The sequence below is a fragment of the Sphaerochaeta associata genome (assembly GCF_022869165.1).
Lineage (GTDB): Bacteria > Spirochaetota > Spirochaetia > Sphaerochaetales > Sphaerochaetaceae > Sphaerochaeta > Sphaerochaeta associata.
Genome location: NZ_CP094929.1, coordinates 2708560 through 2766230 on the forward strand (window position 1 = coordinate 2708560; position 57671 = coordinate 2766230).

At 51.7% G+C, this 57671-nt stretch carries 55 protein-coding genes and 1 tRNA gene (1 of these 56 running past the window's edge); 15 read left to right on the plus strand and 41 right to left on the minus strand.

Annotated features, from left to right (window positions below; genetic code table 11):
- The 3 genes in view from MUG09_RS12555 to def are tightly spaced (at most 4 nt apart) and all read right to left on the minus strand, a layout consistent with a single transcriptional unit that may run on beyond the window.
- Positions 1 to 1408, minus strand: the 5' portion of a protein-coding gene (locus tag MUG09_RS12555; protein ID WP_244771776.1) for a patatin-like phospholipase family protein. 806 nt of this gene lie to the left of the window's left edge; only the first 1408 of its 2214 coding nucleotides appear in the window; it begins with the start codon at positions 1406 to 1408; its stop codon lies off the left edge, out of view.
- A 4-nt stretch (positions 1409 to 1412) separates the two neighbouring features.
- Entirely contained in the window at positions 1413 to 2357 is a 945-nt protein-coding gene (gene fmt / locus MUG09_RS12560; RefSeq protein ID WP_244771777.1) for a methionyl-tRNA formyltransferase, read from the minus strand.
- Between the two features lie 2 nt (positions 2358 to 2359).
- The gene (gene def, locus MUG09_RS12565) at positions 2360 to 2863 is read right to left on the minus strand and encodes a peptide deformylase (protein WP_244771778.1); all 504 of its coding nucleotides are present in this window, start codon (positions 2861 to 2863) and stop codon (positions 2360 to 2362) included.
- 189 nt (positions 2864 to 3052) lie between these two features.
- Between def and MUG09_RS12570 the strand changes: the two genes are divergently transcribed.
- Positions 3053 to 3190, plus strand: coding sequence for a hypothetical protein (locus MUG09_RS12570; RefSeq protein ID WP_244771779.1), 138 nt, complete (start codon positions 3053 to 3055; stop codon positions 3188 to 3190).
- A gap of 6 nt (positions 3191 to 3196) precedes the next feature.
- On the plus strand, positions 3197 to 3505 hold the full coding sequence (locus MUG09_RS12575) for a hypothetical protein (protein ID WP_244771780.1): 309 nt from the start codon (positions 3197 to 3199) through the stop codon (positions 3503 to 3505).
- Between the two features lie 3 nt (positions 3506 to 3508).
- Here MUG09_RS12575 and priA read toward each other — a convergent pair whose 3' ends face one another.
- The 7 genes from priA to glpK are packed head-to-tail and all read right to left on the minus strand — an operon-like array spanning position 3509 to position 10160.
- The gene (priA, locus tag MUG09_RS12580) at positions 3509 to 5473 is read right to left on the minus strand and encodes a replication restart helicase PriA (RefSeq protein ID WP_244771781.1); all 1965 of its coding nucleotides are present in this window, start codon (positions 5471 to 5473) and stop codon (positions 3509 to 3511) included.
- Positions 5473 to 6222, minus strand: coding sequence for a uracil-DNA glycosylase (locus MUG09_RS12585; protein ID WP_244771782.1), 750 nt, complete (start codon positions 6220 to 6222; stop codon positions 5473 to 5475). Before MUG09_RS12585 ends, priA begins: the two co-directional genes overlap by 1 nt.
- Entirely contained in the window at positions 6215 to 7060 is an 846-nt protein-coding gene (gene truA / locus MUG09_RS12590) for a tRNA pseudouridine(38-40) synthase TruA (RefSeq protein ID WP_244771783.1), read from the minus strand. The genes MUG09_RS12585 and truA overlap by 8 nt, the downstream gene beginning before the upstream one ends.
- Complete coding sequence (gene acpS / locus MUG09_RS12595; protein ID WP_244771784.1) at positions 7047 to 7424, minus strand: holo-ACP synthase; 378 nt, start codon at positions 7422 to 7424, stop codon at positions 7047 to 7049. The genes truA and acpS overlap by 14 nt, the downstream gene beginning before the upstream one ends.
- A complete protein-coding gene (locus MUG09_RS12600; protein ID WP_244771785.1) occupies positions 7424 to 7831 on the minus strand; it encodes a CdaR family protein in 408 nt (135 codons plus the stop codon). Before MUG09_RS12600 ends, acpS begins: the two co-directional genes overlap by 1 nt.
- Entirely contained in the window at positions 7815 to 8636 is an 822-nt protein-coding gene (gene cdaA / locus MUG09_RS12605; RefSeq protein ID WP_244771786.1) for a diadenylate cyclase CdaA, read from the minus strand. The genes MUG09_RS12600 and cdaA overlap by 17 nt, the downstream gene beginning before the upstream one ends.
- Positions 8637 to 8645: 9 nt before the next feature.
- Complete coding sequence (gene glpK / locus MUG09_RS12610) at positions 8646 to 10160, minus strand: glycerol kinase GlpK (protein ID WP_244771787.1); 1515 nt, start codon at positions 10158 to 10160, stop codon at positions 8646 to 8648.
- Between the two features lie 120 nt (positions 10161 to 10280).
- Between glpK and MUG09_RS12615 the strand changes: the two genes are divergently transcribed.
- The 3 genes from MUG09_RS12615 to MUG09_RS12625 are packed head-to-tail and all read left to right on the plus strand — an operon-like array spanning position 10281 to position 12383.
- Positions 10281 to 10625 carry a DRTGG domain-containing protein gene (locus MUG09_RS12615; RefSeq protein WP_244771788.1) on the plus strand — a complete coding sequence of 115 codons (345 nt, stop codon included), beginning with the start codon at positions 10281 to 10283 and terminating at the stop codon, positions 10623 to 10625.
- 1 nt (position 10626) lies between these two features.
- Positions 10627 to 11049: an ATP-binding protein gene (locus MUG09_RS12620; protein WP_244771789.1), complete on the plus strand. Its 423-nt coding sequence runs from the start codon at positions 10627 to 10629 to the stop codon at positions 11047 to 11049.
- On the plus strand, positions 11046 to 12383 hold the full coding sequence (locus tag MUG09_RS12625) for a [Fe-Fe] hydrogenase large subunit C-terminal domain-containing protein (protein WP_244771790.1): 1338 nt from the start codon (positions 11046 to 11048) through the stop codon (positions 12381 to 12383). Before MUG09_RS12620 ends, MUG09_RS12625 begins: the two co-directional genes overlap by 4 nt.
- Here MUG09_RS12625 and MUG09_RS12630 read toward each other — a convergent pair.
- Positions 12346 to 15297 (minus strand): insulinase family protein, encoded by a 2952-nt coding sequence (locus MUG09_RS12630; protein ID WP_244771791.1) that lies wholly within the window; start codon positions 15295 to 15297, stop codon positions 12346 to 12348. The two genes, MUG09_RS12625 and MUG09_RS12630, sit on opposite strands and share 38 nt — an antisense overlap.
- A gap of 82 nt (positions 15298 to 15379) precedes the next feature.
- On the opposite strand from MUG09_RS12630, the gene nfo reads away from it, so the two are divergent.
- Both nfo and MUG09_RS12640 read left to right on the plus strand, forming a co-directional pair.
- Entirely contained in the window at positions 15380 to 16222 is an 843-nt protein-coding gene (gene nfo / locus MUG09_RS12635) for a deoxyribonuclease IV (RefSeq protein ID WP_244771792.1), read from the plus strand.
- Positions 16219 to 16941: a glycerophosphodiester phosphodiesterase gene (locus MUG09_RS12640; protein WP_244771793.1), complete on the plus strand. Its 723-nt coding sequence runs from the start codon at positions 16219 to 16221 to the stop codon at positions 16939 to 16941. The genes nfo and MUG09_RS12640 overlap by 4 nt, the downstream gene beginning before the upstream one ends.
- Here MUG09_RS12640 and MUG09_RS12645 read toward each other — a convergent pair.
- The 5 genes from MUG09_RS12645 to MUG09_RS12665 form a co-directional block, all read right to left on the minus strand.
- Complete coding sequence (locus MUG09_RS12645; RefSeq protein WP_244771794.1) at positions 16931 to 18337, minus strand: hypothetical protein; 1407 nt, start codon at positions 18335 to 18337, stop codon at positions 16931 to 16933. The genes MUG09_RS12640 and MUG09_RS12645 overlap by 11 nt on opposite strands.
- Positions 18334 to 19284: a hypothetical protein gene (locus MUG09_RS12650; protein ID WP_244771795.1), complete on the minus strand. Its 951-nt coding sequence runs from the start codon at positions 19282 to 19284 to the stop codon at positions 18334 to 18336. Before MUG09_RS12650 ends, MUG09_RS12645 begins: the two co-directional genes overlap by 4 nt.
- A complete protein-coding gene (gene pepT, locus MUG09_RS12655) occupies positions 19281 to 20525 on the minus strand; it encodes a peptidase T (RefSeq protein ID WP_244771796.1) in 1245 nt (414 codons plus the stop codon). Before pepT ends, MUG09_RS12650 begins: the two co-directional genes overlap by 4 nt.
- A gap of 86 nt (positions 20526 to 20611) precedes the next feature.
- Complete coding sequence (locus tag MUG09_RS12660; protein ID WP_244771797.1) at positions 20612 to 21451, minus strand: hypothetical protein; 840 nt, start codon at positions 21449 to 21451, stop codon at positions 20612 to 20614.
- Positions 21452 to 21482: 31 nt separating this feature from the next.
- Complete coding sequence (locus MUG09_RS12665) at positions 21483 to 22031, minus strand: hypothetical protein (protein ID WP_244771798.1); 549 nt, start codon at positions 22029 to 22031, stop codon at positions 21483 to 21485.
- Positions 22032 to 22227: 196 nt separating this feature from the next.
- Between MUG09_RS12665 and MUG09_RS12670 the strand changes: the two genes are divergently transcribed.
- Positions 22228 to 23301: a hypothetical protein gene (locus MUG09_RS12670; RefSeq protein ID WP_244771799.1), complete on the plus strand. Its 1074-nt coding sequence runs from the start codon at positions 22228 to 22230 to the stop codon at positions 23299 to 23301.
- Here MUG09_RS12670 and MUG09_RS12675 read toward each other — a convergent pair.
- Complete coding sequence (locus MUG09_RS12675) at positions 23298 to 23786, minus strand: hypothetical protein (RefSeq protein WP_244771800.1); 489 nt, start codon at positions 23784 to 23786, stop codon at positions 23298 to 23300. The genes MUG09_RS12670 and MUG09_RS12675 overlap by 4 nt on opposite strands.
- Positions 23787 to 23870: 84 nt before the next feature.
- Between MUG09_RS12675 and MUG09_RS12680 the strand changes: the two genes are divergently transcribed.
- The gene (locus MUG09_RS12680) at positions 23871 to 25907 is read left to right on the plus strand and encodes a hypothetical protein (RefSeq protein ID WP_244771801.1); all 2037 of its coding nucleotides are present in this window, start codon (positions 23871 to 23873) and stop codon (positions 25905 to 25907) included.
- 40 nt (positions 25908 to 25947) lie between these two features.
- Here MUG09_RS12680 and MUG09_RS12685 read toward each other — a convergent pair whose 3' ends face one another.
- The 6 genes from MUG09_RS12685 to MUG09_RS12710 form a co-directional block, all read right to left on the minus strand.
- A complete protein-coding gene (locus MUG09_RS12685) occupies positions 25948 to 26661 on the minus strand; it encodes a hypothetical protein (protein ID WP_244771802.1) in 714 nt (237 codons plus the stop codon).
- A gap of 199 nt (positions 26662 to 26860) precedes the next feature.
- Complete coding sequence (locus tag MUG09_RS12690) at positions 26861 to 28609, minus strand: NADH-dependent [FeFe] hydrogenase, group A6 (RefSeq protein ID WP_244771803.1); 1749 nt, start codon at positions 28607 to 28609, stop codon at positions 26861 to 26863.
- Between the two features lie 21 nt (positions 28610 to 28630).
- On the minus strand, positions 28631 to 30418 hold the full coding sequence (locus tag MUG09_RS12695; protein ID WP_244771804.1) for an NADH-quinone oxidoreductase subunit NuoF: 1788 nt from the start codon (positions 30416 to 30418) through the stop codon (positions 28631 to 28633).
- Positions 30418 to 30822, minus strand: a complete 405-nt coding sequence (locus tag MUG09_RS12700) for a (2Fe-2S) ferredoxin domain-containing protein (protein ID WP_244771805.1) — start codon at positions 30820 to 30822, stop codon at positions 30418 to 30420. Before MUG09_RS12700 ends, MUG09_RS12695 begins: the two co-directional genes overlap by 1 nt.
- A 2-nt stretch (positions 30823 to 30824) precedes the next feature.
- Positions 30825 to 31439, minus strand: a complete 615-nt coding sequence (locus MUG09_RS12705) for an ATP-binding protein (protein ID WP_244771806.1) — start codon at positions 31437 to 31439, stop codon at positions 30825 to 30827.
- A 20-nt stretch (positions 31440 to 31459) separates the two neighbouring features.
- Positions 31460 to 31933, minus strand: a complete 474-nt coding sequence (locus MUG09_RS12710) for an NADH-quinone oxidoreductase subunit NuoE family protein (protein ID WP_244771807.1) — start codon at positions 31931 to 31933, stop codon at positions 31460 to 31462.
- A 178-nt stretch (positions 31934 to 32111) separates the two neighbouring features.
- Between MUG09_RS12710 and MUG09_RS12715 the strand changes: the two genes are divergently transcribed.
- A complete protein-coding gene (locus MUG09_RS12715; protein ID WP_244771808.1) occupies positions 32112 to 32747 on the plus strand; it encodes a redox-sensing transcriptional repressor Rex in 636 nt (211 codons plus the stop codon).
- A gap of 20 nt (positions 32748 to 32767) precedes the next feature.
- On the opposite strand, the gene MUG09_RS12720 is transcribed toward MUG09_RS12715, so the two are convergent.
- The 5 genes from MUG09_RS12720 to MUG09_RS12740 form a co-directional block, all read right to left on the minus strand.
- Positions 32768 to 33763, minus strand: coding sequence for an endonuclease/exonuclease/phosphatase family protein (locus tag MUG09_RS12720; protein ID WP_244771809.1), 996 nt, complete (start codon positions 33761 to 33763; stop codon positions 32768 to 32770).
- 32 nt (positions 33764 to 33795) lie between these two features.
- Positions 33796 to 36024 (minus strand): MFS transporter, encoded by a 2229-nt coding sequence (locus tag MUG09_RS12725; protein ID WP_244771810.1) that lies wholly within the window; start codon positions 36022 to 36024, stop codon positions 33796 to 33798.
- Between the two features lie 6 nt (positions 36025 to 36030).
- Positions 36031 to 36606, minus strand: a complete 576-nt coding sequence (locus tag MUG09_RS12730; protein ID WP_244771811.1) for an ATP-dependent Clp protease proteolytic subunit — start codon at positions 36604 to 36606, stop codon at positions 36031 to 36033.
- Positions 36607 to 36755: 149 nt separating this feature from the next.
- Entirely contained in the window at positions 36756 to 37007 is a 252-nt protein-coding gene (locus tag MUG09_RS12735; protein ID WP_244771812.1) for a hypothetical protein, read from the minus strand.
- On the minus strand, positions 36997 to 38424 hold the full coding sequence (locus MUG09_RS12740) for an AAA family ATPase (RefSeq protein ID WP_244771813.1): 1428 nt from the start codon (positions 38422 to 38424) through the stop codon (positions 36997 to 36999). The genes MUG09_RS12735 and MUG09_RS12740 overlap by 11 nt, the downstream gene beginning before the upstream one ends.
- A gap of 327 nt (positions 38425 to 38751) precedes the next feature.
- On the opposite strand from MUG09_RS12740, the gene era reads away from it, so the two are divergent.
- Positions 38752 to 39633 (plus strand): GTPase Era, encoded by an 882-nt coding sequence (gene era, locus MUG09_RS12745; RefSeq protein ID WP_244771814.1) that lies wholly within the window; start codon positions 38752 to 38754, stop codon positions 39631 to 39633.
- Here era and MUG09_RS12750 read toward each other — a convergent pair.
- Positions 39630 to 40253, minus strand: a complete 624-nt coding sequence (locus MUG09_RS12750; RefSeq protein ID WP_244771815.1) for a flavodoxin family protein — start codon at positions 40251 to 40253, stop codon at positions 39630 to 39632. The genes era and MUG09_RS12750 overlap by 4 nt on opposite strands.
- A gap of 62 nt (positions 40254 to 40315) precedes the next feature.
- Positions 40316 to 41890, minus strand: coding sequence for a lysine--tRNA ligase (lysS, locus tag MUG09_RS12755; RefSeq protein WP_244771816.1), 1575 nt, complete (start codon positions 41888 to 41890; stop codon positions 40316 to 40318).
- Between the two features lie 81 nt (positions 41891 to 41971).
- On the opposite strand from lysS, the gene MUG09_RS12760 reads away from it, so the two are divergent.
- Positions 41972 to 42634: a septal ring lytic transglycosylase RlpA family protein gene (locus MUG09_RS12760; protein ID WP_244771817.1), complete on the plus strand. Its 663-nt coding sequence runs from the start codon at positions 41972 to 41974 to the stop codon at positions 42632 to 42634.
- On the opposite strand, the gene MUG09_RS12765 is transcribed toward MUG09_RS12760, so the two are convergent.
- A complete protein-coding gene (locus MUG09_RS12765; RefSeq protein ID WP_244771818.1) occupies positions 42618 to 44081 on the minus strand; it encodes a phytoene desaturase family protein in 1464 nt (487 codons plus the stop codon). The two genes, MUG09_RS12760 and MUG09_RS12765, sit on opposite strands and share 17 nt — an antisense overlap.
- 77 nt (positions 44082 to 44158) lie before the next feature.
- A complete protein-coding gene (locus MUG09_RS12770; RefSeq protein ID WP_244771819.1) occupies positions 44159 to 45265 on the minus strand; it encodes a BamA/TamA family outer membrane protein in 1107 nt (368 codons plus the stop codon).
- A gap of 125 nt (positions 45266 to 45390) precedes the next feature.
- On the opposite strand from MUG09_RS12770, the gene MUG09_RS12775 reads away from it, so the two are divergent.
- Positions 45391 to 45464, plus strand: a tRNA-Ile gene (locus MUG09_RS12775).
- 668 nt (positions 45465 to 46132) lie between these two features.
- On the opposite strand, the gene MUG09_RS12780 is transcribed toward MUG09_RS12775, so the two are convergent.
- The 8 genes from MUG09_RS12780 to MUG09_RS12815 form a co-directional block, all read right to left on the minus strand.
- Positions 46133 to 48259, minus strand: a complete 2127-nt coding sequence (locus MUG09_RS12780) for a GIY-YIG nuclease family protein (RefSeq protein ID WP_244771820.1) — start codon at positions 48257 to 48259, stop codon at positions 46133 to 46135.
- A gap of 455 nt (positions 48260 to 48714) precedes the next feature.
- The gene (locus tag MUG09_RS12785; protein WP_244771821.1) at positions 48715 to 48885 is read right to left on the minus strand and encodes a hypothetical protein; all 171 of its coding nucleotides are present in this window, start codon (positions 48883 to 48885) and stop codon (positions 48715 to 48717) included.
- A gap of 34 nt (positions 48886 to 48919) precedes the next feature.
- Positions 48920 to 49987, minus strand: coding sequence for a Fic family protein (locus tag MUG09_RS12790; protein ID WP_244771822.1), 1068 nt, complete (start codon positions 49985 to 49987; stop codon positions 48920 to 48922).
- A 214-nt stretch (positions 49988 to 50201) separates the two neighbouring features.
- Positions 50202 to 51353, minus strand: coding sequence for an amidohydrolase family protein (locus MUG09_RS12795; protein ID WP_244771823.1), 1152 nt, complete (start codon positions 51351 to 51353; stop codon positions 50202 to 50204).
- A 917-nt stretch (positions 51354 to 52270) separates the two neighbouring features.
- On the minus strand, positions 52271 to 53944 hold the full coding sequence (locus MUG09_RS12800; RefSeq protein ID WP_244771824.1) for a hypothetical protein: 1674 nt from the start codon (positions 53942 to 53944) through the stop codon (positions 52271 to 52273).
- 161 nt (positions 53945 to 54105) lie between these two features.
- Positions 54106 to 54396, minus strand: coding sequence for a DNA-directed RNA polymerase subunit alpha C-terminal domain-containing protein (locus MUG09_RS12805; protein WP_244771825.1), 291 nt, complete (start codon positions 54394 to 54396; stop codon positions 54106 to 54108).
- Positions 54397 to 54558: 162 nt separating this feature from the next.
- Complete coding sequence (locus MUG09_RS12810) at positions 54559 to 54807, minus strand: VF530 family protein (protein ID WP_244771826.1); 249 nt, start codon at positions 54805 to 54807, stop codon at positions 54559 to 54561.
- A complete protein-coding gene (locus tag MUG09_RS12815) occupies positions 54804 to 55004 on the minus strand; it encodes a YwbE family protein (protein WP_244771827.1) in 201 nt (66 codons plus the stop codon). The genes MUG09_RS12810 and MUG09_RS12815 overlap by 4 nt, the downstream gene beginning before the upstream one ends.
- Before the next feature lie 468 nt (positions 55005 to 55472).
- On the opposite strand from MUG09_RS12815, the gene MUG09_RS12820 reads away from it, so the two are divergent.
- The gene (locus MUG09_RS12820) at positions 55473 to 55790 is read left to right on the plus strand and encodes an IS1/IS1595 family N-terminal zinc-binding domain-containing protein (RefSeq protein ID WP_244771828.1); all 318 of its coding nucleotides are present in this window, start codon (positions 55473 to 55475) and stop codon (positions 55788 to 55790) included.
- A 231-nt stretch (positions 55791 to 56021) separates the two neighbouring features.
- Positions 56022 to 56378, plus strand: a complete 357-nt coding sequence (locus MUG09_RS12825) for a hypothetical protein (protein ID WP_244771829.1) — start codon at positions 56022 to 56024, stop codon at positions 56376 to 56378.
- 279 nt (positions 56379 to 56657) lie between these two features.
- On the opposite strand, the gene MUG09_RS12830 is transcribed toward MUG09_RS12825, so the two are convergent.
- Positions 56658 to 57455 carry an MBL fold metallo-hydrolase gene (locus tag MUG09_RS12830; RefSeq protein ID WP_244771830.1) on the minus strand — a complete coding sequence of 266 codons (798 nt, stop codon included), beginning with the start codon at positions 57453 to 57455 and terminating at the stop codon, positions 56658 to 56660.
- Between the last annotated feature and the right edge of the window lie 216 nt (positions 57456 to 57671).

Here is a 57671-nt window from a genome sequence, read left to right on the forward strand (position 1 = left end):
CTATCTGCATGCTGGTCTTCTGGCCCAAGGTTGCATTGAGCAATAAGGAAAGCTCGCTATTCCAAAAGTCGTTGAGATATGCGTCAAGGAACACATCCGCTCTGTACCAAGCCAGCGAGGAGGGCAAGGCGTTGGAAAAGCCTGCGTCGCTTTGCAGGCCGAGACTTATGTTGCGATTGCGCTTCTCAAAACCACGACCTGATATCAACAGCGTACCATCAAGGGCCATTTCGTACGAGAGGCTTGCAAGCCCATTGGCCTTTCGGATTTCCCGAAGCTTCAGGTTGAGCTCTTCGGCGGTCTGCTTGTTGAGCTTCCGTCCCAAAAAGGAAGCAAACTGACTCGTATGCGGCATACGATGGTCTTTATTGAGTGAAATATCCTGGATGGCAATCTGCAGGATGGTAGGGACCGAGAGCAAATCATACGCACCATCGCGGTTGCTGTCCAAAACAGACAAGGTACGGGTTTCCCCTAATCGCCGGGCCAAAGCTGAAAGCTCATCCTGTTTCTCCTGCACAGCCAGCCTGCCTCGCTCGATGATCAGGTCGGTGTTGGTGAAGTCCAGTGCATTGATGTCTCTCAGGTCGGGGAAGATCAGTAGGTCCGCCAGTTGATGCTGCACCGCAGCCTTCTCCTGGGTGACCAAGATAACCGTCTGCATCGCCATCGCCGATAGGCTCTCCAGCTGCTCGTAGGTTTGCAGCTGCATGGCGTTCACGTCGCTGGCGATGACGATATCGGCACCCAACGAGCGGGCCAGGGCGATGGGGAGGTTGTCCACCACTCCTCCGTCAACCACCAATCGGTCGTCCTCATACGGATAGGGGGAGAACACCAAGGGAATGGAAATACTGCTTCGGATGGCACTGACAAGGGAACCCGACTCGTGTACGATGCGCTCTCCGGTCACCGCATCGGCGGATACACAACGGAATGGAATCGGCAAATCGTCGAAATCGATGGTGTTGGGGTACTTGGAAAAAAGATAGCCCAGCAGCTCAAGTATCTTCTGGTCGCCGATCAGGGAGGGGGCGTCACCGAAGGCTGAGTCACTGAATCCAAGGGAGAAGACATGGTCATGCATATAGGAGAACGCAGTGTCCTGAACACGAACTGAATCAAGTGCGGGTTCGGAGAACAGCCCAACCATATCGGTTTCATCGAGAAGCCTCAGGATATCCTTGGGAGAGTACCCGCTGCTGTACAGCCCCCCAACAAGCGAACCCATGCTGGTTCCCAGCACCATGTCGATGGGGATCCCCTCTTCTTCAAGCGCCTGCAGCACGGCTATGTGTGCAAGCCCGCGTGCACCACCGCCGCTGAGGACGAGGGCGACTTTCGGTCTGGAAGCGCTGAGAGGAATACATGCAAGCACCAAAAGTACCAACAACAGTGCTCTCTTCATGATCTCACCCAAGCCTTGCACCAAGAAAACCTTGGTTGCCGTTTAAAAAGGAAGTCCAGTCCATCTCCTTGCGTTTCTCCAGCTGCAACGAAGTGACCCAAAGCAGCCCGTCGCCGGTTGCAATGGCGATACCCTTTCCTTTTTGCTTGCGTACCACCGTTCCTACCGGAACACCGGCTTCCACCTTCTCCTCTCCCGCCTCATGCACCGTGCCGTACACGCCGGTAAGCAACAGATTCTGGTTGTTGTACAGCGTACGTGCCTTCGGCCACGGGTAGAGGGCGCGAATCCGGGCATGGATCTCTTTCGCACTTAGGCTGAAATCTACAAGCGCCATTTCTGCACTGATCAAGGTAGTATAAGTAGCCTCCCCTGATTGACGGACAAACACTGCGTTCCCCGTCTGTAAGGAAGATATGGCCCGGACAGCCAGATCGGCAGCCTTCAGGCTGACATAGGAGGAAAGGCTTTCCGAAGTCTCATCGCCCTGTAACGGGAAAGATTCACACGCAAGCAAATCCCCCGAGTCCATCTCGGAAGCAATACGCTGGATGCTGATTCCGCTCTCTGTCAGTTGATTGAGAATAGCCCCCTGGATGGGACTCGGCCCTCGCAGAACGGGAAGCATCGAAGGATGAATATTCAACTTCTCCCCGGCAAAAAGGGAGAGGAATTTTGGTCCGAACATTCGTCCGTAGGCAAAGCAGACGAGCGTATCGCAGCCGGTCTCTGAAACAGCCATCCGGGCTTCCGCACCCAGACGGTCGAACTGCAGGACATCGAGGCCGAGCTCGATCGCCTCTCGCTTCACTGCAGACGGAACAAGGGCCTTGCCCCTCGCACCCGGTTTGTCGGTATTGGTTAACACTGCACCGATCTCAAAGTGCTCTGACAAGGCCCTCAGGGTGGGGACTGCAATCTCTGGAGTTCCTGCGAAGAGGATTCTCACCGTCAGCGTCTCCTTTTTGCCGTCTTGGCCCGCTTTTCGTAAGCCTTCACCATTTTCTGCCGTTCCTCGTCATCGAGACGGTCGATGAAGAGCACACCATTGAGGTGATCATACTCGTGTTGAATGGCACGGGCGAGCAAACCTTCAGCTTTTACCGTGAAAACCTTGCCCTCGGTGTCCTGAGCCTGAACGGTCACCCTGGCGGGACGCTGTACATCGTGCCAGACTCCGGGTATGGAGAGGCAGCCCTCTTCAGAAGTATCAGTCTCGATCGAGGTTTCGATTATTTGAGGATTGATATACGCACGCTTCTCCGAGCCCTGGATGTGAATTACAAACAACCGGCTGTTCACACCGACCTGCGGGGCTGCAAGGCCGACGCCGTCGGCTTCCGACATGGTGTCGAACATCGCATCCACCAGGATTCTCAGCGCGTTATCAAATTTGGTTACAGGTTGGCACTTCTGAGTAAGTACCTCATCTCCAAGTGTATAAATATCTAACATAGTAGCTCAACTATACCAACACAAAACACTATGGTCAACGCAAGCCCAGTGAGTACACCCAGAGGACAAAGCGGGTTGTTCTCTTGGCAATATATCTATACAGATTTATAATTGTGTACAGTAAAATGCATTTGAATCCCCCTCGATCTTTTTCAGTTCAGCCACCCGTAGGACCAGAAGGAGGCACCTATGCGCACCATGTTCATTGCTCTTCTTTGCCTTGTTCTTCTTAGCTTCGTTTCCTGCGACCAGGATGGAGGATTCGTCCCCAACCCAAATCAAGAGAGAATTCAGCTGCTGCTCGATGAACTGTACCTTGCCGACTAGGAGGTGATGCAGTACAAAGCTGCCAATGCTGGGGCACTCCCTGCAGGGTATACGGAAGCCGCCGGCACCTGGACGTATACCAGCTATACAAACGCCAATGGCACCCTCATCGACGGAACCGACAACCTGTCAGCCCCTCCTCCACCCCAATACGGACAGACGGACATGGACTTCAGCGGTGGTGAAGTAGGCACACTCACCCGGCTTCGCCTGAACATGACCATACCGGCGAGCGGATCGAGGACGGTTACTTTCTGGCATCTCGATGATACTGATGTCATGGCGGACGCACAGACGCTTTTTGAACACCAATAGAAGCTAGAGCAGCTGCAGCGGATCGATATCCACTTCCAAGTACACCGCCGAGGGGGGGGTATAGGAAGCAAGGGCTGTCGCCACCAAATGGTGTGCCGAAGAGCCGTCCTTCGCTGAGACCAGGATATGGAACCGGTAGTTGGAGGCGATCATCTCAAGCGGGCACTCTCCCGAGGTAAGCACCTCGGCCGGAATATAAGCCGATGCAGCATTGAGCAGCTCTTCCAACTTGTGAGTCTCTGCCTCCACCTTCTTCTGGTTTCGGCCTCTGAGCACCAGGTTGATGAGCCTGCTGTACGGTGGGAATGCAGTATCGCGTCGTACCACCAGTTCCTCATGATAAAACCCTTCAACATCGCCGGCGAGAGCGTATTGGATCGCAGGATTGTCAGGATGGAAGGTTTGGATGATAACCTTTCCTTGGTCGTTGTACCGTCCCGCCCTTCCGGAGACCTGGACCAGCAGGCTGAACGTCCGTTCCTGACTTCGGAAGTCGGGAATGTTCATACCGCTGTCGGCGAGTACGATGCCGACAAGTTCGACTTTGGGGAAGTTGAGACCCTTGGCTACCATTTGGGTTCCGAGCAGGATATCGATCGAGCCTTGGCGGAACTCGGAAAGTGTCTTCTGCACATGGCCTTTTTCCTTGGCGCTGTCGGTATCCAGGCGCTCTACCCGGGCCTTGGGGAAGAGCGTACGAATCTCCTGTTCAACCATCTCGGTACCGAAGCCGCTGTAGGTTACATCGACGCTGCGGCACTCGGGACAGACCCGCATCGGTGAAGTACGGTAGCCGCAATAGTGGCATACCATCTGCTCGCTCTTCTTGTGATAGGTCAGGGCCACCGAGCAGTGGGGGCAGTGAAGTTCATAGCCGCAGCTGTTGCAGTGGAAAAAGTAGGAAAACCCCCTGCGATTGAGGAACAGGATCACCTGCTTTTTCTTGTCCAGTGTCGCCTTGATGCCCTGCTTCAACGCAGCGCTGACCAAGGATTTCTCAAGGGCGAGGTTCACCACCTCGACGGCGGGCATGCTTCCACCGGCCACCCGCTTGGTCAGGTGCAGGGCACCTACCTGAGTGCCGTCCTGCATGAGGCTGTAGGCCTCGAGGGATGGGGTTGCGCTTCCCATGACCAACGTCGCCCCTTCCTGCTGACAACGCCGCTGGGCGACCTGCCTGGCATGGTAGCGGGGGGTGTTCCCGCTCTTGTAGCTGTTCTCATGCTCCTCGTCGAGGATGATCAGACCAAGATTTTCAAACGGGGCGAAGACAGCACTGCGGGCCCCGATGGCAAGGCTCACTTCACCGGCTATGATGCGCTTCCACTCCTTCAGCCGTTGACTGGGAGTAAGGGCGGAGTGAAGTATCGCCACCTTGTTGACAAACCGGGAGGAAACTTGTTGGGCCAACTGATGAGTCAACGTTATTTCGGGAACCAGATATATAACCGCTTTCCCTTGTGCTATCACAGCTTCGGCACAGCGCAGGAAGACTTCGCTCTTGCCGCTGCCGGTCACTCCGTAGAGATAGTACATCGGCTTTTCGCTTCGTAGAATCGTCTGGACGGCCGCATCCTGCTCATCACTGAGCTGCTCGATACGTGCAAAGCTGAGGTCCTCCTCCACTTCAAGGGCCGGGAGACCCAACTCCCTTCGTCCTCCGGGGATCATCATGCTCAACGCCTCGCCGAGCGAGCAGAGGTAGTACCGGCTCATCCATGCAGCCAGATCGATGGTCTGCCTGCCGTACAGAGGCGATGCATCGATGACGCGCTTGATCGGCTTGAGCTCGTACGTAGCACTGAAGGCATCCAGAAGCTCAATGACATAGCCGGTCATCTCTCGCTTTCCAAAAGGGACGACCACTCGATGGCCTACTTCGACCTTCTTTGCCATCTCTGGGTCAATGGTATACGTAAACGACTGTTTGAGAGGCAAATCCAGTGCCACTTGGGCAAACAAGGCCATTATGACCTCCTTGGCAGCTGAATATCCAAATAGGCCGCGACTTTCTTCAAATCATCCCATACCGGTCGTTTCAGCTCCATATTGCGCAGCACCGCAGCCGGGTGATAGGTAACCACCACGGGAGTGCCTTCATAGCGAAGGAACCGGCCGCGGAGCTTTCCAACCCCGTCAGGCACACCAAGCAGGGAGCGTGCGGCGACACTACCGACCAGAAGGATGATCTGCGGCTTTACCAGCTGGATCTGCCGCTTCAAGTACGGAAGACACGCCGCCACCTCATCGACTTCGGGGTCACGATTCTCAGGTGGACGGCACTTGACGATATTGGCAATATACACAGCATTGTTGCGGTCGAGATGAATTGCGCCCAGCCAGCTGTCCAGATACTTTCCAGCCTTGCCGACAAACGGTTTGCCGCTTGCATCCTCTTCGAACCCAGGCCCCTCGCCGATGACCATCAAGCGTGCAGGAACCGAGCCCTCGCCGAATACTACACGGCCCCTTCCTTCGCATAGACGACACTTGGTGCATCCTTCGGCCAACATCTGCAGCTGCCGCATATTGGTTCCTTGAATGGAATCCTTGTCGACAGGAAGAGGAAGCAAGGTATCCAGCAGCACAGAGAAATCCCGTTCTCCACTGCCCTGCACTTCTGCATTTCCAATCACCGCCTCTGCCTCATCACAGAGGTCTACAAAGCTCTGCAGTGCAGAGGCAAGGGCGTCTCGTTTCTTCAGGATGTCACTCATCGCCTTCCCCCTCGAACCACGCATACTCCGCCGGGTCATAGCTTATCCGGTACAAATACAGACCGCAGGCGCTGGCTGTGCGGCCGGCGCGGCTCCGATCCAAAGACGCAAGGATACCGGCAAACTCATCTGCACTCACCTGCTTGTGGGCGAACTCCATCATCGAGCCTACCAGTGAACGGACCATCTTATACAGAAAAGCATTGCCGCAGATGGTGTAGGTCAACAACTCGTTGCCGAAACGGTCGGTCTCCATCCTCCAATACGATTCATAGATATCCCGATACCGGGAAGGGCAGATATCCCCGCTTGCCGTAAAGGTGGTAAAGTCATGCGTCCCCTGCAACAGATGGGCATAGGAGTTCAACAATCCAAGGTCGGGGAACTGCTTTACCTTTGCAACCAGCTGCTCATCGAAGGCTGTCATATCGCATTCACGTTTGTAGTAGTAGCGATACATCCGCGCCATGGTGGTGAAGCGGGCATGAAAGGTCCCATCGACCTCGCTTGAGTCGAGGATTCTGATATCGGCGGGAAGCAGACGGTTGAGGGCGGGGGCGAACTTCTCTGCTTTCACCCTGGTATTGGCAATGTCCATATGGCAAACTTGCCCAAGCGCATGCACCCCGCTGTCGGTCCTGCCGCTGCCGACCACCAGCACATCCTCGTCGATCATCTCCTTGACCTTTTCCTCGATGATTTCGGCCACTGCCTTTGCATTGGATTGTTTTTGCCAGCCGCTGTAATGGCTGCCATGGTAGGAGACTGTCATACGGATTCTTCTCAGATTTGAGGCCAGCGGCTCCAAGTCCGGTCGTTTCCAATCAGAGCGAGCCATCGCCGCCTCCTTGGAGTACGACCATCGCCACGGCAACCGGTTGATCGTGGCTGATCGAGAGCATGGCGGTTCGAGTTCCCATCAATGCCTTCGCTCTCCCTGAAAAACAGAGTCTTGGGCTGCCGTCAGCTTGTTTCTCCACCCAAATTTCCTGCAGGCTTATGCCTTTCAGCCCCGTACCCAAGGCCTTGCCCACGGCTTCCTTGGCCGCAAAGCGACCGGCAAGGAACTCACTTTGAACACCACCGGCCAAGGAGGAGGCTTCCTTGAGCTCCTGCGGGTGAAACAAACGCTGTTTTACTGCATCTGAGAGTTTACCGATCCGCTCTATATTCACTACGTCGACGCCGATACCTTCAATCATCAGGTTCCGCTCCCCGCTGTGAAGAGAATCCGATATTGGGTGGGACTTGCCTCCAAGGCAATTTCTGCACTATCAAAGAGTTGTTCATCAAAGACCAATATCACTGGAGCGGTGGCAATCCCCTCCTTGTTCACAGCAGAGAAGTCCACGCTCGCTTGGATGGAATTGGGGTTGATCAGGTAGATGATGTCCTCATTGCCTCGAATGGAAACCTCTACAGAGGAGGGCACCAGACTCTGCGCTTCATAGTTGGAAGGAAGGGTAACGCTCAAAGGGAGGGTTACCACCCTCGCCCCCAAGGTCGAATACTGGATGAAGGCGTATACCAACAGGGCGAACACCAAGGAGAGAACCTTGGCCGGCCAGTTATAGAGGAATGCCTGCAGGTGTTTATTCAGCTTCGTCACTGCCAGCCTCCTGCAACAGTTCTTCGGGAGTAATATCGTTGTAACTGAACAAGGCGAGCAACATCCGCTTGATCGTAGGCGTTTCCAAATCGTAGTAGAGGTTGGCGTTGTACGTCATACTGATGGCCCCGGTCTCCTCGCTGACGATGAGAACCACGGCATCAGACTCCTCGGCCAGTCCCAGTGCAGCCCGGTGACGGGTGCCGAAACTCTTCTTGATATCGGTCTGTTCGCTGAGCGGCAGATAACAGCCGGCTGCAACGATGCGCCCGCCTTGGATAACCATCGCACCATCGTGCAACGGAGTATCGTGGTCGAATACGGTGAGGATCAGACTGGTGGAGAGGTCGGCATTGAGCCTTGTTCCACTGTCAATGATGTTCTTGATGCCCAACCGGCGGGGAAATACGATCAGGGCACCCCTGCGTTTATTCACCAACACGTTGCAGGCATTGAGTATGGAGTCTATCTGGTCGGAGCTGGTAGTCTGTGTTCCTATCCGGAACAGTCGCGAGCGGCCGCTCCACAGCTGGGTGAACGACCGTCTCAATTCCGGCTGATATACAATGCAGATGAAAATGGTTGCAGGGACCGAGATATACCGGAAAAACCAGAGCAATACATCCAGTTTGAGGATGTAACTCACGGCAAAGGCGGCGAACAAGACCACGACAACCTTTACCAATTGTTGCGCCTTGGTCTGTGCTATCGTTACATAGAAACGATAGAACACCCATGCAAGCACTCCCACCTGTAGGGCGGGGCGAATGAATGAGAGCACACCTTGCATTGCATCCAGAACCATCAGGAACTCCTACTGTTCATCCTCTTGCGTACCGACCCAGTCAAGGGTGCGATTCACTGCTTTCTTCCAGAACCGAATTTTCTCACATCGAATCTCATCGGCCATCCTGGGTTCCCATCGGCGCTCTTCCTTCCAATAGGAAGCCAGCTCATCAAGATTCTTCCATACCCCCACCGACAAGCCTGCCGCATAGGCGGCACCCAAGGCGGTGGTTTCCACAACCAACGGACGGATGACAGGAATACCCAACAGGTCGGCTTGGAACTCCATCAGCGGCTTGCTGTTGGTAAGCCCTCCATCAACCTTCAGCGTAGTCATCTCAATGCCGCTGTCCTTTTCCATCCCCTTGAAAATATCATGGGCTTGGAAAGCAGTTGCTTCCAGAATGGCCCTGGCAAGGTGGGCACGGGTAACATAGCCGGTAAGACCGGCGATTACTCCTCGTGCATCAGATCTCCAGTATGGGGCAAAAAGCCCGCTGAAAGCAGGAACGATGTACACTCCGCCGCAGTCTGGCACAGAGGAGGCCAGTTTGTCCAGTTCCTGTGGATTCTCTACAATCTTCAGGTTGTCCCGAGCCCACTGGACCAGAGAGCCTGCCACCGCAATGGAACCTTCCAAGGCGTACATCGGAGGCTCGCTTCCCAGTTGGTAGGCGACGGTGGTCAACAGACCTTGGGCACTGGTAACCAGTTTTCGTCCGGTATTCACCAAGAGGAAACAGCCGGTGCCATAGGTGCTCTTGCCCAATCCTTCGGTGAAACAGGCCTGGCCGAACAGTGCTGCCTGCTGGTCTCCAAGGATTCCACAGACAGGCACTTCACTACGCAGCGGTCCGCTTGGGGTGGTTGTTGCATACACCATGCCTGAAGAGGGAACGATGGCGGGCAGGGCTTTCCTGGGAATGTTGAAGAGCTCAAGCAACTCGTCATCCCACTGGCAGCTTTCGATGTTCATCAAAAGGTAACGTGAAGCGTTGGTAACATCGGTGACCAAGGCCTTCCCCCCGGTCAGGTTCCACGTAAGCCAGGTGTCGATGGTGCCGAAGACCACTTCACCCTTCTCGGCCTCATCACGAAGGCCTTCCACATGATCCAAGAGCCAGGCAATTTTCGAGGCTGCGAAATACGGGCTGAAAAGCAGTCCGCTTTTTTGTTGGAGAAACGAAGCATCGACATGCTCTTTCAACTGCTCGATGAGCTCAGAGCCCCTGAGGTCCTGCCAGACGATTGCATTGTGCCAGACCTTGCCGGTTTTTGGATTCCAGGCAATGATTGTCTCTCTCTGGTTGGTGATGCCGATGCCCGCAATGTCACTGCCTTTGAGGTTGGCCGCCTTCAGAGCCTTGCTGATGCACTCCGAGCTGTTGTCCCAAATCTCCCAAGGATCGTGCTCGACCCAACCGGGCTGGGGATAAATCTGCTGGTGTTCCAGCTGATACGACGAGACGAGACTTCCTTTCTGGTCAAACACAATAAAACGGGTACTGGTCGTGCCCTGGTCCAAAGCTCCAACGTATTTCACGCAAATCCTCCTCTTTAGGCCAGTATAGCTTCTCACCTTTCTTTTTGAAAGGCAAAAAGAGTAAAACGACCCTGAGTTTTGCCTACCGTTACGGCCCTTGTCCATGGTATACTCTCACCTATGAAACTCAAAGATATTCTTGCATGTGTTGATGGGAAACTCGTCTGCGGAGAGTCCCATCTGGAAGATGAAGTGATGAGAGGCTTCGCCAGCGACCTCATGAGCGATGTCCTGACCATTTTGGAGGATGACATCATCCTCATCACCGGCTTGTCCAACAACCAAGCCATCAGAACGGCGGAGATGAGCGACATCAGCAATATTCTCTTGGTTCGCAACAAGAAGCCGAGCCAGAGCATGATTGATATGGCGAACGAGCTGAATATCTCCCTCTCCTACACCTCCTTCTCCCTCTTCAAGGCAAGCGGACTGCTCTATCAACAAGGATTAAAGCCGGTATATTAGGATGCACCAAGAGTACCTCGTTCCAGCACAGGACTTCTCGGTGGCAGGGGTTGCTGCAAGCAATCTCAAACGGTTGCTCAAGCAGCTGAACATCCCACCCTTGACGATCAAGCGCATCATAGTCGCGGTCTTCGAGGCTGAAGTCAACGTCATAGCCCACTCCTACGGGGGGAGGATTCTCTGTGACTTCGAGGAGGACGAAATTCACGTGCAGGTCATCGACACAGGTCCCGGCATCCCCGACCTGGAACTGGCCATGACCGAAGGTTGGTCCACCGCCAGCGATGAAGTCCGCGAGCTGGGATATGGGGCCGGTATGGGACTGCCGAACATAGCAAAGAGCTGTGATGAACTCTCCATCTATACGAAAGCCGGCGATCATACACGCCTGAGCATGCTCTTCCGTCTCAAGGAGAAAGCATGAGCACACAGATTTTCCATCATGCCCTCTACATCGTCGAGCCTGCCTGCAAGGGGTGTACGCACTGCATGAAACGCTGTCCCACCCAGGCCATCCGTATAGCCAAAGGGAAAGCCCGTATAGACAACGATTTGTGCATCGAATGCGGCCAGTGCATGGCCGTCTGTCCGAACAATGCCATCGCCATCGAGCAGGATTCATTGTCCCAGCTTCAAGCCTATACCACCCGCGTGGCCATTATCCCGGCAGTTTTTTTCGCCCAGTTCGATGACTCGGTGACACTTGGACACATCACCGGTGCATTATATGCGCTTGGATTCACCCACCTCTATCTTGCCGAGACCGGTGTGGATATACTCACAGTCCTTGAGGCGGAGGACCAGGGTGCAGGACGCCCCTTGATCAGCAATTTCTGTCCATCGGTCCAACGCCTGATCCAAGTACGCTTTCCTCTCTTGGTGGACAACCTGAGCACTCTTCGCTCTCCCGCCCAAGTTACGGCCATGTTCGCCCGTAGTGAACTGCCGGGTTTGTCCGATGGCTTGGGAATCTTCTACTTCAGCCCCTGTGCTGCTAAAATCGCCCAATTCAAGACCGAAGGATCGGAGGAGCACCGACTCTTCGACGGCATCATCAACTTCGATACCGCCTACAATCTGGTCTGCACCCACCTTGCAAAGCATAAAGGAGAGATGCAAGAGGGAAAAAGCTCGTTCAGTTTCCCTGTCTGCACCCGCAAAGCCTTGCGGTGGAGTCTGGTCAAGGGACAGAGCTCGCATCACAGTGGACGTTGCCTGGCCGTCGATGAGATGCATAATGTCATAGAGTTTTTGGAGATTCTGGAAGACGAGCAGGATACAAACCTGCAGTTTCTGGAACTCGACGCCTGTGCAGAGGGGTGCGTCGGGGGAATCCTTACCGTCCGCAACCGTTTCCTTGCCACCGAACGGCTCAGACACTGGTCAAGCACGGTCCCCAAGCAGCTGGACCAGGACTTGTGTGAACGCATCCTCAAGCAGAAAAAGGCTTTCGAGAAAAACCTCAATCTGGAACCTGTGCTCCCCCTGCAGGTGCTGGGACTCGATACCGACCATGCAAAGGCCCTGCAGAAACTCCGCAAAGCCGAGCGCATTCTCGCCGCACTTCCGCTCATCGACTGCGGACTGTGCGGCAGCCCCTCCTGCAAGGCCTTGGCGGAGGACATTGCAAAAAGCAAGGCAAGCATCCGTCAATGCGCCGTACTCAAGCTCAAATCGGCCAAGGATCTCAACTCCCTGGCCCGTATTTGGGGTGAGCGGTCTACAGCGGCAGACGGACTGCAGGACGATCAAGCATAGGATGCTTCACCTTCTCTGCTTCGAGCAATTGCGAACCGGCCAGCACCACATAGGAATCCTCGGTCTTTGCCAAGTCCAACAACGCCTGGGCCCCTTTGTTCAGTTGCTCGCTATCCATACCCAGCAGCTGCTCCCTTCTCATATGCCTGAACTCGTCGCTGATGCCATAGAGCAACCGACGGAACGCAAGAATGGAGTCCTGACTGGGTGAGAGCGGTCTCAGTTCCGATCCGACGGTCGATATCAATGCATTCTCAATATGCTTTGCTTCGATACTCTGTGTAGCATACTTGGCAAGAACCCGCTTGAAATCACTGAGCGAGCCGATGATCCTGGGATCGCGATACGTGGAGAACACAAACATCTGTTCCATCACATCGGCATTCGCCGACACTCCGTACGCTCCGCCTTGGCCGCGGATAACCTCCCACAGGTCGTTGCCTGTGAGAATCTGACCGAGCAGGACCTGAGCGGCTTGTTCGTTGCTGCCTCGGGGACTGGTTCGCAGGGCATATGCTGCATAACTGACAGTGGAAGGCAGGCGATAGAGCTGCACCTCATGCACTTCGCCTCTGCTGACTTCTCCATAGCTCCGATTTTTTGCAATAATCGGGCCATTATCCTCAAAACCCGAGACAAAACGTTCCCAAACAGGAACCAAGGTCTCAACAATCTCCTCGTCACAGCCAAGGTGGTTGATCAATCGCTTTCGATTATTCAGCTTCTGCTGCAAGGCCCGCATCTCGACCGCCAAAGAGGGAAGATCGTCCTCGGTCAACGAATCAAGGAAGAACCATTGATGCAGACCCGAAAGCTGTTCTCCCTCGTATTGAATCGGACTGAAGACACTGGCTGCACATAAGGAAGCGTAACTGTGGGCGCTGTAGGTTATACTGTCGGCGAAATCGGTCTTATAGTTGTTCAATACCTGCTTGATCTGCTTGATGTCATCGACCTTGGCCTCAAACAGCAGCCGCTGAATGAACTGCATCGCTTCCTCGAAATCCTCACAAAGCATCTTTGTCCTGCAGAGGAGAATCAAGACATCCTTGTCATTGCACGCCGATCCCATCTCTACAAAGAGATTGAAGTCCCCGGTCAGATGCTTGAGCTTGGTGGCAACCTGGACGTAAGAGAGCTCTCCCATTCCGGTCATCTGCACCAAACGGGTATAGAACGGCAGCAACAGCAGCTCCCGCTCGGAAAAATCCTCGATGTTCAAGCCGATATCGGCATAGACTATCTGATTGCAGAATTGTGACCTGATGAAGAGGTCCTGACCGGCAAGCTGTACATGCTCGTGCGTATTCGGCTTGATGGTGCTGGGAAGGTCGCTCAGATGAAGATACGGGACGGTTGCCAGAGCCTGGGGGGTATCGCCTTCCTGCTCAAAGCGTGCAAACCGCTCGTTCTGCAAGGCCAGCTGCTTCAGCCCCTTCTTTCCCAATTCATCCTTGATTTGATTGGCATATCGAGCAATCCCCTCGCTTTGTCGCTTCTGATGGTCGGCATCCCCTTTGACGGTGACCAGGCACCTATGAGGGTTGTCGATGAGATTGACCTGGATCCAATCCTCGAAATACCGTGGATTCGCTTCCAATTTCCGTTCGAGCTGCTCAAGCAGGGGTGCTGAATGGATGGTGGCGCTCGGCCCGAGGTCGAAGAGCCAGCCGCGCAGGCTTCGATTCAACGCCCTCAGCCCATTGGGGATGCCCCCGGGAATCTCAAGCTGCTTGAAGCGCGCACGCTTGAGACTGGAGGCGACCAAATCGCTGTCCAACCCTTCCTTAACGATGGCACAGAGTGCGTCCAAAATGCAATTCCGTGCTTGCTCAGCCTTATCGGCCTCAATTCCCTTGAAGCCTACAAGAAACGGCATCTGACGAAAGTCGGCGCTCATGCCGCTTTCAGATGAGATGTCCATACCGAGCTCACTGTCAAGCAATGCCTTGTACAAGGGAGCGGCGGGATTGCCGAGCAGGATGTCCACCAGCGTCGAAAGGGTGATCACCTCCAAGGAATCGGTCACCTCGCTGGTAGCCCAGGAAAGAACAACCGAGGAGCTCTCCTTGGTCTGCCCCTCTTCCATCGGGCTGGTGAAGGTGACGCTGCGCTCCTGCTTCCAGCGCTGGGCGAGCTTGCAGGTGCTGTGTACATGCAGCGACCCGCGGGTCTTCAGGTATTCCTGGTCCAGATATGCAAGCTTCTCTCCGATCGGCAGATTGCCATATATAAAGAGTTTGCAATTGGATGGATGGTAGAACTGGCTGTAGAAGGAGAGAAACTGCTGGTAGTCGAGGCGAATGATCTGCTCGGGATTCCCTCCCGACTCGAACGCATAGGGAGTGTCGGGAAAGAGTGAACGGACACTGCTCTTACCGACTATCGAGTCGTGGTCCGACCCATCGCCGAGCATCTCGTTGTAGACCACCCCTTCAAAGCGGCAGGTCTCCCCGTCGGTGACCAGACGCACACCCTCCTGCCAGAAGGTCTCCTCACGCAAAAGCGGAGCGAATACGGCATCGGTATAGACAGAAAAGAGGTTGTCAAAGTCCTTCTTCAGCGGACTGGCCGCTGGATACAGGGTCTTATCCGGGTAGGTCATAGCGTTCATGAAGGTATTGGTGCTGCCCTTGAGCAACGCCATGAACGGGTCGCGCACCGGATAACGCTCAGAGCCTGCAAGCACGCAGTGCTCCAGGATATGAGCAATGCCGCAGTCGTTGCTCGGCAGCGTCTTGAATACATAGCTGAAGAAGAGCTCGCTGTCCTCATTGACCACCTGAAACACTTCCATATTGGTTTCAATATGTCGAAAAAGGTACCCGACACCCTTGTACTCCGGTAGGGTGGAAATCTCAACCAACTGAAAACCGGATAGCTCATCACCAAGGGCCCATTGCCGTTCGCTCATGCTGTATCGCTCCTCTGTAAAGAGGACACTAACACGAGTTCAGATGATTGACAACCCTGCCTCAAAGCTCTAGGTTTCTTCTATGCATACCATTGGACCCCACACCAGTATAGCAGGAGGGTTGGAAAACGCCCTTGTCAGGGCGCATGAGCTTGGCGCCAATGCACTGGGCATGTTCACCAAGAACCAACGGCAGTGGAAGGCCAAGCCGCTTGCCAGCGAAGAAATCGCTCTGTTTGTACAAACCTGCACGAAGCTGGGCTTCACGGCCGACCAGGTTCTGGTGCACGACAGCTACCTTATCAATTTGGCCAATCCTGATTCCCAAAAGCGCCAGCAGAGCCTGGAGGCCTTCATTGATGAGTTGAAGCGGGTGGAACTGCTTGGACTGAAGCTGTTGAACTTCCATCCAGGCTCCCACCTCAACCAGATTGATGCAAAGCAGGCCTTGCGCCTGGTCGCCGAGAGTCTGGACATCGCCCTCGCCCAAACCGACCGGGCCATTGCCGTCATCGAGAATACGGCGGGCCAAGGCTCAAACCTGGGCTCGAATTTCGAAGAGCTTGCCTATCTCTATGAACAATGCACCTACAAGGACCGCGTTGGGTTTTGCATAGATACCTGCCACGCACATGCCGCCGGGTACGACCTTGGCAGCATCGAGGGCTTTGAGCAGGCCATCCAGCGGTTTGACAACCTGATCGGCCTGGATAAGCTCAGGGGCATGCATCTCAACGATGCAAAGGCACCCAGTGCAAGTCGACTCGACCGTCATGAAAGCCTTGGGAAAGGCACCATAGGATGGCCGACCTTCGAACACATCTCCTCCGATCCACGATTCGAGGGTATTCCTTTGGTTCTGGAGACCATCGACACACAATTATGGAACTATGAAGTAGCACGCCTGCGTCGGGGAACCGTATGAAACAGAACGTCTTTGACAAACCCGTCCTCTTCGGCCACAGGGGCTCCTCGTTCGATCATCCGGAAAACACATTGGACAGCTTCGCTGCCTGTCTGGATCTGCAAATCGACGGCATCGAGCTCGATGTACAACGGTGCAGGAGCGGAGAGGTGGTGGTCATCCACGACTTCGACCTCAAGCGTGTAGCAGGTTTGGACAGGCGCGTCGATGACCTGGACTATGAAGAACTCAAGAAGATCGATGTCGGCAATGGACAGAGGGTCCCTCTCTTTGAGGAGGTGCTTCAGCTCTGTCAGAATAAGGTGTTGTACGACATCGAGCTGAAAGCCGAGGCAGTCAAGAACCTCGGCTTGGAGCGGGAAGTCTTTGACCTGCTTGCAAAGACCGGGCTGCAGAAACAGGCCTTGGTGAGCTCCTTCAACCCCGTAAGCCTGCTGCGGTTCAAGCGTATCTGCAGAAACCGCATCCCTACCGCCCTCATCTACAGCGACTCACCTTCCGTTCCGAGCATATTGCGCCATGGTCAGGGAAGACATTTGGTGCGACCAACCTATCTCAAGCCGCCGAAGGAGCAGTTTGAACGGGCACGGACGTGGAACTACCAACTTTGCACCTGGACTGTTGATGATCCCAAGGAAGCCGAAGTTCTGCTGGGCCAAGGCGCCATGGCCCTTATCAGCAACAATCCCAAAGCATTGCGTCAGTTGTTCAGCGCATGAACAGGTAGGCGCTGACCAAATAACTTGCTATCGAGCCGAAGCGAAGGAAGGCCTCCTCCCAAGCTTCCTCCATCGACGAACCCGAAGCCACAGCCTCAACCTCATTGGTGTCGTAGAGGACACTCTGGTTTGACAGGTCATGCACCCGTACCCGCCCCGAAACGACTACTACATGCTTCTCCCTCACCCGCTCGGATGTCACAACTCCCACCGTACCCAAGAGTGCCAATGCCCCTTGAGGGTACAACCGTTGCAACACGCCAAGCTGCTCTTCCAGTTCCACGGAACGCAGGAACACCTGCTCGACAGCAACAGAGTCGAGCGCAAGCTCTTCGGTGAAGGTTTGCAGAGCTGCCGATCGAGGAAGGAGCGACCCTTGCTGGTTGAACGCCTGGATGAGTGCAACAATCGGTTGGCCGGTCACCGGAGAGGCGACCGAATAGGGAAATTCGATGCGGCAGGCATCCATGGCAGCAAGAACAGGCTCGATGGCCTGCGCTTCCAACTCAGCCGAGATCCGGTTGCGCAGGTCGGAGAAGTCCACCGAGAAAATCACCTGTCCACTCTTTTGCAGACCTTGGTTGTAGGGGACAAAGGAAAAAAATCCGTCGCTTGCCGTATTGAACTGCAGAAAATCAGTATAGGGCCTGCCCAGGCTGTTGCGGGCCTGGAAGGTGGCATGCACCGATGCCTTGAGCACCTTCGGTGACAAGAGACGGCTCTTGCGTCGCACAAACACACTCACCGTCGCCTTCGAGGGATCTGCATCACGCAGCGATAGTCGAAGCGAAGCTATGAAGGTTTCCGCCTTCTCCAAGAGATTGGAAAGCTCGTGCTTCCTGACATTGACCGGTCCCTTGGAGGCGAGTATCGCAGCTTCCAGATAAAGGCGGATGGTAGTGGTGTCGTCATTGGCTCGATACGCTTTGTCAGCTTCCTTCAGCAGCTCCTCGATGCTTGCGTCACGTTTCAGCATTTCGTTGTAAACACTGGTTCGTTTGCCGGCAAGCAGGTTTGCATCCAGACGGGCCAGGAGGTAGATTTGGGTTTGTGAACGGCCTTCGCTGCGCTCATACTCATTGGAGATGGAGAGCTTGAAGTCGGCGATGGCATTGGTGGTGGTAAGCTCCCGATAATAAGCATCGTGCACATTCTCACCGACATACTCGGATATCTGGGCAAGGATGTCCTCGTAGGCAAGCAGTCTTGCATTGTAAGGAACCGGAGCACTCCCCTGTCCTACAAATGCGACCTGGTCGCTGCGTGTCTGGGGACTGTACACCCACGAGGGAAGACCCTCAACCTGCGAACGCACCAAGTCGGAAAGCGACGAACAGGAAGAGAGGATCAGGCTGAAAAGGAGCATGAGTAGAAGGGTGCGTACCGCTTGTTTCATAATGTATAAGTGTACGCTGTTCCGAGATTGAGGAAAAGCCCTTGGCGCTTCAACGTCCCAGCAGAAGCAGAGACATGGTTTCCCCCTCCAACTCTGAACGACCAGGCTCCACGCTGGTACACAAGCGAGAGGCTTCCTTCAGCAGCATAATACAGGCCTCCTTCCGAAAAGGAAGTCCCTACACCGAACAGGGCCTTTCCCTCAAGGCTGAGGGAACGCACCAGATGGTTGTTGGGAGAAAAGAGGTGTGAGAAAGGAAGCGCAGCGCCCAGGCCAGCAACCAGATAGCCCTGCTGTAGATCAGGAGAAGCAAATCCGAAGTGCAGCCGGAAGGGGTACGAGCCGAGCGGATAGGAAGTGCCCACACCCAAGCCCATCGAGCCATCGCCCTGCAGGTACATATTCACTGAGAGAGGAAACAAGCCCATGGGCTCAAGGCCCATACCCACCAAGAGTTCCTTGCCCGATGTCTGTTGCAGGAAAGCCAATACAGGCTCCTGTCTGCGTACATGCGAGGCAACCACTACACCACGCTTATTGCCCTGTCCGTCCAGAACCAGGTAGGGGCGGCCTTCAACGAGAGCGGAGCCAGCTGCAAAACCTCTTTCATGTGAGAATTCCAGGCGTAAAGCGGGAAGCTCCTGCAGCAGGACAAGTCCATCATAGCTGAGATTGGAGACCAGGTAATCCTCAACATCCTTGGTATGAGCAGGGATGTTCAGCGTAAGGTGACGATCATCGACGCGAAGCTCAAGGGCCAAGGATGCATCGAGTCGAGCGACAAGAATCTCATCCTCCTTGAGCAGGGGGAGCATGGAGCGCTCCAAGGCCCGCCTGACCGACAGGCCCATCGACTCGACAACCCCTTCCTCGCTGTCCAGCTCAAGCGATGCAGCCGACAGCGAAAAGAGGAGAAGGCAGAGAAGGAGAGCCCAAAGCTTCCTCATTTCGAAGCACCAACCTCGACAATCTTGATGATCAGGCGGCAGGCATCCTCCATGGCCGGAAGGGCAGCCCATTCAAAACGGGAGTGCAGGTTGTGTCCGCCGGTGAATATGTTCGGACAGGGGATGTTGCGTTCATTCGCCATGCGGGCCCCGTCCGTACCACCGCGAATCAGCGCACTCTGAAGTTCCATGCCAAGCTGACGGCCTGCTTCATACAGGTTCTCCATGGCAAATGGTTTGGCAGCAGCAACCAAGGCCATGTTGTAGTAGATGTGCTTGGCATCGACGCTCACCTTCCCGTTCGGATAGAGCGCCTCTGTGGCGACGGCAAGACTCTTCAGAGCCTCGATTCTGCGATTGAGGATGTCCAGATCGAAATCCCTGAGATAGATGGTAAGGTCCACTTCGGTGCTGGTTCCGCTGATGTTCTGGGCGCAATAGTAGCCGTAGCGACCGTCGGTTGCCTCCGGACTCTCGGCCTGGGGAAGTGCATTGATGAAGAATGAGGCCATGGTCAATGCGTTGACAAGCCTTCCGCGTGCCATGCCCAAGTGATAACTGACACCGCTGAAATGAACCTTCACCGTCGCAGCATTGAAGCATTCGCTCTCGATCTCATAGCGTTTTCCACCGTCGATCGTGTAGCAGTAATCGCAGCTGATCTTATCATAGGGGAAGGTATTCATGCCTGCTCCCGTCTCCTCGTCGCTGGTGAAAATAAACTCAACAACTCCGTGTTTGACCTCGGGATGGGCGACCAGGAAGGCAGCCGCACTCATGATTTCGGCGATGCCGGCTTTGTCATCACTGCCCAACAGGGTATTGCCGTCGGTGACGACAATCGTCTCCCCCACATACTTGGAAAGCTCGGGATTCTCCCCTGCGATGAGTGTAAATTGCTCATTGAGCACGATATCCTTGCCGTCGTACGCCTCGATGACTCTCGGTTTCACATTGTTTCCCATTACATCATCGGCGGTGTCGACATGAGCCATGAAGGCTACGGTGGGTACCGTGTGCTCGATATTGGAAGGAAGTCTTGCAATGACCACCCCGTTTGCATCGACCTGAATGTCGTTGATGCCGAGGGACTTCAGTTCGTCGACGAGCAGATTCAACAAATCCCACTGACCGTCGGTGGAGGGGTGTTTGACGGCCACAGCCTGGTCGTCGCTCATGGTATCAATGGCTGCATAGCGGAGAAACCGTGACAGGATTTCATTTCGAAGGGTATTGGACATGGCGAGGAGCTCCTTCCTGATGTATAAGATGCACATAGTATTTCACAAACCACAGGCAGGAGCAACCTCAGAATTGCAGAGCTTGTTCAGATACCGAAATTGTACTTGGCCAGCATCGGCTTCACCATGTCCACCACGTTGTACAGTGCGAACACACAAATGATGATTCCCGTCACTACGGCACCCCGCTTGAGCGTGTTGCCGACTGCAATCACACTCGCAGCCAGGGCATAGGAGAGTTCGGGCTCGGTGGTTACACTGGTCAGCCATTCACCGAAAGACTCATCTATGCTGCCGCCGAATTGATAGTACCTCCAGATGGACATGACAGTACTGGCCACCACCCCGGTGGCAACGGCGATGGCGGTTGCCGCTGAGACTTTCCCCCAGAACATCACCGATGGGATGCATGCATAGACGACTCCTGCGGTAAAGAGCACCAGCGTCCTGGTGACCAATTTCTGCATGTCCTTCCAGAAGGCTGCACGTTGACTGGGAGCAAGGCCCCGGCTGAGCACCTCTGCCTTGTTCAGCATGAGCGTACGGGCGGACTCCAGCTTTTCATCCAACTCCTGCTGTTTCTGTTCATCCAACAAACCATGGGCGAATGCAACAACTTCCTCGATATCTGCATCCGAGCCTACGGTGTAACAGAACTCCAGATATCGGCGGCCCTGCTCCTCGGCCAACGTATTGGCCACTATCTCAGCGGAGCTCACACCCTGCGACGACAGTCCGCGTTGGAGATCCTCCTCCAGATAGGGCCATACAACATCCTTTTGCTGCTCGATCATCTCTGTTACTGCAGGAAACAGCTGATCATCGCTGATCTTGGCCTTACTCTGTACCTCCCAGCCCATAGAACATCCGCTGAGAGGCAATACAAGCAGGATCACCACCACCCAATTGCCTACGATGCGTACCATGAAATTCCTCCTTCCTGTTCATGCTGAATCTTCACTGCCCTGAGTCCTTGGATGAGGGAACAGGAAACGTCCACCCGACAAGCAGAGCGAAGCGAACCATGGGAAACCGTGTAAAAAGGGACTGCAACTCTTCATACTCCTCGGTCAAAACCCGATTGGGATCCTTGATGACCACACTTGGCTTGACAATGAGGGACGGAGGAATCTGAAACTGCCACCCGATCGCCATCTCATTGAGAAACAGGACCTGAGGCTCCTCTTCGTAGGGATGGTTGGCAAGCAGGGCCACCTGCATGAGCGAGAGTGAGAGAAATGCATCCCAGGAAAGTGGATGGTACTGAAGGAACAGGCCTGTCTCCCAGCTTTGAACGCCGCCACGGTAACGTTCAGCCGTCAAGGTGAGGGGCATGCTGAGGCTGAACTCAGGGGTAACCTCAAGTGATGCCTCCAGGCGGATGATTGCGGTATCAAAGGCAAGGCTGTCCAGCGAACAGAGATCGATGGCGACCGCAATGCCTTCATGCCCGGCGCCAAGATTGAAAGGAAGCAGGAGAAATAGGAGCATGAAGCGAATCCGCATACTAAACCCTCCGTATGCAGACCCTACCATGCGCAGGCAATTGCTGATATTCTCCCCGCGGAGTACCCCCAGGAGGGAACAAATCCATAATTCTTCACTGAAAAAGAGGAATTGGAAAGATTGTCGGCGATAACTCGTGCTAGACTTGTACAACAGGAGCCTCTTCTGGTGTTATAGTAGTAGCAAGGAGTTTGTTGTGAATAAGACTTGGTCAGTAGTGTTGATTATCCTCGCCTGTCTCACAGTCCTATCCGGTACCTACTGGTATTTTGCGATGAGGCCTGAGACACAGACCGTCGAGCAAGGAGAACCGGTACAGACGCAGCACTTGGAATCTTCGGTGCAGTCTCAAGCGGCGCCCACGCTTGAGGATACGGCAGAGCCTGCACTCCCGGTTGAACCAATGCAAGAGGTGCAGGAAGTCCAACCTGTTGAAGCGGTACAACAGCAGACCATTGTCGAGGTTCCCATCCAGATGCCGGTCATGGACGACACGGCTCCTCTTCCCCCGCCCATCGACCCGTTGATTCAGTCGGGACTTTTAAAACTTCCCACCTCCAGCGCTCCTAGCGTACCCATTCCGTTCGCAGTTCCCCAGCCCCTTGTAAGGGCTTCTACAACGACGGAGACACCTAAGGAAGAGCCGGTTGCACCAGACACTGATGATGAGATTGTTCTTGATGAGGAGCCTATCGCTGTAAAACCCGAAGTGATGGCCCTTGAGGCTGAAGAACCCGTTGCACCGATTGCCGGCGAGAGCGAGAAAGTAGTTCTCACCCCCATAGCTCCCCAGACTCCGCAAATACCCACCAACCGTGTGCAGATCGACCCTGAGCCTCTGAGCTGGACGATTGGAGCAGCGATTTCCTTTGCGAATTTCGACCTGCCCTCCCTGAACAACAATGGGTTCTCATTCCAAGTGGATGTATTGAAACACACCGATACGCTCTTCAGTTTCGGCGGCGCTCTTGAGTACGGGCAGGTCGACGGAAATTCTTATCTCAGCACGTTGGCAAAGGGACAGTGGACATTCCGAGAGGATAAGGCGTTCAATATTCCTGTATCGGTATCCCTTGGACCGACTTTCCTCTTCGAGACCAATACTGAGTTCGGTTTGACGGCGAAAGCGTCGGCCGGATTCTCCTATGAGATAGTCAAGGACCTTCGCTTCTTCTACCAGGCAGGCATTCAGGCCCGGTGGATGATCACCAAGAATGACTTAACCGTCTCCCTTGAGCCGATGCATATAGGTTTCAGCTACAGTTTCTAGCCTTGTTTCCAACCCAGGGCGATGGTAATAGCTTCCTTATCGTTGGATACACGGCGGCCCACAAACCGGGCCTCTCTTTCATCTGCAATGAAGGTCACACCTTTTCGTACGGAGAGGACCTGCCCTACGGTAAACTGCTTGACTTGTGCAATATCCATGCTCCAGACCTCCTTGACGGTGCCGCCCTTGGCCTCTTTCTGAAACAGGACAAGTCGTGTGGCGGTGATTATCAGCCTCCCGCGGATGAGGTCCCCGTCGTCAACCGGAGGGATAAGGGCGCAAAAGCGTGAGTAGGAGAAAGGTTCGCTCGTCACCTTGCGTACCGCGTCCTCGGTGACATAGTACGCTATGCGATAAAACAGCCACACCAGGACGAACAACAGGGGGAAGAGTGAATAGTAGACCACCCGTCCGATATAGAGGGGGTTGATGAATACCAAAACCAGCGTCAGGGCCAATAGGGCGATCTTTACCAATACTTGCATGCCTTGAATGTACCGGTTGAAGAGAAAAATGAAAAGATGTGAAGCGATTTCCCGTCCCTCCTTCCTTTGTGGATGGAGGAAAGAATGAATAGAACATCCATTACTTCTCGTTGGTTTCTCATCCCCCTCATCGGCCTTATGTGCCTTATGGCGGGAGGATGCAAGGAAGAGAGTGCAACTCGGTCCACCTTGCAGTTGAGAATGGTAAGCAGTGAAGCGAACGACCGCTCCCTCCTGCCCAAAGACACTCCCCTGGAAGTGTCCCGCTACGCCGTAGAAGGAGAAGGTCCCCAGGGGACCACCTTCAGTGTCATGAGCACCACCCAAAACCTGGAAGTGGAAGGGCTCCTGATCGGAAATTGGACCATTACCGCCATCGGTCAAAACAGCGGTGGTGTCGACTTGGTAACAGGCCAGGCAACAGTCACCCTGTCCCCGGAGCCATCCCCGGTCACCATTGAACTGGACAGCCTGGCGGGTAAAGGGTTGCTGAACATCGTCCTGAGGTGGAATGCCGCCCATGTCAGCGACCCATCGCTGCAGGTGAGCCTAACCGATGAAGCGAACAACACGCAGATCCTCACCCCCACGACGAACAACATGGCAGAGGGCTCGGTGACCTACTCTGGACACTACAATGCCGGATCCTACCTTCTGAATGCCCAGCTCTTCAGCGGCAGCGCCCCTGTCGCAGGGTGCGCAGAGGTCGTGAGAATCGTAGGCAACAGAACCACAGAGGGGGTGATCGAGCTCAAGCTGGACAAGTATGCCAACGTACCCTCCGGTTTCACCCTGATCAACCACCTGGGCGTGCCGGTGCAGTGCACGATCACCGGAATCAGCGAGAATGTGGAGGCTCTTAAGCCGTTGACAGCCTCCATTTCAACCGTCGAAACAGGAGAGATCGCCGTCGATTGGTATCTCGACGGAGTCCTGGTGGGGTCCGCCCATGAATGCACCTTCACCCCTGCCAGCGGTACACACCGTTTGGATGTCATCGCAAAGGGGGCCTTGCAGGCTAGTTCCGGTTCGGCCAGCATCTCTTTCACCGCCACTGTAAACGGGGAGACCGGAGTCCCGATCCTCGTCAGCACGGTAATGGACAATACCGGCGGTATGCATATTGGAATCGATGCCCATGCAGCATTCCTATCCGATGGAAAGATTTTGCTGGCCAGCAACCAGGCACAGACCATTCAGGTCTGCAGGATTGTCCGTGATTCACTGGAAGTCGTACACACTTACACGGCTGCCGACGGTTTCATTACCAGCGGTATAACCGATGTGCTGGTCGACCATACTTCAAATAGGGTAATCATCGCCGACTCTACGACACCGGGGCTCACCTTCTATGAGTACAACATTGCAACCTCGTCGCTGAACAAGCTCTTTACCCGCAACAACTCCTATGGCTATGTCATTCCAGGAGATCTGAGATTCCCCTATCTCACCGACCTCACCTTGCTTCGCAGCTCGGGAATTCTCTATGGCTTGCATCCAGTCGAGGCGCATGTCGTCGAGACGAAATTCTATGTCAACTCCCAGGAAAACCTCTATACGGATTACTATTACATGAAATATCCCGCTTACAACCATCCGTATGCCGGTATGGCCATCAGTGACTCTGCAACCTCATCGGCGCTCACCCAGAAGGAAGGTTCACTGCTGAGAATCTTCCGCAAGGGTTCATTCTCCGTACCGTTCACCAATCCAGTTGAATTCACCTCGGCAAATACTCCCTACCTCAGCAACGTGGAAAAAGTAGCATTCTTGAACGACAACAATCTGATGTATGCAACGGACAATGATGTCGGAAGATTCACGTATGCCAATTCGACCTGGGAACAGATGGAGGTTTATACTTCGAATTTGGATGGGATAGGGAGCATGGAAGGCATTGTACAACTGCTGACCGATGCACTGTCCAACAGGCTCTATGTACTTACCCCGGATTCCTTGCTGACATTCAACTGTCCTTCTCCGAGTTACGCTCTTTCACATGTGAACACCACAGTCCTGCCTTCCTATCAAGCATCGAGAATGGATGTCTCGAAGAATCGGGACATGCTTCTGCTCACCTCGGAAAGCAATGCTTCATTGCTGCTCTTTAGAATTCCTTGATCCATCGAGCCGGCGGGGGCTGCAACGTCCCCGCGTGGCTCTATCTGTGCAATGTCCGATAAAGCACATAGACGGTACCTGGCAGAAGCACTGCAACAAGACGGTACATACCGGTTTGCGAGAGCGAAAGCGATCCGGTCCACACCCCGAAAACAATAATCACATCGAGGGCAACAAAGAGGAGGGCCAGAAGCTTCGCCCATTTTGTGCGATAGAACCCTCTACGTTGTTGGATGGGCTGCTTCGAAGGTTGGAAGGAGCGTTCGCTTGGAGGTTCCTGATCCAAGGCCCCACCCGATGGGATGCTTTGGACAAAGCTGTGCACAAACCGGTCGAAGGCTGCATCCTCCATGGATGTCCCGGCAATTTTCCATTGAAAGGAAGGCTCCTTCCCTTTGATGAGCAAATATGGATAGGCCTGCCAGCTCCGGTTGCGGTCGTGATCCACCGTATACGACTCGATACGGCTCCAATCGATATGAGTCAGACGCCTCAATTGCTTTGATTTCAAGACCCTCGGTTCTATGAAGCGGGTAAGTCCATCGGCATCAACACGGTAGTGAATTTCAGCCGAGCAGACATGCAACACCGCTGTGATGGTCCCCACAAGCAGCAGAACATTCACCCAAACAGGAAGACCAAGCAGCATAGAGGCAAGCATCACCACAAAGCCAAGTTGGGTGCTGATCAGCAATTCAAGCAATACTCCTCCCGAAATCAGACCCTTGCGCCGGTACTCTACAGCTTGCTGCATCCCTTCACCTCATCTCGCCTGTTGATTCATGCTATCATGGTTTTGTTTCATCACCTAGATTGGGGGCATGCGCACAGAGAGTTCTCAATCGTTTTTCTCTCTTCAATGATCAAGACCCGAACATCACTGTCCGGGTCTTGTCATTGAAGAGAAAGGCCCGGCCTGTCGGGGGCCGGGCACATTGGATACTGGCCAGCTATCAGGCCTTGTAAACAGGAATCTCCTGATAGGTGGTATGTAAGAGGTGATGGGCCTTGTGGCTCATCGGCTTCTCAAGGAAGGTTTCATACAGCTTCTGGATCGACTCATTGTGGTGAGAGCATCTCACTGCACTGTTCTTGTCGTCGGCATAGAGGCCTTTAGAGCGTTCCTTGCGAAGAATGTCAGTTGCACCGTAGGGCTGTCCGCCGCCGGCGATACAACCGCCGCGGCAGGCCATTACCTCGATGAACTCGTAGGGAGCCTGCTTGCCCTCAGCCTTGGCGGCGCGGATCTCATCCATCACTTCCTTGACATGGGACAGGCCATGAACGACAGCAACACGAACAGGTGTTCCATCAAAGTCGACGGTTCCCTTCTTGATCTCAGCGAGACCACGGACAACATCGACTTCAACATTCTGCAGTTCCTTTCCGGTAACAACATGGTAGGCGGTACGAACCGCAGCTTCCATGACACCGCCGGTGGCGCCGAAAATGGTACCTGCACCGCTGTACTCGCCGATCGGGCTGTCAGCCTCTTCCTCGGCCAGAGAGACAAAATCGATTCCCTGGCTCTTGATCAAGCGGGCGAATTCACGGGTGGTCAGCACCAGATCCACATCCTTGTAACCGCTGGCATACATGTTCTCATCACGTTCGGACTCATACTTCTTGGCGGTACAGGGCATGATGGCTACGGTGTACATCTTGGCCGGATCGATTTCCATCTTCTCGGCATAGAAGGTCTTCTCGATGGCTCCCACCATCTGCATCGGGCTCTTGGCACTGGATACATGGTCGAGCAGGTCGGGATAGTACTTCTGTACATAGTCAACCCAGGCAGGACAGCAGCTGGTCAGCTGAGGAAGGGCACCGCCCTTGGTCAGACGGGTCACCAGCTCGGTTCCCTCTTCCATGATGGTGAGGTCGGCACCGAAGTTGGTGTCATGCACAGCCTTGACTCCAAGCCTGCGAAGCGCGGCATAGATCTTCTTGGTGGTTACGGTTCCTGCAGGAAGGCCGAAGGATTCGGACAGGCCTACACGAATCGAGGGAGCGATCTGTACGACAACCTGCTTCTCGGGATCGGCGGCCGCAGAGAGGAAGGTTGCAATCTCATCCTTCTCATAGATGGCTCCAACTGGGCAGTGAGCGGCACACTGGCCGCAGCGTACACAGGGGCTGTCTTCGAGCTTGAGCATGGCGGCGGGAGCCATACAGGTCTCATCCCCCCGTCCGATGAACTCAAGGGCGAAGACACCCTGCAAGTCCTGACAGACCTGTACACAGCGTCCGCACTTGATGCACTTCTCAGGCTCCAGGACGATGGAAGCCGATGAGGTGTCCTTATCGCGATCGCTGAGACGGACTTCAAAGGGCTGCTCGCGGATACCGAACTCTGCAGCAAGGTCCTGCAGCTCACACTCACCATTGCGGATGCAGGTGAGGCAGCTGGAGGGGTGGGTTGAGAGAATCAGCTCCAGGATGGTCTTGCGGGCTTCGAACAACTCGTGGTCGTGGGTGATGACACTCAGACCTTCGTTGACAGGAGCTGCACAAGCACGAATGATTTTTGCGCTGCCTTCCTGCTTCACGATGCACAGACCGCAGGAGCCGAAGGGCTTGAGGTCCTCGTGGTAGCAGAGGGTCGGGATCTTGACCCCGGCCTGCTTGGCCGCATTCAAAACACTGGTCCCCTCTTCAACTTCAACGGGGATGCCATTTATCTTCACATGTACGATACTCAATTGTTTCCTCCTCTCCTGATCCTAGTGGATTTCGACGGCGCCGAACTTACAGGTCTCCATACAGACGCCGCACTTGATGCACAGGGCCTGATCGATGACATGAATCTGTTTTCGTTCGCCAGTGATTGCAGCGACGGGGCACTTGCGTGCGCAGGCCGTACAACCGATACACTTCTCAGCGTTGATCGTGTAGGAAATGAGTTTCTTACACGTACCGCTGGGACAGCTCTTGTCCACGATGTGGGCGAGATACTCTTCCTTGAAGTGTTTCATCGAAGAGAGGACCGGGTTGGGAGTGGTCTGTCCCAGAGCACACAGACTGCCCTTCTTCATAGCCTCACCGATTGCAGCAAGGGTATCCAGGTCCTTGAGCGTGCCGTTGCCTGCAGTAATCTTCTCCAGGATGTTGCACAGGGACTTTCCACCGATTCTGCACGGTGCACATTTACCGCAGGATTCATCAACTGAGAAGTTCAGGTAGAACTTCGCAACGTCGACGATGCAGTCGTCTTCGTCCATGACGATCATACCACCGCTTCCCATCATCGAGCCGATGCGGACGAGCGAGCCGAAGTCAATCGGGGTATCGAGGTTCTCCTCGGTGATGACGCCGCCCGACGGACCGCCGGTCTGCACAGCCTTGAACTTCTTGTCATGAGCGATGCCGCCGCCGATGTCGTAAATGATCTCACGAAGCGTGGTTCCCATCGGAACTTCAACCAGACCGGAGTTGCGGATCTTGCCGGTGAGGGCGAAGACCTTTGTTCCCTTGCTGTCGGATGTCCCGATCTTGTTGAACCAGTTGCCGCCCTTGGTGAGAATCACCGGGACGTTGGCCCAGGTCTCAACGTTGTTGATGACCGTCGGCTGGCCCCACAGACCCTTTACTGCAGGGAATGGAGGACGAGGCTGGGGCATGCCGCGCTTGCCTTCGATGGACTGCAGCAGGGCGGTTTCCTCGCCGCAGACGAATGCACCGGCTCCAAGACGGATTTCGATGTCGAAGTCAAAACCACTGCCCAGGATGTTCTTGCCCAAGAGGCCGTATTCACGGGCCTGCTTCATGGCAATCTCCAGGCGGTGGATGGCCAAGGGGTACTCGGCGCGGATATAGATAAATCCTTGGTGGGCTCCGATGGTCTTGCCGCAGATGGTCATGGCTTCGAGCACCGAGTGCGGGTCGCCTTCACAGGTCGAGCGGTCCATATAGGCACCCGGGTCCCCTTCGTCGGCGTTGCAGACGACATACTTGGTATCGTTCTGTACCTGGCGGGAGAAGTTCCACTTCATCCAGGTGGGGAAGCCGGCGCCGCCGCGACCACGCAGTCCTGCAGTCTTCAGCTCTTCGATGATTTCCTCGCCGGTCATCTCAAAGAGTGCTTTCTCCAGACCCTGATAGCCTTCACGGGCGATATATTCGTCGATGTTCTCGGGATCGATGAAACCGCAGTTGCGCAGTACGATGCGGAACTGCTTCTGGTAGAACTTGATGTCCTCAACCTTTGCATGCTTGCGGCTCGACTCCTTGTCGTAGAGCAGACGAGTGACTTCGCGGCCCTTGACCACATGCTCGCTGATGAGCTCCTTGGCATCCTCGGGAGCAACTTTTACATAGAAAGAGTCCTCGGGAAGGATCTTGACGATCGGGCCCTGCTCACAGAAACCGAAACAGCCGGTCTTGACGACCTGTACTTCATCGGCGACTCCCTGTGCCTTGCACTCCTCTATCAGGTTCTGGTAAATCTGGTCCGAGCGGCTTGACTCACAAGCAGTACCTCCGCAGACCAAGATGTAGTTTCTGAACGCCATTATTTACCCCCGTTCTTCTTGATGATGTCAGCTGCCGGCCGATCGAACATATGGTCGGTCACCAATTGCTTGCCGATGATGTGCTGCTCAACAATCTTGCGAGCGGTTGCAGCATCCACTTTTCCATAGATTACGTCGGGCATGCCGGGAACGATGACCTCGATGGTCGGCTCTACATAGCATAGGCCCATGCATCCGGTCTGGGTGACCGAAACATTTTCAATCTTCTTCTCGTCCAGAACCTGCAGGAAGGTATCGAGTACGGTTTTCGCACCGGCGGCGATACCGCAGGTACCCATTCCCACTACAATGCGGGAATCCTTTCCCTCGATGTCACGCTTCTGCAATTCGCTCTGCTTCTGGTCCCTGAGCCTTCTCAGCTCCTCAAGTGTCATTTTAGCCATGTTCACATCTCCTGTTGTTTGGAAAGCGGCGCTTTTTGCTTGTGTAGATCCAGACTCACGTAATACTGCCGTACATCCTCTTCCTGTGAAGTCACATACTCCTTCAGCAGGTTCAAGGTTCCACTGGTGGTCAGGTTTCCGAGGACATCCTCAAGCTCCGCCTTATCCAGCTGGTAGCTTCCTGAACCTTTGACCGTGCTGATCGTCCGTCTGATGACAAACCCCTTCGCCAGCGGGTGGGCCAACAGGATTACGAACGTTGCACACAGGTCCCCGAGTGGAGGGGCATCAAGGTGGGCCAGGTTGAAACTGAACTCAACGGTGGTACCGACCCCGACTTCGGAGTGGAGAGCGAAGGTTCCCTCGCAGGCTTCACAAGCCTGGCTGAGAAACGGCAACCCCAATCCTACCTTACGCTTTGCGTGCTTCTTCCCATCTGTATAGAACGGGTCGAGCACCCTTTTCCGAACCTCTGCATCCATCCCTTTCCCGTTGTCCCGAACCGTGCAGTTGAGCCTGTCCTCGGTTTGGTCCACTATCAGTTCAACCTGTGAACTGTCTGCTTCGAAAGAGTTCTGAACGATATCCAGCAGATAGTCGTCGATGCAGATATGCATTACGAAGAGCGCCTCTCTTCTTACCTGAACTTCGCGATGATTCCGGAAATCTGGTCTTTTGTGACCTTGCCGAAAACCTCTCCACCGACAGTCATCACGGGAGCAAGCCCGCAACAACCAACACAGCGCACAGCCTCAAGGGAGAAATTGCCATCAGCGGTGACTGATCCGACCGGCAGCGTCAGCTGCTTGTCAATCTCGTCAATGATCGGCTGAGCACCCTTCAGATAGCAAGCCGTTCCAAGGCATACCTGGATGTTGTGCTTGCCCGGCTTGGTCAGCTTGAAGAAGTGGTAGAATGATACGACACCCCAGATGGTTGCCAAGGGTACGTCCAGAAGGGCTGACACCTGATCCGCTGCCTCGCGGGAGATGTAACCCTGTTCCTGCTGTACCTTGTGGAGCACCATGATGAGATTGCCCGGCTTGGTTTTCCATTCCTTGATGAAAGACACCAGAGCGGGAGAGAACGTGAATTCGTTATTGTCCGACATGTAACCTCCAGTACCCAAATAAACGTTGGGAGTATCCTAGCACTTTTTCAACCAGCTTGTACATAACATTTTTGGTATAAAACGGGGTTTTATCTACAACACCACAATTTTTAGAACAATATATTGACCAATTACCCTAGTTAATGTACAATTTTTCACATAATTAGGAGTAACCGATATGAACAACGACCAACTTATACGAATCACCCGATACTTCCGCTCCCTTAATCGTCTGAAGACCATCGGACTTGAGAAAGTGTTTGCACATAACCTAGCCGATGCAGCCGGTGTTTCGGCTGCCATCGTGCGTAAAGATTTCTCCCAATTAGGAATCCATGGGCAGAAACGCGGCGGCTATGAAATCCATGACCTGCTCGTCTCCCTGGGCGAAATCCTGGGCAAGGGGGACAGCCAGAACTGCATCATCATCGGCTGTGGAAGAATCGGCAAGGCGTTGATGCACTACAACGGGTTCGAGCCGGACGGCATACGCATCGTCGCAGGCTTTGACAGCGACCCCCTGGTTTACAGCGATGCCTCCCACCCGGTGCCCATCTACCCCATCAGCCGTATCGACGAGGTGGTGGAAGCCCTGGAGGTAACAGCGGGCATCATCACCGTCCCCGAGCAGGCGGCTTCGGACAGCTATGACCGGCTGCTGAAGGCCGGTGTCATGGGAATCCTGAACTTCAGTCCCATCACCCTCAAACCACAGGCAACCGAGGATGGACGCGTACCGGTCGTGCACAACATCAACATAGCCTTGGAGCTGGAGCAGATTTTCTACGAGCTCAAGTTTCCCAAAGCAAAATAAAGAGCAGACCGTGCGGGGCTCTAGCGCCGCCTGAGAGTCATCAGAACCGGGAAATGGTCGCTGATGCCCTGCATGGTCCTCACATTCCACGCAAAGGGCCTGCCGTCGCTGCTGCACAGTGACGGCAGGTTTTCTATTGAGAAGCTCTCATACTCCCACCCCATCCCGTCAAACAGTTTTCCGTTGGCCAGAATCTGGTCGTAGCGGTGCCAAAGCCCGTCCCAACTGCAGGAACCAGGTGCACTGTCCTTCCAACCCTCATCCAGATATGCACAGTAGTAGAGCGAGGGTGCAAGGGCGGTGCGGCTGCCAACCAAGCCCAGAGAGCCGGCCATCTGATACCTGCCTGCCTCGGGATGACTCATATCCACCAAAGCCGGCTGGGTTGACGGGGAGTCCCAAATGCTGGTGGGATTTTCATTGAAGTCTCCGCACAGCAATACCGCCGAGCCAGGCCTCTCATATGAGGCCCGCGCAACAACCTTGGCAAGGGAGAGACGGAGGGCCTGTCCGTCACCAATTTGACTTTTGGCATGCAGGGCGAAGAGGCAGACATCCCCCGCTTCTGTAGCGATGGTCGCCTCCAGAACCGGCCTGATTCCTTCAGCCCCATGCACAGCTGTGGAAGCGATGGGATGGCGGCTGATGACGGCAACGGCTATGGCGGCATCCGAGCCCTTCGCAACCGCATACCAGCGGTAGCCCTTGCGGCCCAAATACCGTGAGAGCAGGTCCTCGACGACGGAAAGCCCTTCCACCTCCTGCAGGACAATCACATCAGGAAAGGAGAGCTTGTCGGAAAGCAACACTTTGGAGAGAGTGTCCAGACGCATGCGGTAGAAGCGGTCGGTCCAGACCTTGGGATCCTGATACTCCGGATATTCGCCTCCGTCCAAACGGGCGTCGAATAGATTCTGCACATTGTAGGAGAGGACTCTGAACGCTTTAGGGTCGCCCTCGATGTCACAGGAGCAGCCGGAAAACAACAACAGACAGAGAAACAGTACGATTAGCATGCTACCAAAGGCAAAGAGACAAGCTTTTTGCTTCAGCTCTTGGCGTTCTTGCCCAAAGAGTAGCTGAAATAGAGCATGGCCAGGGCATCCTGGACATCGAAGTGGGCAATATCCATCTCGCGCGAGCGCAATAGGCCCTTTTTCAGATTGTCAAAGCAGGGGTCGAAACTGACATCACTGACGTCCAGGATTCCCAGGCAGAAATCCCTTAGGGCCACCCAGTCCTGATTCTTGAAATAAGAAAGCACTTCATTGTAATACAAATCGATCTGATTCAGGTCCCGCGCCTCGGTGAGGAACGGGGAGAGGAAATCCTTCGGAATACCCAGGTTCATCTGTTCATAGAGCTGGGCAAGACGTGGTGAGCCGAACTTCAGGAAGCTTGCAATCACGGCATAACGTGTCTGACGGAAAGTGGCGCTGCGTCCCTGTTCTATGGAGATGAAGAACTCCTGATAGAACGAGCCGCTCTTGTCCATGAATCGCTTGGCGATGAGATAGTCGATCACCTCATCGATATGTTTTGCCGAGTGGCTGAGCTCGTTGACCAGACTCAGGTACTCGGTGCTTTCGGTGATCCTGGCCAGGCTCTTGCTGGCCATCGACCGCACCGACGACCACCGGCCGTGGAGCATCAATTGCACAAGCGCATCCTTGGCCTTCTCTTCCTTACGGTAGGATCCAAGGGCCGCAATGGCATCGAGCTGTACATAGGAGTCGTCGTCCCGGGCTACCTTGATCAAGTCATCGAGCAAGGACTTTCTGGGCCGGTCTGCAAGGGTGCGCACAGCCTCCAGCTTGTCGGGAGAGAACGGGCTTGCAAGAATCTGACGGAGCTCGCTGGTGGCCAGATTGTTGAAGTTCTCACCCAGGCTGAGCATCAGGAAGCGGCGTTTTGCAGGATCACTGGTGTGCTCGAGCTTCTCGATCATGGAGACGGCGCGGATGCCGTGCATGGAGAAAATGACTTGGGCGGCTTCTTGGGAGGAGTAGGCACCCACTTCCTGAAGTCTGCTTGCCACCAAGGTTTCAATCATGGTCAGGGCGATGGCAAAGAGGAACACCAAGGTGTACCCGTTGCCGGCCACCTTTCCGTCAAGGACGAACAGGTTTCGGGCTATATCACCTTTGTCCGCCAAAAAACCACTGAATATCCCCACAAGGAAGGCAATGATGGCGATGACGAAATTGACCATCGAGTTGAAGGGAACCGTTTCGTCATCGGGCATGACTTGGGCGACCAGACGGAAGGTCAGAAGGCTGATCAGAGCAACAAAGAAGTTGGTGAGAAAGCCCAGGACAAAGAACCAGATAGGGTTGACGGTTCTGGTGACCAGGACCCATGCCATGAAAAAGAAGAGACTGAACAGGGTCGAGAAGAAGACCAAGGGACGGGAGCCAAGACGGTCTGAGAACTGCTTGCTGACATAACTGGCGGCCATGACCGAAACACCGAGGACCACCGAATACACGACGACCACTGAGTTTGAGAGTCCCAGTTCGAGACGCAGAAATGGTGTGGTCAGACCGAAGATAACGGCCACTGCAGTGGAAAGCCAGCGCAGAATCAGGCGACGACGGAACATCTGATCGGTCATCGCCTCCTTGAAAAGGACCATGACCGTCCGTCCCTTCTTGTAGACGATGGTGCTGCGCGACGGGATGAGGGACATTTCGCGGCTTGCAAAGAAATTTACAAAGACACCGGCCATCTGAAGTCCGATCAGGCCTGCAAGGCCTCCAAAACGTTGTATACCTAATACAAGGGCGGTAAGGCAGCGGATGACAATCGAAGAACTCTGATAGGCCGCGTTTACGTTGGCAACGACCTTGCCGCGGTTGGAGACACTGCTGATGTTCTTCAACGTCGAGTCGTTCAGCGCGATGCCGATCATGCGGAAGATGTTGAACAACGTATAGACCAGCAGCAACAGAAGCACTGCCAGGTCACCGGATATCACATACAAGCCCAGATAGCCCAGGCATACGACTCCACGAAGCACCCAGACCAGTGACTGCACCTTGATCTGGTTTCGCCCGTGGAACATCTGGGGCACGAACGGAAGTACGATTCCGGCTATGTAACTGGCAGAAGAGATGTAGCCCAAGGCAATGTTGCCGGCGCCGAAGTAGATGGCAAGGAGATATACAATGGTATCACCAAGCAGGCTGTAGGCGACGCCGTTGTACAGCTCCTGGCGGTACATATGCTTCCTTCCTACTCGTTTTTCTGCCTCGCTGAGGTATTTTGTCTTGGGCATGGCTTATTACAGCTCACTCCTGGAGGAGACTATCCTGCTTACCAGACCATAGGCCTTTGCCTCTTCGGCTGAGAGCCAGTGGTCACGTTCGGTATCGAGGCGGACTTCCTCTGCACTCTTGCCGGTTTCGGAGGCGATCAGGGCGTCGAGCTTGAGGCGCAGTTTTTCCAGATGCTGGGCATGGATCTCGATATCGGTGGCCACCCCGCGCATCCCGCTCATCGGCTGATGAATCAGATAGGTTGAGTTGGGAAGTGCCAAGCGGCGCTCGGCGGGAACAGCGAGCAACACAAGGGAGGCTGCACTGGCCACCAGACCCATGCCGATCATGGTGACGGGGGCGGTGACGAAGCGGGCCATGTCATAGATGGCATATCCGGCATCGACATCGCCGCCGGGGCTGTTGATGAAAATCTTGATCGGTTCGTTGCTCTCGCCTTCAAGCACCAAAAGCTGCTTGATCACAGCCTCCGCACTCTCCTTGTTGATCTCTCCTGAAAGGAGGATGCTTCTGGTCTTCAAGAGCTTTTCTTGTATCTGCGGATCCTGCACGGCAGGCTTCTTTTCTTCTTCTTGTGGCATGGAACGCCCCTTCTTGATGGTTTTAAACAAAAGTCTATCCAAGTATACGGGATAAGAGCGGCCTTGAAAAGGGAGATGGGTTTGAGATAAGGAGGTAAAACATTGCCGTTCATTGCAAAGTATCCTTGCCTCGGCATGGGAAGAACAATTCAAGATTGCTTACTCGATGGATTTTGAGGCACACCTGGACGGTTAAAAGCTTTTGCAATACAGAGCCCAAAATTTGTGTGGCGCTCAAGAGAATGCTTCCCCTCCTTGATAAAAACCCAAGACTGAAGGTAAGGCAATTCGACAGAAAAGGATACAGCATTCTTATCATAAATACGATTCAGCAATACTCCAAGTGCTTCATCATCGGAAGGCCCCTCGACAATCACAAATACAATTTTTCTACGAGCCACAGTATTCTCCAGCTTCTCTGAATGAAAGAGCTATGTCTGCGTTGTTTGTCTGCTCATACAACTGCTCATCTTGTTCTCCAAGCATGATGTCCCTGAAATAGAAGTCGCGAAGGTTGTTATTATCCTTGACGTTAATCATTCGGACATAACGATTTTGAGGATTTGTTGTAGTAAATGCAATGAATCCTCGGTCAAGCGTCTCAAGCGGGCGGAGATTGTGTGAAGTGAAGATCAACTGGCCTTTCCCCCTCTCTGAGATAATGCTGAGCAGTTCACCAAGAAGATATTCAAAAACTCCCGAATCAAGTTCATCTATTGCCACCGTGATGGAAGCCTGATTATAAACAACAATGAGAAGCTGGAGGATGGAGATAATTTTCTTGATTCCCTCTGACTCATAGCTGAGCGGGATTTCCTTGCTGTCCTTACGGGACATAAGCTGAATACGACTTCCAATTTCCCCGTTCTCAAGTACTTGTGTTCCCAAGTCCTTGATGTGTATCGTAAGATCAGGAACTAGCTGTTTGAGAACCACATTCATGTTTTGTATCACCTTGGTGACAACCTCCTTCGCCTTCTCTGGTATCACAGCCGGTTCATTAAGAGGAAGCATCATCGATCCTATGGCGCCTACCTTTCCTCCAGAGAACTTGAAGCTCAAAGGCTGTGCATTAAGACTGATAATTCCGGTATTGCTTGTATTGATGATGAAAAGTTCATGGTTTCCAAAATTCACCAGGCTCTCGATGATGGTTGCATAGAAGAAACGTTCTTTTTCGGAGTTTATAGATTTCGAGACCACATTCCTGATAGCACCCAGCAATTCACTCGAAAATACAAACGAACGAGATTGGACACTTGTGAGCTTCTTCGCAACCTGAAGATCTGTATCGATCTTTCTGTCATTTCCAATAAGAAGCAGCCGCTTTGGATTCGGAAGGAATACCTGTGAAGTATCTGTATCGATAAGCTTGCCAATCCTAATTTTCTTCTCACCTAAAATCGGACACTTGAGCAATTCATTGTAAATGCGCACTCGTTTCCTGTGTTCTGTTGATTGGATGGAATTGATATTCTGCTCAGAAACATCTTGAGCAGACTGTATGCTGAATTGGTATGAAACGATGAAACTCTCCTCCGATGTTGTTACGATGAATTGATAGACAAGTGTGGCAGATTCTGAATCAACATTGATGTACTCTGCAAACTTTTCTGGAATCGTTCTCCCACACAGTACGTATTTCAGGAGTTCCAAAGCATCAATCAACGCTGTCTTGCCTGACCCGTTTTGTCCATACAGGCCTACGATACTGGCCTTGTAAGTCTTCCTCGTGTTTATGAACGACAGTGAGCCTTCAAGTACATTTTTGAAGTTGTATATTGTAATTCCGCCAAGTCTGACTGAAGCTGCTTTCATTGGACACCCTCCATACTTTCTCTTCATCTACCAATATGCCATACATATCCCCTATTGTCAATTCGAATACATTTTTCTATACTTTTTGTACCTTTTTTAGGTTTCAAACACACCTATGCCTGCATCAAATTATTTTAGAAGCTAATGCAGGTTATACAAACTCCCAGTACCCATACCGCTTGCCCTGCTTTCGAAAGAGCACATCGGCACCAACCAAGCCAGATTCTATAGCAAAGAAGCAGGCATGCCGCCTTCGCTTCAGCTCTTTGATGAGTCTCTATACAAGACAGCTCAAATTCCCGATACTTACCATAAGGAGCCACACCCATGAAATGTGCCACGGTTGCCATCATCGGCCGACCATCAGCAGGTAAAAGCACCCTGCTCAATACCATCTGTGAGATGAAAGTCTCCATCACCGCCTCTACGCCCCAGACGACTCGAAACGCCATCAGGGGAATCTATACCGACAGCCGCGGGCAGTTGATCTTCACCGACACGCCGGGCTTTCATCTCAGCGAGAAGACACTGAACAAGCGCCTGCAGGAGACAGCACTGAGAAGTCTTGAAGAGAGCGATGCAGTGCTCTACATCCTCGACTCCAAGCGCAGTGCAGGCGAGGAAGAACTCGCCCTGGTCTCCCATATTGCAAAGCTCAAGACTCCGGTGGTTTGTGTCATCAACAAGGCAGACATCATTCGCGACAGCGAAGAAGAGGCTGTAAAAGCCTTCCTTGCCGAGCACCTTCCCGACAGGCCGGTGCTGAAAGCTTCGGCCAAGTTGGACGAAGGTGTCGATGAAATTTTGATCGAACTGTTCAAGCTTGCCCCCGAGGGCGAGCTGCTCTACCCCCCCGATGCCTACACCGACCAGAACCTGGAGTTCCGCATCAGCGAGATCATCCGCGAGAAGGCGATCAACCTCGTCACCGAGGAGATTCCCCACGCCATCTATGTCACCATCGAGGACATAGAACACACCGAAGCAACCAATACCATCTGGGTGCGTGCAGCCATTATTGTTGAACGTGAAACCCAAAAGGGTATTGTAGTTGGCAAGGGCGGGGCGAACATCACCAAGATCCGCAAAGGAAGCGAGCCCGAGATCCGCCAGATATTCGCCGGCAAGAAGCTCAGGCTCGACCTCAGGGTGAAAGCCCAGGACAAGTGGAGAAACAACTCCGTAGTGTTGGACAAGATCCTGCGCTAGCGGATGTAATTCGTTACAAACCGTCTTTCAGCCTCAGGAGCTGCCAAACCTGCTTGCCTGCCTGCAGCAATGCTCTGCAGCAGCCAGGCAAGGTTGGCTCCGAGGTTGCGCATCACCTGCAGTCCCTCCAGGTCCTGCTCGACTTCTTCCACTGAGTTTCCATGGACTGAATTCCAATAGGTTGAAGAGACCACCGGCATGCCGCTGATCGTAAAGTACTTGTTCAGTTGGTCAAAGGAAGCACTTGCCCCTCCACGGCGGCAGGAAACTACCGAAGCCCCGGGCTTGAGATACATGCGCTTGGAAACAACGCGGAACAACCGGTCCAGGAAGGCACTGCCCGCCCCTGCAATGCTTGCATAGTGCACCGGGGCTCCAAGAATGAGGGCATCACAGGCGAGAGCCTTCTGAGCGGCCTCGTTCACTTTATCGTCGTTGAAGACGCAGACACCATGCTTGAAGCAATAGCCGCAATCGATACAGCCGTGCAGGCTCTCCTTGCCGATCCACAGGATTTCGCTCTCAATCCCATTCTGTGCAAGGACAGAAGCAATCTCCTCAAGCGCGCGATTGGTGCAGCCCTTCTGGTGGGGACTGCTGTTGATCATCAAAACATGCATAGAAACCTCCAAATAAACAACAGGGAGCCGAAGCTCCCTGTAAGTATGCCATACATCAGTGATTAATACTTGGTAAGAATGGCCAGGACCTTCTCTTTTCCACAGGTCTGCAGGAAGGGTCCGAGCTTCGGACCGCGATCCTTGCCGATCATAATGGTATAGACAAGCTTGAAGAAGTCGCCGGTATCCAGCCCGTTGAGCTTTGCAGCATCGTAGAGGCGGGTGGTGTACTCCTTATCCTCCAGCTCGTCCATCTGCTCAACCACCTTGATCAGGTCGTGGATGGCCTTGGTCTGCACCTCGTCCAGAACTACCAGGGGATCTCCTTCATGCCACAGGCGGTACTTGAAGTCCTCGGGGGCGAAGGTGGTGATCCAGTTCCAGGCGCACTTGCAGCGCACCCGCAGTCGATCCTTCTGGCTGTCGGTCATCTCACCAAGGGTGGAGATGGCACGCTCGATGTCCCCTTCATGCAGCTGAAGCAGGTTGCACAGGTGACGGAAGGGTATCTGGTAGCAGGCTTCGGTGGGAATCTCCCCTACCTGGCTCAACTCGTAGATTCTTCTCTCCTTCTCCCTGCGCTTCTCATTCACTTCCTGCAGGCCGAAGTAGATGCGCTCGCAGGTGTCGTAATCCTCGTAGATCTTGAGCACGTCGAGGTCGAAGGAGATGGCAAACTCCGTGTTCGGCCGGGTGCCGGCGAACATGAAGCGGGTGATCTCGGGGGTATAGACTTCCAAGACATCGTAGAGGGAGATTACCTCGCCGCTGGAAGAAGAGATCTTGCCTCCCCTGCCCTTGATGCTGATGAAGTCATACTGAAAGGAGACCGGAGGCTGGGCGCCGAAGACGGTCACGACCTTCTTGGAGGTATCGAAGCTGCCGCCTTCGCTGTGGTGGTCCTTGCCTGCCGGTTCGAAGTCGACGCCTTCATGAGCCCAACGCATGGGCCAGTCGATTCTCCAAGGTAGTTTTGCATAAGGGGTATTGCGAAGGTCGAGGGTCTCGGTCTGCCCGGTCTCATCGTCACGATAGGTCACGTTCCACTCGCCGTCCCAGTCGAGGATGGTGGTGGTGTCCTTGTCGGTGAAGGAGGAGAAGACTGAAATCGGCCACCAGTCGGCCTCAAGGGGTTCGGTTCTGAACTCGTCCAGGATCGCCCTGATCTCGTCCCGTTTCTCCAAGGCGGTTCTCATGCCCTGGGCATACATGCTTGAGCGATACCGCTTGGCCTGGTAGAGGTACTCGGGCTCTACACCGACGGTGGGAAGAATCTCTTCCACATCCAGTTCGTTTGCACGTGCGTAGTTCTCGGCCCTGCCGGTGGTATCGGGAACCAAGGTGATGGGTTTGCGCAGGAAGGTGGCCAGCAGCTCGGGCTGAGGCATGTTCTTGGGAACCTTGCGGAACACATCATAGTCGTCCCAGCTGTAGATGAAGCGGACTTTTTTGCCTTTGGCTCTGAGTGCCCTCACCACCAATTCAACCGAGATGATCTCCCGGAAGTTTCCGATATGGACTGTGCCAGAAGGGGTAATGCCGGAGGCGCAGGTATAGACCTCCTTCTCCCCTTTCTCACGAATGATCTTGTCGGCGTATATATCCGCCCAATGTGTAGATACGTTCTGTTCGCTCATAGACGTCGATTATAGTGAATCATACCCATCAGTTCAACTGCTGGTTGCCAAAACAAAGCACGAGGCCTTATACTCTTGGGTATGAAACGATTGATGGCATTGCTTGCAGTACTCCTTGTCGCCTCCTTCGCCCTGATAGCGGCGGATGAGCCGTTGCAGCCGGGTACGGTCATTGAGAAAGGGATTGCCTCCTGGTACACCTCCGATAAGAGCGAGAGCCTGACTGCCAACGGTGAGATTTTCGACCCCAACACCCTGTCGGCGGCCCATAAGAGCCTGAAGTTCGGCACCATTGTCAGAGTGACGAACCTTGCCAACGGCAAGAGTGTGGATGTGCGCATAAACGACCGCGGGCCGTATGTCGATGGAAGAATCATCGACCTCACCCCGGCTGCCGCCAAGCAGATCGACATGCTTAAAAGCGGCATCTCATCAGTCGACCTCACCCTGATCTTCGAGCCCGAAGTTCCTGAGTCGAAGTACAATCGAGCAGGAGACACCGGCTGGTATCAGATCCAGGTGGGAGCCTACTCCTCCCTGCTTACCGCCTATGCCCAGTACGACAGGCTGCTCAACGCAGGACTGAAGCCCTATGCAGAGCAGCTTCCCGACTCCCAGGCGGTACGCCTTACGGTTCGTTGGGTTCCGGCTTATCAACTCGATAGGACGATGAAGGCTCTTTCTGCCCTTGGCTTTGCCGAGAAGAATGTGCTGAAGAAGAGCGAGGTCAACCCTTACCGCTGAAGCGTTTTCCATCCTGTTTGCAGATCATCTTTGCTATGTCCCGTCCGTCCTTTGCGGCGGTGGGAAGCCCGCCTCCGGGTACGGTCCACTGCCCGATCATGGCAAACCGGGAAAGGCCGTCCAAGGTTTTGGGAAGGCGTTTAGAGAGGGTTGCCTTGGTCGGGGCAAAACCTTCAAAGCTTCCTTTCCAGTTGCCTGTGTAGCGGATGACCGAGTGGGGTGTGGACACATCGACCATGTCGATCAAGCCTTCCAGTGGTCCCAACAAAGGCTCCAAGCGTTTGATTATTTCCCCAGCTATGCGTTTCTTTTCTTCTTCATATTCCTGGCGATTATCAGAGGCAAGTTTCTCCCAGGCCTCCCACTCCCAGGTGTTGATCATGGCGGTCACCAAGGTGCAGCCCTCAGGGGCGAGGGTGGGATCGAATGCATAGACGTTCAAGCCGAAGCTGTTATGAGATGTACCATCGCAGAGAACGATTGGCTCTTCAAAGTACGGAGACGAGGAGTGTACAAACTGCTGTAGATTTTTCTTGATGCCCAAGGCCACCATAAGGGAGGAGGGAAACAGCGGATACTGCTCATAGGCTTTCGTATAAGCCGGACTCAAATATCGTCCCGAAAGCATCGAGTAAAGCGTCGTATGTCCATCAGCTGCGCTGATTACATAGTCGGCATCAACAATCTGTCCATCCGAAAGTTGTACGCCCACTGCCTTCCCATCAGAAACCAATACCTTTTCCACCGCACTGTTATACCGAAACGTGACACCAAGCGAGGAAGCCTTCCTGGCGATGTTCATGGCAAAGTTCAATGATCCCCCTATGGGATAGCCTGCACTCTTGTACGGTTGTTGAGAGAGCCCTAGGGTGAGCGCGACGAGGCTCCAATCGGGAGGAAGGGTGGAGAGGAAGATTTCCCGGAGCCTGGGATTGGTGAAGCGCTTGGCATACTCCTCTACCGGAATCAGGTGACCCAGCATGGTGAAAAACTGCACCAGGGAGGCGAAGGGATTGCCCGAGAATGCGCCTGCCAGGCGCTTGAGGCTCCGATGAAACTTCCCTATTTGCTTTGCATCCTCCGGGGCGAGGGCCAGCAGTGACTCCTTCAGCTGTTCAAGGTCGCTGGACAGACACAATGAATCCCCGTTTGAAAGACCGATGGTGGTGAACTGGTCGAAGTTGGCAATACCAACAGGTGAGCCGTCGGCATTGGTGAAGGCCCCCAGTTCCTGCCACATCGAATAGAACTGGGTTCCTTCACGTGAGCCCATCAGCCAATGAATGCAGTAGTCGATGGTATAGCCGCCTCGTTTCCAGGAGGTGCAGAGTCCTCCAGGCAGGCTGTGCTTTTCCACCACCGTGACCCGATAGCCGTTTCTGGCAAGGTAGGAGGCTGCAGAGAGCCCTGCTATTCCTGCTCCAATAACAACGATGTGCTTATCCATGCAACTACCTCCAAACACTTAGTCTCATGTATTGTACCATACCCAATACAAATGAGAAGAAAATGTTGAAAAGGCAGTTAGTTCGAGAGTCTTGCCAGTATTTTTCCTACCATCTTTGCCCCTGGATGTTCGTAATTCTCTCCTACTAAGAGATACGCCATTTCATAGCCGATATCCATATAGGAACGTACAGCAAAGGTTACCGATACTCCGGTACTTGCGATGAAACCGGATTCAGGAATTGAGGTGTTGTACAATTCTCCCCATCCAAAGCCGAAGTCAAAAAAGAGCACCAAGCGGGGGAAGAATCCGGACACGAAGGGCTCGGGGCCGTTGAAACGAAGATCGAACTGGTTTGCAATCGAGTAATCGGTGGGAAACTGGAAGGTTCCAAATCCACGGACTTTACTACCCAAAGAAGTGGTCTGTTGAACGGACAGGGGTATGGAAGAGCCGAAGACCCCACTGATATTCAATCGGTCTGCAAGAACAATAGAGTACAGGTTCTTAGCACTTTCGGTGAGGGTAAGCAGCGTTTTTGCTGCCTGTACTTCCCCTTCCAGACGAGCATAGGATGCATTGGTGTTCAGCAGCATGGGGCCGAACCAGAGCAGTGCCGATGCGGCATATCCATCAGCAGAGGTAAACGTTTCGACAAGGTTGTTGTAGTGGTAGGCAAAACCGATATTGGTCCCGATCCCCGAGAGTTGTCCATAGACTGCATTACCACCAGAGAAGAAGGAGGAAAGACTTTGGACGGTTCCACTGTCCAGAGTGGTTCCTACGATCATGGAGTCGAGGGCCTTCTCATAGGACCCTCGGTATCCAACAAAGAGGCTGTGCTTCTGTGAAGAGCCGAGGTATTGGTTCAAGCCTAGTGTCCAATCGAAGAGCAGTTGGTCATATACGAGGGGGATTCCTGTACGGTGATTACCACCTACGGGATCTTGCCAGACCAAACGCTCCTGGTACCCGACTTTCCCCAAGAGATAGAAATCAGTCTTCCAATCGGCAAACAGGGAGAGACTGTCATTCACAGCTCCTGCCCTGATTCCTGTTGGAACCAAGCCGGCAGCAATCCGGGGGTGTCCATCCCAGCTGTCATAGGCGAAAGACCAGGAGGCAAAGATAGAAAGAGGCAGCAGACAAACAAGCAATAGAAACAATACAAGCTTCTTATTCATGACTACCCTCCTCTCTCATTGGTACCAATACTATCACAGCAAAAAGCCTATGAGTACAACTGTACACTCCTCTTCACAAACATTCTTTACATTCTTCTAAAAATCCTTTAGATTACCTTCATATCGGGCCTATAGCTCAGTTGGTTAGAGCATCGGACTCATAATCCGTGGGTCAAAGGTTCAAGTCCTTCTGGGCCCAGTAACAGAACTCCTTGCAATGCAGGGAGTTCTTGTTGTTAGAGGATACAATAATTCAACGTTCACTAGAGCACTGTACCAAAAGGTGTACCAAAAAGTCTTGGAACGTATTGAGAATCTCATATGAATGTGAACTTCTCAAGTTTTTTCCACTCAAAATCCTAGATTGATCATTACATCCTAGATAAAACTTTGAATCATAATGATTTTCTCACTTTCCTTCATTGAAAATATCGAGAATCGTGCATCTTAATTGAGTGTAACCGTTAAACTCATATAGGAGACTGGATGCACTACGATTTCGCTATTATCAGCATTCCAGACGGCTCTAATGACGTTTGAGTGGAACTTTTGTGCAAAGTTCACAATGAACAAAGTTACACCGTTTATCGGCATGATTCCTTTGGATGTAAAATTGAGAGCAGCCATGTGTGAAGCGACCTTATGTCCAACACACGAGAGGGTCTTCACTGACCACCCGGAACCATGTTTTACGAAATCATGCTCCAAAGGTGTTATTCTGCAGTCTCTGCGGAGGATGGGGATTTTCTTTCAGGTACCAATGACAGTGTTTCATCTCGAAGCCCAATAGAGGTTGAAGTTTGTATTGTTACAGTTAGCTGAAACACCTTCACTTTTGAAACCCAGAATATGAACCATACACTCTCATTACACAATAGCTTCTAACTCTTCTTCATCGTCTTGATTTTGGAAATCAGAATCTGTATCGGAGAGTGGGAGATCCTGATTTCCTATCGATATTGATATCTTATAATCCTCAGCAAGCATGGTACGATTGAATTCTGCAGTAGGATTAATTTCGTTTACCAGTGCTTCCAGTTCATCCAAGGTAATATCAAAGAATTCCTTTCTTAAATTTACCTTGTTCATCCTTCTACTATGTAGTCTCTTATGTAATTCATTCTCCAATCCAACAGCATCTTCTGAGAAAATGAAGCTATGAACATCAAATTTAAAGGGCACACTTGCACTACCAAGTTCATCAACACGCTCCTGAGGATCAAGTCGTCGAGTCATGCCAACCTTGAATACATGGTCACCAAAGGATCCCAGGTTGCTGATGATATATACATTCCCTGCCTTACCATTCTGCAACTTGATGATCTCATCCTTCTTTTCTTCGACCTGCCCAAGGTGAATATTCAACTCTTCCAACTTCGCGATGATTTCAACCCGTTTGGATGAATCTTCTGGTTCAGAATCTAATTGCTCTCGAACTTTCTCGATTTCCGCCTTATACTTCGATTCTTCGAATGCAATCTGCTTCCGCTGCTCTTCCAACCGCTTCCGCTCTTCAGCTTCCTCTCTCATCTGCTGACGTAACGCTAGCTGCTCCTGCCTGGCTTGCTCTCTCTTGATGTAGTACTCGTATTCAATCCGCACGGCATTTTCAAACAGATGTTCTAATTCGCCAATAAATCTCCTCATGGTACCTACGATACTTTGATTACCATCAGTAGCTATCACAAGATATTTTGAAATGAGTGCCTGAACCTGCAACAGGGCATTATCAAGTTTCTCGTATTTAAGGTTATAGAGTATATTTTGCAATTCTGAGCTCAACGAGATTACCATCAATTTGTAAATGGCTTTGTTTGCTTTTGTGGTATACCTTTGCTCATACTCAGCAAATAAGGCCTCCAGCTGTTTATGATTTTCCCTGAATTCTTTTCTCAGCTCTTGGTAGTTCATGTAGTTAAGCGTCAGCATAACTGAAGGAGCCATCGAGTCTAAATCTACCTTGTCTTGTTCTGTTAAAGGCTTATAGAATACCGATGGAATTTCGGTCGTATGGAAGCGATTAACGGCATGTTCTACGGCACTATACAGTTCTTTGAATCTTACCAATTTGAGTTTCTGACTCTCTAACCGCTTTTCCAGTTTCGAACAAGTATCATCAAGTTCCCCTTTCTCGGTTTTTAAAGAAACCCGCTCATCCTGCAAGTGAACCAATTCAGTTTCAATTCTGGCAATCTCATCTTTGATTTGCCGCTGTTTCACTTGTGCTGACTCTAAATCGGTTATACCCAGCTTTAGAATTCTATCCTGTTCTGTTTGGAGTCGCTGCTCAAGAGAACCCGACTTGTTCTGTTCGGTCTCAAGCTGATGTTTTAAAGATCCGCTCTTGTTCTGCTCATATTGGAGATGATGCTTGAGCAATCGAGTTTTCCGAAGGAAGAAAACTAAAAGGATAATCACCACCAAAACGAGTAGATAGAGAATTTCTATAGGCATTACCATCCTCACTTTTTGACCTTCTGGTGGAGGCAGAGCCTGCCCAAAGTCAATTGTGTTTTCAGTAGAATTTGTGTTGAGATTTACAGGTTCACTCTTAGAACCAGTTTCTCCAACCGATTCAACAACGATTGGAGTAGAGACAGGGCTCTCGATGAGTACAGCAGGTTCATCCAGGTAAGTATCCTGAGAATTAAGTATCGTGGCTTCCATGTCCCTATTCAGTTCGGATACTGTCGGGATCTCAGAATCGATCGAATGAACGCTACGATCATTTCCCTCAGGTATGGGAGCATTAATAGCAACTTCCGTAATAATAGGTTCTTCAGTTAGTGGAGTTTCGTTGACTATAGCAGGTGATTTTTCGATTGTCTCTGGTATTGGACTTTTAAGACTATCTACATTCTTCTCAATATCTATTTGTTCAACTCTCTGGGTATGTTTATCCAGCTCAATCTCTTTAGCTGTTGTACAACCAATAGAAAAGAACACTGGGAGCAATAGAATTAATATTACGAGAACAATCTCCGTTTTTCTCATGGTATCTTGGTCATCTTATCATGAAAGAGGGATTAAGAAATAAAATACATCTTTTATGTTGCCAATGTTTTTCATATTCATCCAGAAAATCACAGTCGGATAAAATTCATCCAAAATGAAACAGGACAAAAGTGTGGATCGAACCGAAAGCGAAAGTCCTTCATCAATTCCGTACATACACTATGCTACAGATTCCGAGGAAGGTTTTTAGCTCACCTTCCTTGCTTGGGACCAGATTGCGTCCCAGCAGGATTACAGCCAAGACTACATCTATCATCTGCATAGAAGGCGTTGAAGCTGGTAAAGGTGTTATGATTCCGATGGCTTCTCCCACAAGATTCGATAATCTCCCATAGGATTACTTCTGTGGGAGATTATGCTTCTATGCTGTCCCCAGTGAAGACTATTCATAATCAAAGTCTGGAAACAACTCTCCTCTGAATTATCCTTGCATACTAATAAATTTTGTCTGGATCCAACTCTGGTCTGAAAGGCTTGCCTGTTTCAAGACTCTCTTCAAGCAGTTTGCGTATTTCTTCACCATCGATCCCCAAGACCAAGAAAATTGGAAAATTCTCTTCAAATCTCTCAACATATTTTTCCAACAGATTATCAATCTCATCCATCAAATGATACCTCCGTCGCAATGGCTAGGCTCTCTCACTTATACATAGGCAGTTGATCGGGATTCCGAACATACGTAGTGTTCCTTCCACTGCCTTGGCTGAGTATGAAGCCTTCTTCCTTGAGGCGCTTGAGAGCAGCCTCCACTGAGGAGCTGCCGATGCTGGGGCAAAGTTCGAGAATCTGGGCCTTGGTGAATACTCCCAAGCTGTCCTCAACAGCTTTTCGCACGATCTCATATGAGCTACTCTTACGGTCGACTGAGCCAAGCCTTCTCTCAAAATCACGATAACAATTCAGGACAATCCCAAGAAGGTACTTGATGAAGGATGTGTAGTCATTGGTACCATTATGCCATCCGCTGGAGACCTTCCCCAATACATCGTAATACGTATCCTTCGTCCTCTCAATCTTCTGCTCGATACTGATATACTTGCCGACAAAGAATCCACTCTGGTACAAGAGCAGAGTAGTAAGAAGCCGGCTCATGCGTCCGTTGCCGTCATTGAAAGGATGGATGCAGAGAAAGTCGCATATGAATATCGGGATCAGTATCAGCGTATCGACTACCTGATTATCAAGTGCCTGCCGATAACTTGCGCAGATAGCATCCACCGCCATCGGTGTCTCAAACGGCTCAAGCGGAGTGAATCTGGTGAAGGAACCTCCATCGGTATGGGTCTCGTTGATATAATTCTGCGTGTTCTTGTACTTACCACCGAAGGTCTTGCCCGTGTATGCCAATAGATCCCTGTGCAATTGCAGGATTACATTGCCATTGAGCGGGATGTGCTTGTAATTCTCGTGGATTGTTTTCAAGGCATCGCGATAGCCCGCAATCTCTTGCTCATCACGGCTGCGGGGTGTAGTTTTTTCATTGACCAACTCCCGCATCCGTGCATTCGAGGTTCCTATGCCCTCGATTCTGTTCGAGCTGTCGGTGCTCTGGATTTTCGCCACCTCGATCAAGCGTTCCAACTCTACCGGTTTCTGTCTGAGATACAGATCCTGTTTTCCCTTGTGCTCGCGGATCTGAGCAACGAGCGAAAGTACCTCTCCGTCCCAGGAGCTCTTTTTCAGCTGGTCATAATCAAATTCGCGCATCTTTCTCCCACCATTTTCCTTTTTCTCCCATATTGTACCCTATTTTGGGAGATAATCAATAGTTCGTGGGAGAACCGATAGAGTTGATTCGATTAGACAGAACAATTCATTCAGCCTTGTTCCTTGCTGATTCCTAAATGGATGTGCTATGTCCAAGAACTGGATTGCATCTGTACCCATGTTCCTGAAATATCATTTCCCCGGCAGCGTATTCTCACACTACCTTGAAAACCTCTTGGATCTTCATATCAGAGGAAAGCATCACCAAGTCAGCCTTGTACCCGGGCTTGATGAAGCCTCGATCTGTTTGAGAAAGCACCCGTAAGGGGTTCTCGGACGCAACCTGGAAGAAGGATTGCTTGTCCAACAAGTTTTTGTGAAAAAGGTTTTTTGCTGAATCGCTGATAAGCATGGCAGAACCTATCAGGATGTCACTATCACGGTAATAGCAGGCCTTTCCATTCGAATACATTTGCTTGCCCAAATACAGGCCTTCACCGGCACCCATGCCGGCCAAACTCATAGCATCAGAAATCAGACAAAGCCTTTCCGTACCAAGCGAATTGATCGTCAAATCTATCACAGACGGATGCACATGCACCTCATCACAAACAAGTTCATAGGTTGCATGGCTGAAGTTGCGGACAAACGGCATGGCTGCCAAGCCTGGGCGTTTGTGATCTATACCGCTCATCGCATTGAAAAGATGGGTAAGATGATTTTTGTCCCTAGGATGCAATGCATCCAGGGGACAATCACTATGGCCATAGGCCACAACAATGTTGTTCCGTTCCAACATATTCGAAAGCTCTTCACTGCCTTGCAGTTCAGGAGCAATGGTCATGGAGGTGACAAGTGGCTTCTTTCCACACTTGATGGAAAGAATCTTCTCCAGGTACCCCCTGTCAAAGGTCCTGATACCTGAAGATGGAATGCCACCCTTTTTCTCAGGTGCGATAAAAGGTCCTTCCACATAGACCCCAAGCAGATGGGATGAGAGGAAAGCACTCCTGTCCATTGCTTGTTTAATCTGGTCCAAGAGATCCAAATCCATGACAACTGCAAGTTGGAAACTCGTTATACCCTTCCCTGCAAGAAACAAGGCCATGCCTTCTAGGTTTTCCTGAATATTTCCTCTGGTAGAATCAAAGCCGCCACAACCATGGATGTGCATATCGACTAGACCCGGGCCCACAAGGCTGCCCTTGGCATCATATTGCTTTAGATGCTGTACCATCTCTTGCTCAAGCTTACCGACATACCTGACGATCCCCTGCTCCACCACTATGGTGGCATCAGGTAGCAGCACTCCATCGGTATACGCCAAGGCATGGGATATTGCGTAGTCGACTTCATAATGAACCATTTGCTATTACTCCAGATCAAGAGAATTGGGTTTGTACTGAGAGGTAACAGTGAATACAGGACTCTTGTCGAATACCTCATAGTTTCGCCCTCATACCACGGTTAAATGTCAAAGCGTGGAGGTACGTACTACAAACCCTTCACTGCTCAACAGGCACTGCATCTTGGTCCAATCACAGATTGTCCTGCCCCGCTCTTGCAGTATCCGCAAGCAAGTTCATGATTGTCAATACAAAGGTAGTTCTAAGGAGGCTTGTAATCATGCCGGTAGTGAGTCTTACATATCAAACTGGAAAGGGCATATCTTAGACTTTCATAATCAAGCGACCGTGAATGTGAAGAAGTTTCGCCGCTGAACCGGCTTACGCTGATCAGCGGTTTTTCTATTGGTATAGGAAACCTAAAGACAGAGCTTCAGGTTCATAAAGAAGTACGTTTCTTTCGGTAAGCATCACCTTACGGCACCACTTCCTACAGCTAAGGTGCGGTACGTACAAACCCTTCACAGCTCAACAGGCACTGTCTCTTAGCCCAATCCCTGCATCATCGCAATCACTACTGGTCCTGCCAGCAATGAGTAGAACTCCTGCCCTACATCGATATTATGTGCATGCAAAAAAAGGCTTGTCAACAACATATCTGTAGATATCTCAGGAAGCATGATTGTGTTCAATCAAAATTGAAAGTCAAGGAATTTTTCCTTCGAGTAAAAAAATCTTATCGCTTACTCCTTGACGCTTGGCCCTCTCCTCTTGAGTTCGCCGGCACACACCCCAGCCATTTGACCGGAGGAAAACCGCCTAGTGAATTATAAATCTCTGCCATCAATAACTGACTAGACGTTTGTTTTTGTCTAGGCTTGACAGGTTTATCTCGGTTGGTGATACAGAAGAACATCGATGTGAATTGGTTCTGATTTTATCTATTATACTTAGCCATACGAATTAGATAATTCAATACCAATTTTTTACGATATTCCTCAGGTTCTTCAGTAGTGATTCCTTCAGTTGTATATACACTGTCACAAAGACTTACTGTTGATATGAAGTTTTTAATGTAGTTTTCATTAGTGATTCCGCAATATTTTATATGCGCTGCAACAAACCGGGAAAGGTAGTCTTTGTCATCAAGATCAACACCGAATCCACAGTAGTCGCTCATTTTCTTAACCCCTTCTTTATAAGCAGTTTCAACCGATCTATTAGGTGCCCTTTCTTGAATAGATTGTGAATACTTATCAACAATCGTATCAAATGTTTCCACAGAAAGGCTAGTTTTCGGGATATCTCGATCAATTATGCTCTTATATTCAGTATTGGCTACAGGTACAAGATTATTTTGATAATCGGAGATAACGCTGTTCAGATAGCTTACTACTTCCTCCACCGTGTCAACTCCAATTACTGTCTTGAACCGTTCAACAATCTTGTCCTTGTCGTGAATGTAAAAATTGTAGTGATCACCGCCTTTATTGCCAAGAGAATACCCTGTGAGGTTCTTATAATCAAACACGAGAGGCTTATGACCATTTGTACTTAGATTATTCCAGAATTTCACTCCAGTATTGGACGCTATGGAATCGGTAAAGCTACTCATGGATAAATCCTTATATTCTTGATAATTGCTGAAAGATGCAGCTCTGTCAAAATAATATGAGAGTATTTTATTGGAATCTCTAAAAAAGTATGGAATTATTTCTTTAATGAATTCGAGATCAATCAAATTAAGAGTATTCTCTGCCAGGAAAGAATCAAACCATGCTTTTGCCGTTGTATCGTCTATAAAAAAGCCACCATTGCTCCATTTTCTCGATGGGTCTGTATAGGAAGCAAATATACCATCGTTTGATTTCGCAGTGACCCCAATGCTATTTATCCAATATCCATACGGGTAATACCATGCATCATTAATCAGCTTACCATCAGTTCTACCTTCAAATGGTGTACCAAATCCTGTATGGTTATTGAGCCGTATTGTCGTGGCAATAATGTTGTTTCTCAACATTCCGTTTTCATCATACTCTTCACTCGAGAAATCGATTCCATACCGATTAGAATCATCAATCTTCATATCCAGATATTCTAGAATATTCAGCTCACCGTAGTTTTCTGCGAATGTAATCCCGTTGCTCCCGGAGCTCGAAGAGGTATAAAGAAACATTTCGCGGAGAGAAAATGTTTTTGTGCTTTTATAATAGTAATAATCAAAGAACCCAACTGTATAGCCTGAATCCTGCAGCGAAAACAAACAATACAACCCATCAGGGTTGATCTTTACAGTTTCAAGGATTATATCAAAGCCCCAAACGCTTGCACCCCTGTAACTGTTTTCAATTTTTGACTTGAGGTTATCAGCTGATACTATCTGAAGAGATTGAAGAATCGGGAAAGTTTGATAAATTGAATTTGAATTAATGCTACCACTGACTTTTTCTATCCTATAGGAAGTAAGTCCTCTGCCTGTGCTCGCAGAAAAAGAGGGAATGAAAACCACATCACCGTTTACCTGATTAGTATCGAGAGAACATGACGATACAGCGATTATGCAGCATGTAATTACAACGAGTGCAAAAAATGATTTGAATCGTTTCATAGAGTTCCCTTACTGATTATTGTTGTTGCTTTGTTCCATGATAATATCACTAAAAGCAAAAGAATGCGAGAAAAATTGCTCAAAAGTACAAGTACAAGTTATCTGAATAAGCATCCAAAAGAACAGGGTATTACATCAGTATTAAAGGAGCAAAATACTGCTCAGGCATCGCGAAATCGTAGTCCGGCATTGGAGAGAGCTGCTCTCAGCTTGGGGATCGATGCAGGGCCCATACCATGAAGTTTCAGGATTTCTGATTCCGTATGGTTCGCCAGTTCCTGCAGGTTGGTGATCCCTGCACTCTCAAGGGCATTGGAAGCAGGAGAAGAAAGGATGGCACGGAAAGGCCCCTCAGTCTTCATGCGTTCACAGATGGGACAAACAGGACAGTCGGTACTTTTCTCATACGTGTGTCCTCTCTCGCAAGTTTGCTCCATCTTGGAATTTTTCATTTTCAACGCTCCATTTCCTGTAAAGTATTATATCTCCTGCAGAAGGGCGAATACCATACCTCGAAATCAAGGTTCTTATTGAACGGAAGGAGTTCTAGCTTATCAGAAGCATCAGTTTGAGGAATTCCCCTGCCCATACCTGCCACTTGACCTAAATAATGCCTACCGCTGCGATTCCTCGTTCAGGTAGTATTCAAGGTCCAGGTAGATCTCCTCCAGCTTTGTCCGTGCCCAAAGGTTCTTGCGCAGGAACTTCAAGCTGGATTTGATGCTGGGATCGTTATAGAAGCATTGCAGCTGCACCATGTCGAACAGCCCGTCCCAGCCGTAGTAATCGACCAGGCGGGTAAGCAGTTTCTCAAGCGTTATGCCATGCAGGGGGTTGTTCACTTGTGTAGTTGAAGTGGTCATGTCCTTGATAGAATCTCCTTCACCCGCCCAACTGCACCACTCTCAAGACGAACCTTGATACCGTGCGGATGCATGTTGGAGTTGGTCAGGATGTCCTTGACCACACCCTTGGTGGTGTTGCCTGTGGCTTGGTCCTGCTTGAGGACGATAAGCACTTCCAGTCCAGCGTGTATATCAGCTCTTCTCCTACCATCCATATCGACATCTCCTACAACCCTCACTCTACAGGAGAATGTAATAATGTTGAAGAGGAATCAGTATTGGATTTGGGCCAGGTGCAAAACTGCCGGCATTACCAGAGATGAGTTGAGAGAATGCTACCAACTTTAAGGGATGAACAAGCGTATCTGGGCTACTTGGCTGCCGCCAAGCTGAAGATATTGCATTGGACTGATATCCCATTCCCAGCCGGATGACTGGAGATTGATGATGCAAACCAACACAAGCTACAAGATATTCATGATCAAGACTCTTACTGAGGAGGGGACAACTGTGGTCAAACTTAAATAGTAAAAATCCGTATTTGCACAGTGTTGATAAATGACCGTTGAAGCATAAGCAAACAAAAGCATATACTGTGGCTGTAATTTGTGAAGACAGTTGGCTGGATAGTTGCGATGTGGTAGTCCCTATCTGGCCTCTGTCTTCTTGCAAAGGACTACCACATGAAGAACATAAGATCAAAGTCCAGGAGGAAGACTCCTTGGTCCGATGCGCCTGAAGCCACCGCACTTCAGGCATTCATTGATGAAAGCAATCAGGACAATTATCACAGGAAGCATCCAGGCATTTCTGATACCGGCGAGGTTGAGCTGCTCAACTCGATGGGTGTACAGGAATGCAGGCACTGCAGTAGCACTGCAATCCAGAGATTCGGCTTCACCTCCAACGGTGTTCGTAGGTTCAGGTGCAAGGATTGCAGGAGAACCTTCAACATCCTGACCAACACAATCATCGACTCCCACAAACTGCCGCTTACCTAATGGCTTGACTTCCTGCTCTCAATTTTCGGGTACGGCAGCTTCAGCCTGACATCGAAGAGCAATCGTAATGCTTATACAACCACAAGATACTGGATGGATAAGGTGTTCCTTGTATTGAGGGACTACCAAAACACCTTGGTCCTGTCGTGTTAGGTTGAGCTTGACGAGACCTTCTATAAGGTCCGCAAGGCCGACATCCAAAGAAAAGAGGACGGCAAGGAGTATCAGGGATTGTCCCACAACCAGATATGCATCGGGATAGCCTGCGACCAAAGCAGTGTCATCTGCTTCGTGGAAGGCGAGGGAAAGCCGACCAAACAAGGAAGACTCGATACGTTTGCATCTCACATTGAGCTTGAATCAACCATGAGCCATGACATGGAACAAGCTCACGGACCGTTGGTCGAAGCTCTCAGGCTCAAAAGCATCGTATACAATTCGAGACAGATCAAACAGCTGCTAAATTCCGAGAATCCGCTGAACAGGATCAACCAATACTGCAGGATTTTGAAACTGTTCCTTGCCTCCCCCTCAGGATTCATCAGGGAGGATTTGCAGGATTATCTGAACCCTTCTGCTTTGTCATGAACCAGCCCAAGGACAAACACGAAAAGGTCGAAAAGTTCATGAGCATGGCAGTAGGCTGTCGTATCTTGCTCAGATATCTGGGGTGAAACCGCAATTCAAGCTGTGTATTGCCGATTCATATCAACACTGTGCAAATACGGATTTAATAGTAATCTTAATCACGTAGCGGGACAGGCCGCCACCCACCATATCTGGTGAATTTCTTCCGGATTCAGATGGGGAAAATAGCGGGATTATCCAATGGCCTATGAGTCAGCTTTCGTTTGAATTGGATGTAATTCAAGAATGGCAATTTTGTCGAATGTCCTTATAAACCAGCTCTTCCCCAAGAGACAAGAAAGTCCAATCCTGCATTGGATACCTCTTCATGATCTCGAAGAACGCCTTGGCATCCCCCCCATGAGAAGCACACATACCGAAATGACAAGGAACCAGGAGCTTTGGCTTCACAAGCTGAGCCAAGGCGGCACACTCTTCACCAGTAAGGTTCCCAAACTCACCATTGATCGGGGCAAACATGAGGTCAATCTCCCCATATTTGGTATAGACTTCTGCCCATTCGGAATGAAACGAGGAATCACCCACTTCAAGAATCCGAACGCCATCGATCTCAATGACAAGGCCAAAGGCATCGGGAGCCTGATTGCCATGGTCACAACAAATGAAATGCAGATGGTAAGAGCCTGCCTGCACCTCATCTCCGACACGCTGATAGCGTACACGACTTTCCTCGATGCCATACTTAAAAATGAGTTCCCTGCAACCTTCTGAACAGAAAAGCAACGTCTCAGGATTACTCATCATAACCGGAATCGACTCAGGGTCAAAGTGATCATCATGTTGATGGGTACAGACCAAATAGTGAAAAGACAACTCCTCAGCATTTAGAATCCTGGGAAGCAACCGCTTGAATCCAACATGTCCATTGTTCTTCTCGCAGGCATTGGACAGATACAGATCATTACCCAAAAGCTCTCCCTTCGAATTCCTAAGGACAAATCCTGCCTGGCCAAGGAAGAAAACATGAAGATGGTGATCGCTAATTCCCTTTACCGTATCTGCAAAACCATTCGTCATTGTATACTCCGAATCAGAAATAGACATCCGGCTTCCTCTACCCCACCGTGAACTGAGTATACCAGTAAATCGAGACCTGAGGGTGGTACAAAAAGAAATTAGGTAGGCCCTTGACGCTCTTCAAGTATAAGGACACCTGTCCCATTCTTGCAGCAGGGCTTTCCTACCCTCTTGGGATAGCTGATTTAATACGCCTATGTAAGGTTGAGTTTTCCC

Excerpts from the sequence above, each read along its gene's own strand:
- def (WP_244771778.1), bottom strand. The coding sequence starts at position 2,863 with ATGTTAGATATTTATACACTTGGAGATGAGGTACTTACTCAGAAGTGC.
- MUG09_RS12570 (WP_244771779.1), top strand. The coding sequence starts at position 3,053 with ATGCGCACCATGTTCATTGCTCTTCTTTGCCTTGTTCTTCTTAGCTTC.
- MUG09_RS12575 (WP_244771780.1), top strand. The coding sequence starts at position 3,197 with ATGCAGTACAAAGCTGCCAATGCTGGGGCACTCCCTGCAGGGTATACG.
- priA (WP_244771781.1), bottom strand. The coding sequence starts at position 5,473 with ATGGCCTTGTTTGCCCAAGTGGCACTGGATTTGCCTCTCAAACAGTCG.
- MUG09_RS12585 (WP_244771782.1), bottom strand. The coding sequence starts at position 6,222 with ATGAGTGACATCCTGAAGAAACGAGACGCCCTTGCCTCTGCACTGCAG.
- truA (WP_244771783.1), bottom strand. The coding sequence starts at position 7,060 with ATGGCTCGCTCTGATTGGAAACGACCGGACTTGGAGCCGCTGGCCTCA.
- acpS (WP_244771784.1), bottom strand. The coding sequence starts at position 7,424 with ATGATTGAAGGTATCGGCGTCGACGTAGTGAATATAGAGCGGATCGGT.
- cdaA (WP_244771786.1), bottom strand. The coding sequence starts at position 8,636 with ATGGTTCTGGATGCAATGCAAGGTGTGCTCTCATTCATTCGCCCCGCC.
- MUG09_RS12615 (WP_244771788.1), top strand. The coding sequence starts at position 10,281 with ATGAAACTCAAAGATATTCTTGCATGTGTTGATGGGAAACTCGTCTGC.
- MUG09_RS12620 (WP_244771789.1), top strand. The coding sequence starts at position 10,627 with ATGCACCAAGAGTACCTCGTTCCAGCACAGGACTTCTCGGTGGCAGGG.
- MUG09_RS12625 (WP_244771790.1), top strand. The coding sequence starts at position 11,046 with ATGAGCACACAGATTTTCCATCATGCCCTCTACATCGTCGAGCCTGCC.
- MUG09_RS12630 (WP_244771791.1), bottom strand. The coding sequence starts at position 15,297 with ATGAGCGAACGGCAATGGGCCCTTGGTGATGAGCTATCCGGTTTTCAG.
- nfo (WP_244771792.1), top strand. The coding sequence starts at position 15,380 with ATGCATACCATTGGACCCCACACCAGTATAGCAGGAGGGTTGGAAAAC.
- MUG09_RS12640 (WP_244771793.1), top strand. The coding sequence starts at position 16,219 with ATGAAACAGAACGTCTTTGACAAACCCGTCCTCTTCGGCCACAGGGGC.
- MUG09_RS12645 (WP_244771794.1), bottom strand. The coding sequence starts at position 18,337 with ATGAAACAAGCGGTACGCACCCTTCTACTCATGCTCCTTTTCAGCCTG.
- MUG09_RS12650 (WP_244771795.1), bottom strand. The coding sequence starts at position 19,284 with ATGAGGAAGCTTTGGGCTCTCCTTCTCTGCCTTCTCCTCTTTTCGCTG.
- pepT (WP_244771796.1), bottom strand. The coding sequence starts at position 20,525 with ATGTCCAATACCCTTCGAAATGAAATCCTGTCACGGTTTCTCCGCTAT.
- MUG09_RS12660 (WP_244771797.1), bottom strand. The coding sequence starts at position 21,451 with ATGGTACGCATCGTAGGCAATTGGGTGGTGGTGATCCTGCTTGTATTG.
- MUG09_RS12665 (WP_244771798.1), bottom strand. The coding sequence starts at position 22,031 with ATGCGGATTCGCTTCATGCTCCTATTTCTCCTGCTTCCTTTCAATCTT.
- MUG09_RS12675 (WP_244771800.1), bottom strand. The coding sequence starts at position 23,786 with ATGCAAGTATTGGTAAAGATCGCCCTATTGGCCCTGACGCTGGTTTTG.
- MUG09_RS12680 (WP_244771801.1), top strand. The coding sequence starts at position 23,871 with ATGAATAGAACATCCATTACTTCTCGTTGGTTTCTCATCCCCCTCATC.
- MUG09_RS12685 (WP_244771802.1), bottom strand. The coding sequence starts at position 26,661 with ATGCAGCAAGCTGTAGAGTACCGGCGCAAGGGTCTGATTTCGGGAGGA.
- MUG09_RS12695 (WP_244771804.1), bottom strand. The coding sequence starts at position 30,418 with ATGGCGTTCAGAAACTACATCTTGGTCTGCGGAGGTACTGCTTGTGAG.
- MUG09_RS12700 (WP_244771805.1), bottom strand. The coding sequence starts at position 30,822 with ATGGCTAAAATGACACTTGAGGAGCTGAGAAGGCTCAGGGACCAGAAG.
- MUG09_RS12705 (WP_244771806.1), bottom strand. The coding sequence starts at position 31,439 with ATGCATATCTGCATCGACGACTATCTGCTGGATATCGTTCAGAACTCT.
- MUG09_RS12710 (WP_244771807.1), bottom strand. The coding sequence starts at position 31,933 with ATGTCGGACAATAACGAATTCACGTTCTCTCCCGCTCTGGTGTCTTTC.
- MUG09_RS12715 (WP_244771808.1), top strand. The coding sequence starts at position 32,112 with ATGAACAACGACCAACTTATACGAATCACCCGATACTTCCGCTCCCTT.
- MUG09_RS12720 (WP_244771809.1), bottom strand. The coding sequence starts at position 33,763 with ATGCTAATCGTACTGTTTCTCTGTCTGTTGTTGTTTTCCGGCTGCTCC.
- MUG09_RS12725 (WP_244771810.1), bottom strand. The coding sequence starts at position 36,024 with ATGCCCAAGACAAAATACCTCAGCGAGGCAGAAAAACGAGTAGGAAGG.
- MUG09_RS12730 (WP_244771811.1), bottom strand. The coding sequence starts at position 36,606 with ATGCCACAAGAAGAAGAAAAGAAGCCTGCCGTGCAGGATCCGCAGATA.
- MUG09_RS12740 (WP_244771813.1), bottom strand. The coding sequence starts at position 38,424 with ATGAAAGCAGCTTCAGTCAGACTTGGCGGAATTACAATATACAACTTC.
- era (WP_244771814.1), top strand. The coding sequence starts at position 38,752 with ATGAAATGTGCCACGGTTGCCATCATCGGCCGACCATCAGCAGGTAAA.
- MUG09_RS12750 (WP_244771815.1), bottom strand. The coding sequence starts at position 40,253 with ATGCATGTTTTGATGATCAACAGCAGTCCCCACCAGAAGGGCTGCACC.
- lysS (WP_244771816.1), bottom strand. The coding sequence starts at position 41,890 with ATGAGCGAACAGAACGTATCTACACATTGGGCGGATATATACGCCGAC.
- MUG09_RS12760 (WP_244771817.1), top strand. The coding sequence starts at position 41,972 with ATGAAACGATTGATGGCATTGCTTGCAGTACTCCTTGTCGCCTCCTTC.
- MUG09_RS12765 (WP_244771818.1), bottom strand. The coding sequence starts at position 44,081 with ATGGATAAGCACATCGTTGTTATTGGAGCAGGAATAGCAGGGCTCTCT.
- MUG09_RS12770 (WP_244771819.1), bottom strand. The coding sequence starts at position 45,265 with ATGAATAAGAAGCTTGTATTGTTTCTATTGCTTGTTTGTCTGCTGCCT.
- MUG09_RS12780 (WP_244771820.1), bottom strand. The coding sequence starts at position 48,259 with ATGAGAAAAACGGAGATTGTTCTCGTAATATTAATTCTATTGCTCCCA.
- MUG09_RS12785 (WP_244771821.1), bottom strand. The coding sequence starts at position 48,885 with ATGGATGAGATTGATAATCTGTTGGAAAAATATGTTGAGAGATTTGAA.
- MUG09_RS12790 (WP_244771822.1), bottom strand. The coding sequence starts at position 49,987 with ATGCGCGAATTTGATTATGACCAGCTGAAAAAGAGCTCCTGGGACGGA.
- MUG09_RS12795 (WP_244771823.1), bottom strand. The coding sequence starts at position 51,353 with ATGGTTCATTATGAAGTCGACTACGCAATATCCCATGCCTTGGCGTAT.
- MUG09_RS12800 (WP_244771824.1), bottom strand. The coding sequence starts at position 53,944 with ATGAAACGATTCAAATCATTTTTTGCACTCGTTGTAATTACATGCTGC.
- MUG09_RS12805 (WP_244771825.1), bottom strand. The coding sequence starts at position 54,396 with ATGAAAAATTCCAAGATGGAGCAAACTTGCGAGAGAGGACACACGTAT.
- MUG09_RS12810 (WP_244771826.1), bottom strand. The coding sequence starts at position 54,807 with ATGACCACTTCAACTACACAAGTGAACAACCCCCTGCATGGCATAACG.
- MUG09_RS12815 (WP_244771827.1), bottom strand. The coding sequence starts at position 55,004 with ATGGATGGTAGGAGAAGAGCTGATATACACGCTGGACTGGAAGTGCTT.
- MUG09_RS12820 (WP_244771828.1), top strand. The coding sequence starts at position 55,473 with ATGAAGAACATAAGATCAAAGTCCAGGAGGAAGACTCCTTGGTCCGAT.
- MUG09_RS12830 (WP_244771830.1), bottom strand. The coding sequence starts at position 57,455 with ATGACGAATGGTTTTGCAGATACGGTAAAGGGAATTAGCGATCACCAT.